The 57,671-nt window shown below is 43.7% G+C and carries 47 protein-coding genes, 2 pseudogenes and 1 other annotated feature (1 of these 50 running past the window's edge); of the genes and pseudogenes, 20 read left to right on the top strand and 29 right to left on the bottom strand.

The genetic code is table 11. From position 1 onward, the window contains the following. From FTU82_RS02460 to FTU82_RS02445, 4 genes are all read right to left on the bottom strand, one after another. Positions 1 to 386, bottom strand: partial view of a ParA family protein gene (locus FTU82_RS02460; protein ID WP_005170377.1) — the start only. It extends 397 nt beyond the left edge of the window; only the first 386 of its 783 coding nucleotides appear in the window; its start codon is at positions 384 to 386; its stop codon lies beyond the left edge, outside the window. Between the two features lie 25 nt (positions 387 to 411). Next, positions 412 to 1,044, bottom strand: coding sequence for a 16S rRNA (guanine(527)-N(7))-methyltransferase RsmG (gene rsmG, locus FTU82_RS02455; protein ID WP_005097338.1), 633 nt, complete (start codon positions 1,042 to 1,044; stop codon positions 412 to 414). Between the two features lie 85 nt (positions 1,045 to 1,129). Then, positions 1,130 to 1,819: an N-acetylmuramate alpha-1-phosphate uridylyltransferase MurU gene (murU, locus tag FTU82_RS02450; RefSeq protein ID WP_180001295.1), complete on the bottom strand. Its 690-nt coding sequence runs from the start codon at positions 1,817 to 1,819 to the stop codon at positions 1,130 to 1,132. Beyond that, on the bottom strand, positions 1,820 to 2,833 hold the full coding sequence (locus FTU82_RS02445; protein ID WP_180001294.1) for an aminoglycoside phosphotransferase family protein: 1,014 nt from the start codon (positions 2,831 to 2,833) through the stop codon (positions 1,820 to 1,822). Positions 2,834 to 2,954: 121 nt separating this feature from the next. On the opposite strand from FTU82_RS02445, the gene FTU82_RS02440 reads away from it, so the two are divergent. Both FTU82_RS02440 and FTU82_RS02435 read left to right on the top strand, forming a co-directional pair. Further along, on the top strand, positions 2,955 to 5,408 hold the full coding sequence (locus FTU82_RS02440) for an LPS-assembly protein LptD (RefSeq protein ID WP_180001293.1): 2,454 nt from the start codon (positions 2,955 to 2,957) through the stop codon (positions 5,406 to 5,408). Further along, positions 5,408 to 6,715, top strand: a complete 1,308-nt coding sequence (locus FTU82_RS02435) for a peptidylprolyl isomerase (protein ID WP_180001292.1) — start codon at positions 5,408 to 5,410, stop codon at positions 6,713 to 6,715. The genes FTU82_RS02440 and FTU82_RS02435 overlap by 1 nt, the downstream gene beginning before the upstream one ends. 119 nt (positions 6,716 to 6,834) lie before the next feature. On the opposite strand, the gene hfq is transcribed toward FTU82_RS02435, so the two are convergent. From hfq to tsaE, 4 genes are all read right to left on the bottom strand, one after another. Next, the gene (gene hfq, locus FTU82_RS02430; protein WP_005097347.1) at positions 6,835 to 7,368 is read right to left on the bottom strand and encodes an RNA chaperone Hfq; all 534 of its coding nucleotides are present in this window, start codon (positions 7,366 to 7,368) and stop codon (positions 6,835 to 6,837) included. Positions 7,369 to 7,461: 93 nt separating this feature from the next. Continuing rightward, positions 7,462 to 8,406: a tRNA (adenosine(37)-N6)-dimethylallyltransferase MiaA gene (miaA, locus tag FTU82_RS02425; protein ID WP_180001291.1), complete on the bottom strand. Its 945-nt coding sequence runs from the start codon at positions 8,404 to 8,406 to the stop codon at positions 7,462 to 7,464. Between the two features lie 6 nt (positions 8,407 to 8,412). Next, the gene (gene mutL, locus FTU82_RS02420; protein WP_180001290.1) at positions 8,413 to 10,389 is read right to left on the bottom strand and encodes a DNA mismatch repair endonuclease MutL; all 1,977 of its coding nucleotides are present in this window, start codon (positions 10,387 to 10,389) and stop codon (positions 8,413 to 8,415) included. Beyond that, complete coding sequence (tsaE, locus tag FTU82_RS02415; protein ID WP_005097351.1) at positions 10,379 to 10,858, bottom strand: tRNA (adenosine(37)-N6)-threonylcarbamoyltransferase complex ATPase subunit type 1 TsaE; 480 nt, start codon at positions 10,856 to 10,858, stop codon at positions 10,379 to 10,381. The genes mutL and tsaE overlap by 11 nt, the downstream gene beginning before the upstream one ends. Before the next feature lie 125 nt (positions 10,859 to 10,983). Between tsaE and FTU82_RS02410 the strand changes: the two genes are divergently transcribed. From FTU82_RS02410 to FTU82_RS02400, 3 genes are all read left to right on the top strand, one after another. After that, a complete protein-coding gene (locus tag FTU82_RS02410) occupies positions 10,984 to 11,892 on the top strand; it encodes a pseudouridine synthase (RefSeq protein WP_005097353.1) in 909 nt (302 codons plus the stop codon). Between the two features lie 114 nt (positions 11,893 to 12,006). Then, the gene (locus FTU82_RS02405) at positions 12,007 to 12,354 is read left to right on the top strand and encodes a type II toxin-antitoxin system RelB/DinJ family antitoxin (RefSeq protein ID WP_005097354.1); all 348 of its coding nucleotides are present in this window, start codon (positions 12,007 to 12,009) and stop codon (positions 12,352 to 12,354) included. A gap of 97 nt (positions 12,355 to 12,451) precedes the next feature. Next, positions 12,452 to 12,895 (top strand): N-acetyltransferase, encoded by a 444-nt coding sequence (locus FTU82_RS02400; RefSeq protein WP_159516028.1) that lies wholly within the window; start codon positions 12,452 to 12,454, stop codon positions 12,893 to 12,895. Positions 12,896 to 12,934: 39 nt separating this feature from the next. Here the strand turns inward: FTU82_RS02400 and FTU82_RS02395 are convergent, their stop codons facing one another. Further along, on the bottom strand, positions 12,935 to 13,645 hold the full coding sequence (locus FTU82_RS02395; RefSeq protein WP_005097357.1) for a pseudouridine synthase: 711 nt from the start codon (positions 13,643 to 13,645) through the stop codon (positions 12,935 to 12,937). A 139-nt stretch (positions 13,646 to 13,784) separates the two neighbouring features. On the opposite strand from FTU82_RS02395, the gene FTU82_RS02390 reads away from it, so the two are divergent. Continuing rightward, positions 13,785 to 14,237, top strand: a complete 453-nt coding sequence (locus tag FTU82_RS02390; RefSeq protein ID WP_005097358.1) for a DUF441 domain-containing protein — start codon at positions 13,785 to 13,787, stop codon at positions 14,235 to 14,237. Positions 14,238 to 14,509: 272 nt separating this feature from the next. Here the strand turns inward: FTU82_RS02390 and FTU82_RS02385 are convergent, their stop codons facing one another. The 6 genes from FTU82_RS02385 to hrpA all read right to left on the bottom strand — a co-directional run bounded on the left by FTU82_RS02385 (position 14,510) and on the right by hrpA (position 24,709). Then, a complete protein-coding gene (locus FTU82_RS02385) occupies positions 14,510 to 14,836 on the bottom strand; it encodes a gamma-glutamylcyclotransferase family protein (RefSeq protein WP_005097359.1) in 327 nt (108 codons plus the stop codon). A 30-nt stretch (positions 14,837 to 14,866) separates the two neighbouring features. Beyond that, complete coding sequence (locus tag FTU82_RS02380; protein ID WP_005097360.1) at positions 14,867 to 16,582, bottom strand: AAA family ATPase; 1,716 nt, start codon at positions 16,580 to 16,582, stop codon at positions 14,867 to 14,869. An 89-nt stretch (positions 16,583 to 16,671) separates the two neighbouring features. Beyond that, positions 16,672 to 18,678, bottom strand: a complete 2,007-nt coding sequence (locus tag FTU82_RS02375) for a hypothetical protein (RefSeq protein WP_180001289.1) — start codon at positions 18,676 to 18,678, stop codon at positions 16,672 to 16,674. Positions 18,679 to 18,839: 161 nt separating this feature from the next. Further along, complete coding sequence (locus tag FTU82_RS02370) at positions 18,840 to 19,616, bottom strand: 1-acyl-sn-glycerol-3-phosphate acyltransferase (protein ID WP_180001288.1); 777 nt, start codon at positions 19,614 to 19,616, stop codon at positions 18,840 to 18,842. A gap of 26 nt (positions 19,617 to 19,642) precedes the next feature. Next, positions 19,643 to 20,752 carry a beta-ketoacyl-ACP synthase III gene (locus tag FTU82_RS02365; protein WP_005170328.1) on the bottom strand — a complete coding sequence of 370 codons (1,110 nt, stop codon included), beginning with the start codon at positions 20,750 to 20,752 and terminating at the stop codon, positions 19,643 to 19,645. A 30-nt stretch (positions 20,753 to 20,782) separates the two neighbouring features. Continuing rightward, positions 20,783 to 24,709 (bottom strand): ATP-dependent RNA helicase HrpA, encoded by a 3,927-nt coding sequence (gene hrpA, locus FTU82_RS02360; RefSeq protein WP_180085497.1) that lies wholly within the window; start codon positions 24,707 to 24,709, stop codon positions 20,783 to 20,785. A 489-nt stretch (positions 24,710 to 25,198) separates the two neighbouring features. On the opposite strand from hrpA, the gene ahpC reads away from it, so the two are divergent. After that, positions 25,199 to 25,762 carry an alkyl hydroperoxide reductase subunit C gene (gene ahpC, locus FTU82_RS02355; RefSeq protein WP_005097370.1) on the top strand — a complete coding sequence of 188 codons (564 nt, stop codon included), beginning with the start codon at positions 25,199 to 25,201 and terminating at the stop codon, positions 25,760 to 25,762. A 308-nt stretch (positions 25,763 to 26,070) separates the two neighbouring features. Next, positions 26,071 to 26,277 (top strand): KTSC domain-containing protein, encoded by a 207-nt coding sequence (locus tag FTU82_RS02350; protein WP_100329913.1) that lies wholly within the window; start codon positions 26,071 to 26,073, stop codon positions 26,275 to 26,277. Here FTU82_RS02350 and FTU82_RS02345 read toward each other — a convergent pair. Continuing rightward, the gene (locus tag FTU82_RS02345) at positions 26,274 to 26,879 is read right to left on the bottom strand and encodes an O-methyltransferase (protein ID WP_180085495.1); all 606 of its coding nucleotides are present in this window, start codon (positions 26,877 to 26,879) and stop codon (positions 26,274 to 26,276) included. The two genes, FTU82_RS02350 and FTU82_RS02345, sit on opposite strands and share 4 nt — an antisense overlap. Before the next feature lie 24 nt (positions 26,880 to 26,903). Further along, positions 26,904 to 27,122, bottom strand: coding sequence for a DUF1653 domain-containing protein (locus FTU82_RS02340; RefSeq protein ID WP_180085493.1), 219 nt, complete (start codon positions 27,120 to 27,122; stop codon positions 26,904 to 26,906). 234 nt (positions 27,123 to 27,356) lie between these two features. Between FTU82_RS02340 and ahpF the strand changes: the two genes are divergently transcribed. The 3 genes from ahpF (at position 27,357) to FTU82_RS02325 (ending at position 29,789) form a co-directional block, all read left to right on the top strand. Beyond that, positions 27,357 to 28,922 (top strand): alkyl hydroperoxide reductase subunit F, encoded by a 1,566-nt coding sequence (ahpF, locus tag FTU82_RS02335; protein WP_180085491.1) that lies wholly within the window; start codon positions 27,357 to 27,359, stop codon positions 28,920 to 28,922. A gap of 271 nt (positions 28,923 to 29,193) precedes the next feature. Further along, positions 29,194 to 29,442, top strand: coding sequence for a hypothetical protein (locus tag FTU82_RS02330; RefSeq protein ID WP_005097376.1), 249 nt, complete (start codon positions 29,194 to 29,196; stop codon positions 29,440 to 29,442). Between the two features lie 146 nt (positions 29,443 to 29,588). Continuing rightward, positions 29,589 to 29,789, top strand: a complete 201-nt coding sequence (locus tag FTU82_RS02325; protein WP_100329909.1) for a hypothetical protein — start codon at positions 29,589 to 29,591, stop codon at positions 29,787 to 29,789. Here the strand turns inward: FTU82_RS02325 and FTU82_RS02320 are convergent. Both FTU82_RS02320 and FTU82_RS02315 read right to left on the bottom strand, forming a co-directional pair. Then, positions 29,773 to 30,411: a LysE family transporter gene (locus FTU82_RS02320; RefSeq protein ID WP_005097378.1), complete on the bottom strand. Its 639-nt coding sequence runs from the start codon at positions 30,409 to 30,411 to the stop codon at positions 29,773 to 29,775. The genes FTU82_RS02325 and FTU82_RS02320 overlap by 17 nt on opposite strands. Before the next feature lie 126 nt (positions 30,412 to 30,537). Continuing rightward, positions 30,538 to 31,104, bottom strand: a complete 567-nt coding sequence (locus FTU82_RS02315) for an FxsA family protein (RefSeq protein ID WP_180085489.1) — start codon at positions 31,102 to 31,104, stop codon at positions 30,538 to 30,540. A gap of 125 nt (positions 31,105 to 31,229) precedes the next feature. Here FTU82_RS02315 and ruvC point away from each other — a divergent pair, with 125 nt between their 5' ends. Next, positions 31,230 to 31,775, top strand: a complete 546-nt coding sequence (ruvC, locus tag FTU82_RS02310) for a crossover junction endodeoxyribonuclease RuvC (RefSeq protein ID WP_004278925.1) — start codon at positions 31,230 to 31,232, stop codon at positions 31,773 to 31,775. Between the two features lie 279 nt (positions 31,776 to 32,054). On the opposite strand, the gene FTU82_RS02305 is transcribed toward ruvC, so the two are convergent. Beyond that, positions 32,055 to 33,536 (bottom strand): NAD(P)H-hydrate dehydratase, encoded by a 1,482-nt coding sequence (locus FTU82_RS02305; protein ID WP_180001285.1) that lies wholly within the window; start codon positions 33,534 to 33,536, stop codon positions 32,055 to 32,057. A 23-nt stretch (positions 33,537 to 33,559) separates the two neighbouring features. Here FTU82_RS02305 and queG point away from each other — a divergent pair, with 23 nt between their 5' ends. From queG to bioB, 3 genes are all read left to right on the top strand, one after another. Continuing rightward, entirely contained in the window at positions 33,560 to 34,654 is a 1,095-nt protein-coding gene (queG, locus tag FTU82_RS02300; protein WP_180085488.1) for a tRNA epoxyqueuosine(34) reductase QueG, read from the top strand. A 109-nt stretch (positions 34,655 to 34,763) separates the two neighbouring features. Then, positions 34,764 to 34,964 (top strand): hypothetical protein, encoded by a 201-nt coding sequence (locus FTU82_RS02295; RefSeq protein ID WP_100355385.1) that lies wholly within the window; start codon positions 34,764 to 34,766, stop codon positions 34,962 to 34,964. A 144-nt stretch (positions 34,965 to 35,108) separates the two neighbouring features. Further along, positions 35,109 to 36,110 carry a biotin synthase BioB gene (gene bioB, locus FTU82_RS02290; protein WP_074383276.1) on the top strand — a complete coding sequence of 334 codons (1,002 nt, stop codon included), beginning with the start codon at positions 35,109 to 35,111 and terminating at the stop codon, positions 36,108 to 36,110. A gap of 16 nt (positions 36,111 to 36,126) precedes the next feature. Here bioB and FTU82_RS02285 read toward each other — a convergent pair whose 3' ends face one another. Further along, positions 36,127 to 36,354: a hypothetical protein gene (locus FTU82_RS02285; RefSeq protein ID WP_074383544.1), complete on the bottom strand. Its 228-nt coding sequence runs from the start codon at positions 36,352 to 36,354 to the stop codon at positions 36,127 to 36,129. Positions 36,355 to 37,259: 905 nt separating this feature from the next. Continuing rightward, positions 37,260 to 37,442, bottom strand: coding sequence for a DUF4102 domain-containing protein (locus FTU82_RS02280; protein WP_180100999.1), 183 nt, complete (start codon positions 37,440 to 37,442; stop codon positions 37,260 to 37,262). Between the two features lie 391 nt (positions 37,443 to 37,833). Here FTU82_RS02280 and FTU82_RS02275 point away from each other — a divergent pair, with 391 nt between their 5' ends. Together FTU82_RS02275 and FTU82_RS02270 are read left to right on the top strand one after the other, a co-directional pair. Next, positions 37,834 to 39,081 carry an integrase family protein gene (locus FTU82_RS02275; protein WP_131261641.1) on the top strand — a complete coding sequence of 416 codons (1,248 nt, stop codon included), beginning with the start codon at positions 37,834 to 37,836 and terminating at the stop codon, positions 39,079 to 39,081. 269 nt (positions 39,082 to 39,350) lie between these two features. Beyond that, positions 39,351 to 40,253: pseudogene (locus FTU82_RS02270) on the top strand (IS481 family transposase). A gap of 78 nt (positions 40,254 to 40,331) precedes the next feature. On the opposite strand, the gene FTU82_RS02265 reads toward FTU82_RS02270, so the two are convergent. The 5 genes from FTU82_RS02265 to FTU82_RS02245 form a co-directional block, all read right to left on the bottom strand. Further along, on the bottom strand, positions 40,332 to 41,519 hold the full coding sequence (locus FTU82_RS02265; RefSeq protein WP_180100998.1) for an HlyD family type I secretion periplasmic adaptor subunit: 1,188 nt from the start codon (positions 41,517 to 41,519) through the stop codon (positions 40,332 to 40,334). Further along, positions 41,516 to 43,645 (bottom strand): type I secretion system permease/ATPase, encoded by a 2,130-nt coding sequence (locus FTU82_RS02260; RefSeq protein ID WP_180100997.1) that lies wholly within the window; start codon positions 43,643 to 43,645, stop codon positions 41,516 to 41,518. Before FTU82_RS02260 ends, FTU82_RS02265 begins: the two co-directional genes overlap by 4 nt. After that, entirely contained in the window at positions 43,642 to 45,156 is a 1,515-nt protein-coding gene (locus FTU82_RS02255; protein ID WP_179997024.1) for a TolC family protein, read from the bottom strand. Before FTU82_RS02255 ends, FTU82_RS02260 begins: the two co-directional genes overlap by 4 nt. A gap of 125 nt (positions 45,157 to 45,281) precedes the next feature. Beyond that, a complete protein-coding gene (locus tag FTU82_RS02250) occupies positions 45,282 to 46,367 on the bottom strand; it encodes a BapA prefix-like domain-containing protein (RefSeq protein ID WP_180100996.1) in 1,086 nt (361 codons plus the stop codon). Between the two features lie 45 nt (positions 46,368 to 46,412). After that, the gene (locus tag FTU82_RS02245) at positions 46,413 to 47,258 is read right to left on the bottom strand and encodes an OmpA family protein (protein WP_163120772.1); all 846 of its coding nucleotides are present in this window, start codon (positions 47,256 to 47,258) and stop codon (positions 46,413 to 46,415) included. Between the two features lie 414 nt (positions 47,259 to 47,672). Here FTU82_RS02245 and FTU82_RS02240 point away from each other — a divergent pair. Together FTU82_RS02240 and FTU82_RS02235 are read left to right on the top strand one after the other, a co-directional pair. Continuing rightward, positions 47,673 to 48,892, top strand: a protein-coding gene (locus tag FTU82_RS02240; RefSeq protein ID WP_180100995.1) for an IS3 family transposase whose coding sequence is annotated in 2 segments (ribosomal slippage) — positions 47,673 to 47,949 and positions 47,949 to 48,892 — 1,221 coding nt in all. Because the reading frame shifts where the segments join, the coding sequence is not laid out codon by codon here. Then, positions 47,948 to 48,064, top strand: a sequence feature (AL1L pseudoknot). Its footprint overlaps the gene before it by 117 nt. 97 nt (positions 48,893 to 48,989) lie before the next feature. Continuing rightward, complete coding sequence (locus FTU82_RS02235; RefSeq protein WP_005265583.1) at positions 48,990 to 49,853, top strand: IS982 family transposase; 864 nt, start codon at positions 48,990 to 48,992, stop codon at positions 49,851 to 49,853. 21 nt (positions 49,854 to 49,874) lie between these two features. On the opposite strand, the gene FTU82_RS16380 is transcribed toward FTU82_RS02235, so the two are convergent. Next, on the bottom strand, positions 49,875 to 50,444 hold the full coding sequence (locus FTU82_RS16380) for a VCBS domain-containing protein (RefSeq protein WP_180100994.1): 570 nt from the start codon (positions 50,442 to 50,444) through the stop codon (positions 49,875 to 49,877). Between the two features lie 50 nt (positions 50,445 to 50,494). Between FTU82_RS16380 and FTU82_RS16375 the strand changes: the two are divergent. After that, positions 50,495 to 50,895, top strand: a pseudogene (locus FTU82_RS16375) (aminotransferase class V-fold PLP-dependent enzyme). 282 nt (positions 50,896 to 51,177) lie between these two features. Here the strand turns inward: FTU82_RS16375 and FTU82_RS02220 are convergent. After that, on the bottom strand, positions 51,178 to 57,627 hold the full coding sequence (locus tag FTU82_RS02220) for an Ig-like domain-containing protein (protein WP_218947720.1): 6,450 nt from the start codon (positions 57,625 to 57,627) through the stop codon (positions 51,178 to 51,180). Between the last annotated feature and the right edge of the window lie 44 nt (positions 57,628 to 57,671).

Raw genomic sequence — 57,671 nt, 5'->3', positions numbered from 1 at the left:
AGACTTGGCGCACAATCAACAATAATATAATCAAATGACTTTTCGACTTCTTGCAATGCATCACGCAGGATGAATTCACGTCCTTCTTGATCTGCAATTGCCAGCTCAACCCCAGCCAGATCACGGTTGGCACCCAGAACCTTATAACCGACCTCTGCCTTGGCGATCGCCGTTTCAATCGGCACTTCACCCAGCAATACATCGGTGACCGAATAGAGCAAGTCATTCTTTTGAATGCCCGACCCCATGGTTGCATTGCCTTGCGAATCCATATCGACCAGCAAAACGCGCTTTTTTAACACAGCTAAAGATGCCGCCAAATTTACTGCGGTTGTGGTTTTACCAACACCACCTTTTTGGTTTGCAATCGCAATAATTTGTGCCATGTTGCCCCCAATCCCTTTAAAATTCTTAAATACGTTTTAATAGCAGTAAATGACGCTGTTCGTCTAAGCGCGGAACTTTAAGTTCAATAATCTCACAACTAAATTCATTTTTTAAAGCAGTGACTTCATCTTCAGGAATTAAGCCTTTCATTGAGGCAATAATGGTCTGTTCATGCATATACGGTTTAGAGGCATCCACAAAGTCAGTCAGAGATGCAAACGCACGACTGGTAATCACATCAAATTGACCCAGCTCGTTAATGCTGTCTTCATTTTCTACACGCGTTTGCACCGCAATGACATTTTTAAGTTTCAGATCGGCAATAAACTGCTTCAGGAAACGAATTTTTTTACCGTTTGAATCGAGTAATACACATTCACGCTCAGGCTGACATAAAGCAATGATCATACCTGGCATACCGCCACCCGTACCGATATCGAGCAGACGGCCCGCTGGCAGATCTTTTAGAATGCTGAGACTGTCCAGCAGATGCTTGACCAGCATTTCTTTCGGATCACGGATCGCAGTTAAATTATATGCTTTGTTCCACAGCACCAAAGCGTCCTGATACTTGAGTAATAAATTCAAAGCTTCTTCAGATAGCTCTAAACCCAAAGCTTGGCTACCCTGCTTTAGTTCTTGAAAAAACATGTGCATAAACAATCTACGCTCGAAAAAGTTAGGTGGAAGTATACCGTTTTCTATATCTTGTCATAGTAGGCAGTGCTTAGTGAATATTCACTTAAACAGACTTAGCTTCACGGATTGCCAAATCTAGTGCCGTTAAACGTTCAGGCGTACCGACATCTACCCAAATACCTGCCAGTTTAGAGGCAACCACTTGATGATTCAGCATCGCTGCCTTCAATAAAGGTGCCAAAGGACGCTTTCCAGCCTCTAAGCCTTCAAACATTTTTGGACTGATGACGGATATACCGCTAAAAGTCAGGTTTTCACCCTCGACCTGTTGATCGAAGGTATAAGCCTTCCCTTCTGCAAGGGTGAAATCACCCTCTGGATGTTGCTGCGGATTTTCGACCAACACCAGATGTGCCAAATTATCGTTCAGATCAACATCTAATAAAGGTGCAAAATCCATTGTGGTCCAGACATCACCATTTAATAGGATAAAAGGCTGATTACCCAAAAGCGGCAAGGCATGAATGATCCCGCCTGCCGTTTCCAGACCTTCACCTTCATGTGACCACAGAATTTTTACGCCAAACTGTGAGCCATCACCCAGGGCTTCTGCAAGTTTCCCACCCAGCCAGGCCGTATTGATCACAATTTCAGTGACACCGATTGCCGCCAGTTTTTCTAGATGCCAGACGATAAGTGGTTTGCCACCGACTTCAAGCAAGGGTTTCGGGGTATGCAAAGTTAAGGGGCGCATACGATTACCAAGACCTGCGGCCAAAATCATCGCTTTCATTTAGGCAGCCACCTCATAAGAGCCATATTTGGCTTCAAAAGCCGGCATCACTCGGTCACGCATAAACTGCATGAATGGCTGAAGTTCAGTATAAGCTTTTGATTCCTCGAGCAGATACCACATCACACGTGGTAAGTCCTTGAGATAACCTGACTTGCCATCACGTTCAAACAGACGTACAAAAATACCTAAAATCTTGATATGACGCTGAATCGCCATCATGTCGGCATCTTTTTTAAACTGTTCAAAGTCACGCTCTTCTTTAGCAGATGCTGGCAACAAGTCATAAAAGTTTTTGAACCAGCGATACACACGGTCGGCATTCCACTGCACATAGGCATCACGGGTAATCGAAATCAGGTCATAAGTATCCGCACCAATCACGGCATCCTGAAAATCAATCACACCGAGTTCGGTTTCATTTTCGATTTTCATCAAATTCCGGCTATGAAAATCACGATGCACAATGACCTGAGGTTGTGCCAAAGCAGCATTGGCCAGAATTGCAAAGGTACGCTTGATCAAGGCTGATTCTGCCTCTGTGGGCTGTACCTTTAAAGCCGGCAGCATCCAGTCGGTCAGCAACTCCATTTCCGAGATCAGCTTTTCATAAGAATAGGCGGGGAATTGCCCTTCTCCCGGAATGGATTGCAGCTGAATCAGCTGTTTAAAGCTTTGCTCATAATAGGCATCTACAGTCTCATCATTCAGCAGATTAGACAGCAGGACATCACCAAAGTCTTCCAGAAGTAAAAAACCATTCTTCAAATCTTTTGCGACGATATGCGGAACACGCACGCCATGAGCATCAAAAAATTCATCAATCGTCACAAAAGGCACACAATCTTCTTTTTCTGGTGGTGCATCCATCAACATAAATGTTTTATTATTCAGCTTGATTCGTGCATAACGACGAAAGCTGGCATCACCTGCTAAAAAATGAGTTTCAAATTGATCTGAACCGAGTACAGAGGCAATCCAAGATTGTATCAATTGTTCGCGTTGTGTATTCATTTGCAATTAATTCTAATACAGGCTGAGTTTTTAAAGTGCTAAGTGTAGCTACTTATCAACTTTTTCTCTATGATGCGACAATAATTAATTGCGATAAAAGCATGATTGGTTAATGAGACAAATGAAGCATCACTTTAAAATCAACCCTCTAGCGACTGCGATCTTAACCCTTTTATGTGGCAGCTCAGCCTCAAGCTATGCTGCATCAACTGTCTCATCCGATGTAAATGCAGAACAACTCAAACAGCGCATTAATGAGACCTATCCAGGTGAAGCCTTCTTTTCACAATACTATGTCGATAAATCCTCGGCTGAAGCGCAGCAACGTCAGGGACAGTATTTAAGTTCGGCTTATTGTGAAGGTGCCTGGGTCACCCCGATCGCTCCAGATGCAGCGACTATTGCGCCAGACCAAGCCACCTCGACCATTACCGCCGATTATGGACATTACGATCCGGCAGGCGACTCCTATCTGGAAGGCAATGTGGTTATTGATCAGCAAGGTCGTCAAATCCGTGCCGAACGAGTGACCATTGATCAGACCCAGACCTATGCCAAAGCAGCAGGTCAGGTACAGTTAGCACAAGGCGGTCTGATCTCACAAAGTGATGATATTAACTATAATTTAAAAACCCAACAGGGCGATTTAAACAACAGTTTCTATATTGCAGAGCAGCAACATGCCCACGGTCGTGCAGAAAAGATTGCCAAAACATCGACTGATACGATAGAACTGGAAAATGCCACTTACTCTACCTGCCCGCCTGAGCAAAAGCCGACCTGGAAAATACAGGCAGAAAAGATCAAGCTGAATCAGGAAACCGGACGTGGTGAAACCCGCAATACCAAACTGTATGTCAAAGACGTTCCGGTATTGGCAATCCCTTATTTCAACTTCCCGATTGATGACCGCCGTACTACCGGCATTCTAACGCCAACTTTTGGTTTTACCAATGATGGCGGACTTGAACTCGGTGTTCCTGTTTATCTGAATTTGGCCCCACAGTATGATGCTACCCTCACGCCGCGCTATATTGGTGATCGTGGTGCCATGCTAGATGGCGAGTTCCGTTATCTGACAGAAAATTATGGTGAAGGTAGTATCTGGGGTGGCTATCTACCTTCGGATGAAAGTTATGATAATGAGGATCGTAAAAGCTTACATTACTTGCATAATTGGCAGATCAACGATCAGTTCTCGACCAATCTGGAATATAACTACGCCTCAGACAAAGATTACTTTGCCGACCTGGACAATAACCCGAACTCAAAAACTGACTTGAACCTGCGCCGCGCTTGGGAAGTCAATTATAAAAATGGTATTCCCGGCTTAAAGGCACAATTCAAAGTCGAAAATTTCCAGACACTCGATCCCACTGTACTGGATGAAGATCGTCCTTATGCACGTTTGCCGCAGCTTTTAGTCAATTATAAAACTGGCAATCCACTCGGATTACAGCTTGAGTTTAATAACGATACTGCTTATTTCCAGAAAGACCTGAGAAATTTTGCTGATATCCTTCAAAATGATGACAAGATTTATCAACCAAGTGGCACCCGCATCTATAACGACTTTTCGGTGCGTTATAATCACTATAACCCGTGGTCGTTTTTTATTCCGGAAGCATCTGTACGCAACATCAATACCTTCTATGATGAGAAAACCCGAGACCGTGGTGGTTCTAGTGAAAGCCAGTCCATTGTGGTGCCACAATTCACGCTGGACACCGGCTTAATTTTCGAAAAAGAAGGTACCTATTTACAGACCTTAACGCCTCGTCTGTTCTATGCCTATTCACCTTATGAAAACCAGCAGAATCAACCTAACTTTGACTCAGTCGTCGCTTCGATTAATTATGATCAGCTTTTCAGTGCGCGTCGCTTCTATGGCAACGACCGCCTGGAAGACAACAACTTTGCCTCTTTAGGTCTGAGTTATAGCCTGTTTAATGAAGAAGGTCTGGAACGCCTACGTGCGAGTGTCGGTCAAAGTTTCTTCTTTGAAGATCGCCGTGTCACACTGGAAAATGATGCAGATGAATTCGACCGTGAAAGTCATACTGGCCCTGTAATTCAACTGACCAGCCAGCTGTCAAATAATGTTCACATTAATCTGAACTCAAGCTGGATGTCGAATGGCCAAAATGCTGAGCGCGATCTGCAGGTTTATTATACCGGTGAGCAAGGCAATCTATACAACGTCGGCTATTTCTATCGTAAAGACATTCCGAACCGTCAGAAGAGCTATGATCATGTAGTGGGTTCATTTATCCAGCCGATTGCCAACAACTGGCGTCTGGTAGGACATGCGCAGTTTGACCTCGACAATAGTGTCGCACGAGAATATTTACTTGGCGTGAACTATGAGTCATGCTGTTGGGGAGTTTCTGTATATGGTCGTTCATATTACAATGACTTAGACAACGTTAATGATTCAAACGTCAAAGCCAAACGCGCTATTATGGCCGAGGTCAGCCTGAAAGGCTTAGGTGGGTTAAGCAGCAAACTCACCTCATTACTAGAAAATCGCATTCTAGGTTTTAACAATATCAATCAAACTTGGACAGAACGTTAATGAAGACAAAACAGTTAAAACAAATTTTTAAAGCGACTGCACTTGCGCTATGCCTTTCTTCAGCGATGACGACGTTTGCTGTTGCCCAACCTAAAGATGAAGTTGTAGCTGTGGTCGACAATAGTATCATTCTGCGTAGTGATCTGGCTCAAGGTGTGGCCGAGATTTCTCATCAGCTGCAAAAGCAAAATCAGACAGTTCCACCCCAACAATTTCTTGAGCAACAAGCCTTAGAGCAGCTCATTATTCGTCAGGCACAACTTGAACAAGTTAAACGCTACAATATTCGTCCCGATGAAAAATCCCTGAATGACGCAGTACTGAAAGTTGCCCGTGATTCGGGCTCAACCAGTCTGGAAGCTTTCCAGCAAAAACTGGATGCCATGGCGCCCAATACCTATGCTTCTTTACGCAACCGTATTGCGGAAGATTTAGCGCTGAATCGTTTACGTCAACAAGTCGTGACTTCACGGATTCAAATCACAGACCAGGATGTTAAAAACTTCCTAAATACCCCGCAAGGTCAGGCTTTACTCGGCAGCCAGGTACATGTGCTGCATTTACGTGTAAGCGGCGAAAATGCGGAACAGATTGCTACACAGGTAAAGCAAGAGCTGAATACCAGCAATGATATTCAGGCGATCAGCAAAAAATACAGCACTGGCGGCATTAAAGTCGAAGCTGCTGACATGGGCGTGAGAAGCCTGTCAGAAATTCCGGCAGAACTGGCTGCACGTGTCACGACCCTACAGCCAGGTCAAACCTCTGAACTCATTCCGGTTGCTGATGGGGTACATGTACTCAAGCTACTAGAACGTAAAGGTGGCGAACAAAAAGCCCTGGTTCCTCAATACTTGACCCGTCACATCCTGATTCAACCCTCTGAAGTAGTCAGTCCGGAAAATGCCAAACAGATGATTGACAGTTTATATAGCCGCCTGCAACAAGGCGAAGATTTTACTGTTTTAGCTTCAACCTTCTCCAATGATACCGGTTCAGCACGTGATGGTGGCAGTCTTGGCTGGGTAAGCCCTGGGGTAATGGTGCCTGAGTTTGAACAGCAAATGAAAAGCACCCCAGTGGGGCAGTTCAGTAAACCGTTTCAATCCCAGTTTGGCTGGCATATCCTGCAAGTCAGCGAAACACGTCAACAGGATATGACAGAGGAATATCAAGAACGTATGGCCCGTCAATTACTTGGTGAACGTCAGTTTGATGCCGAGCTGGACAGCTGGTTACGTGAAACACGTAGCAATGCCTATGTAGAAATCAAAGATCCACAACTGGATCCTAAACGTAATCGTTAAGCCCAGATCCATTTTAAAAAGCCAGCGCTAGATTGCTGGCTTTTTAATTTTTATCCATGCAAAACTTACAGGCATAAAAAAACCTCTCGATGAGAGGTTTTTTTAATTTTCAGACTCGATTAACGATTATTTTCGTCGTCTTGAGTATCTTCAAATTTAGTATCGTTGTCAAAGCCAGCGCCTTGACCACCAAAGCCACCTTGACCACCGAAGCCAGCGCCTTGACCGCCACCGAAGCCGCCTTGACCACCAAAGCCACCACCTTGACCACCAAAGCCAGCGCCTTGACCGCCACCGAAGCCACCTTGACCACCAAAGCCAGCGCCTTGACCGCCACCGAAGCCACCTTGACCACCGAAGCCAGTGCCTTGACCGCCACCGAAACCACCAGCAGCACCTTGACCGCCAAAGCCAGCACCTTGTGGACCAGCAGGCGCACCAGCAGGACGAGGATTACGTGCAGGCACTACAGTTGAAATTGCATGCTTATAAACCATTTGGCTTACTGTATTTTTTAATAAAACCACGTATTGGTCGAAAGACTCGATATGACCTTGTAATTTAATACCGTTTACCAGGAAGATAGATACTGGGATACGTTCCTTACGGAGAGAATTCAAGAATGGATCTTGTAAAGTTTGACCTTTAGACATGTTATAACTCCAAAAAAAAATTAAAAATCAGCGCAAAAACTATCTCTATTTTTCAATTAAAAATTATAAAAAAGATAGTCCCTAAATTTTGCTTTATCCGTGACAGTTTCGCAAGTCTTGTTGAGCCTGCTGTAGCGTAAAATATGTTGTAAATTTATGCTTTTCTTGCAAAGACCTCAGCCACGTATATTGACGTTTTGCAAGTTGTCGTGTCGCAAATAAAGCTTTATCCTCCATTTCCTGTTGCTTTTCCTTGGTTTTGTCAGCATTTTTTAAGAATTCTATAGCTTGACGGTAACCTACCGAACGCATAGAAGGTAGATTTTCATTAAAATCGTATTTTTCAATTAAACTAACAACTTCATTTAAAAAACCGTTTTTCCACATCATTTGCAGACGTTGTTCAATACGCCCGTGTAATTCTAACCGATCTGGCATAAGTGCATAGTTATAAAAACTGTAACGATATGGTAAGTTTTTAGGTTGTTCTGCCTGTAGTTTTGTAATCGGCTCACCAGTCAATTTAAAAACTTCCAAGGCTCGAATAATGCGCTGCTTGTCGCTAACCTTGAATTTTTCACCGGCAATCGGATCGACTGCACATAATTCTGCATAAACCGCTTCCCAGCCCTCCTGCTCACCCTTGGCTTCAATCTCTGCCCGGATAGCATAGTCTGCACTTGGTAGGTTATCTGACAAACCTTCAAGCAAGGCCTTAAAATACAGCATGGTTCCGCCAACCAGAATCGGGGTTTTACCACGCACATGAATATCATCAATCAGGCGGCAAGCATCTTCGACAAAGTTGGCTGCAGAATACACTTCAAGTGGACTAATAATATCAATCAGATGATGCGGATAGCGCGCCAGTTCCTCTTTAGAAGGTTTGGCTGTACCAATGTCCATTTCCCGATAAACCAGTGCAGAATCGACCGAAATCAGCTCAAATCCCCCTTGCTCATACAGTTCACATGCCAAAGCGGTTTTACCACTTGCAGTTGGCCCCATTAAATTGATGACCGGCAATTGATTGGACATGTAAAACTACTCTCCTCGAGCAAAAAGTTTGTCTAGTTTATTCAATGGAAAAGCGCGCCAAGTCGGACGGCCATGATTACATTGACTGGCAAATTCGGTTTGTTCCATCTGCCGTAATAAAGCATTCATTTCAGACAAACTTAGGATACGATGCGCTCGCACTGCACCATGACAGGCCATTCCCGCCAAAATTTGGTCACGCTTCTGCAATAGGCTTTGTGCTTGATCCCCCGGATCTAAATCATTCAATAATTCAGGAATCAGGGCATCAAAATCCGCCTTGTGTAGAATAGCCGGCACACCACGTACAATGACTTGCTCATCACCATACTGATCAATTTCCAGACCCAAACGTGCGAGTTGCTCTTTCAGCTCTTCTACCCGCATCGCCTGCATCCGGCTAATGTTTACGACCTTTGGAATCAGTAGTTGCTGTGACGTCCAGAATTCAGGTTTATCCCAAGCCGATTTCATTTGCTGCAAGACAATCCGCTCATGTGCTGCATGCATATCCACAATGATCAGCCCTTCGGTATTTTGTGCCAGAATATAAATCCCATGTAACTGGGCAATCGCAATCCCGAGTGGATGTTCATCGACTTTGGCCTGTATATGACTTTGCAAGGCTTGCTCTGCAACTTGTGGCTCATAGGCAGACGCTTGATCACGCAGCGGTGCCAGATAGCTTTGCAGGGCATTATTCAGCTGCTGCGAGCCTGCATAAGACGCATTATAGTCTCGCGCATAATGTACCGTTTGCGGCCGCGAAGATTCAAAGTCGGTCAGGACATCCGATGCCTCATTTTCATCTTTAGCAGCTACAGGTAGGTTAGAGGATAATTGCTGCTGCGCATGCGCAGTCTGGTGCAGGCTAAACTGTTCCTGATAACGCGGTTGCGGTACAAGTGCAACAGGTTCATCATCAACTTTCATCGCAGTTGCTAAATCAGCAGTTGCCGTCTGGAATTGTGCCAGAGTTTCTTTGGCATAATGCCGTACAAACTCATGTACTTCACGCTGATTCAGAAAGCGAATTTCATGCTTAGTGGGATGGACATTGACATCAACATTTTCAGGATCAACTTCTAAAAACAGCAAATAAGCCGCATGTTGATGGCCATGCAAAATGCCATCATAAGCCATCCTCAAGGCATGAGAAATGGTTTTGTCTTTGACAATCCGGCCATTGACATAGACATATTGCAAGTCGGCCTGTGCACGCGCATCTGAAGGATGACCAAGCCAGCCTGATAAACGCATGTTTATACTGTCAGCATCGATCCAATAAGCATTTTCAGTGAACTGACGACCCAATAACTGCTGTACCCGCTGGAAACGTAAAGCACCGCTGTCCGCCACGGGTAAATTCAGCTTGATGCTTTCATTATGTTCCAGCACAAACCGGATATCAAAATGCGTCAGTGCCATACGGCGTACAATTTCTTCAATGTGGCCAAATTCAGTGCCCGGTTTCTTTAAGAATTTACGCCGCGCAGGCACATTAAAAAATAAATCCTGAACCCGGATATGCGTCCCTTTCGAAGCCGCGACCGCTTGAATCTGCTGATGATCAAAAGCCGTACCGTTTACTTCTACCTGATAACCAATGCCATCCTCATTTTGACTGCTGATCATGGTCAGGCGTGAGACTGCTGCAATCGATGCCAGCGCTTCTCCACGAAAGCCTAAACTGCTGATCGCATACAGCTCATCGGCACTCTGGATTTTGCTGGTGGCATGACGCATGACGGCCAATGCCAGATCTTCAGCATGAATACCACGGCCGTTATCCATAATTTCAATTAAGGTACTGCCACCCTGTTCCACCCGGATGATCAGCTCGGTCGCACCCGCATCAATCGAGTTTTCCAGTAATTCCTTGACCACGGATGCCGGACGTTCAATCACCTCACCTGCAGCAATCTGGTTGGCCAGCGCAGGATCAAGGGCACGGATACGGCGTAGACTTAAATCATTCGACATGTGAAAATTGACGCTCCAAAGCCTCTCGCAAAGCAAGATTAGAGGAAATCAGGCTTGCAGTACGGGTCAGTTCATCTTCAGATTTTAAAATTTCAATAATCAGGTCAGCTTGCGGAATTTCATCGCCACCTTTGGAGGGCCATTCAAATAAAAATAGCGCATTCGGAGTTTCCAGATAATCCCGGATTCCCATCAATTCGAGTTCATAGGGGTCATTCAGACGGTACAGGTCAAAGTGAAAAATATCCTGCCCATTGATCTGATACGGTTCGACCAGCGTATAAGTCGGACTTTTCACCGAACCTTGATGACCCAGCTGTTGCAAATAATAGCGCGTTAAGGTCGTTTTTCCTGCCCCCAAATCACCGATCAGATATACGACTCCCGCAGGGAAATTTTCGGCCAGAACCTTGGCCAGTTTCTGGGTATCGTCTTCATGATTTAAAGTGACATTAAATGAATAAGGCATATTACTCACGACATGATGCAAAAGAATAAATATGATAGCATCGCCACGCTTTAAAAGCCTATTCACCTGTGTGAGAAACTGTATTTTTTCACCATTTCTGTTTCTGAGAGGTTGATCTGCCTGCCATGCATCCGACTGTTGAGTTTAATCCGCCCATGTTAAATGGGGTCAGTGCCAGTAAAGTGTTCTTGCAGGATAGTCTAGATGCACCCCCGACAGTTTTTGCTTATTTATGCACGCAATTTGCGCATATCGCAGCAGATGAATGGCAAGCCCGTTTCGCCAAAGGTCTGGTCTATGATGCGCAGGGCCATCAATTAAGCACAGAAAGTCCATTTCAGGCCAATAGTCATTGTTTTTATTATCGATTTTTGGCACATGAAGTGCATGTTCCTTTTCAACATCAGATTTTATTTGAAAATGAGCATTTCATGGTGATCGATAAACCGCACTTTTTGACCATGAGTCCGACCGGTCAGTATGTACAGGAAACCTTGCTGGTTCGTCTCAAAAAACAAACAGGCAATGAACATTTAACACCGATTCACCGGCTAGACCGTGAAACGGCCGGCGTGGTTCTCATTTCAAAATATGTAGAATCTCGTGGCCTGTATCAACAGATGTTTGCCACACGGCAAGTGCAGAAGACCTACCATGCGATTGCAGCATACAAGGCTGATTTAGAATTTCCATTGATCACACGATTAAGAATGGAAAAAGGTCAGCCCTTCTATACCATGCAGGTGGTCAACGGCGAAGCCAATAGCGAAACGGCAATCCAGCTGTTAGAACATAATAAAGAATGGGCCAAATATGAACTGAAACCACACACTGGCAAACAGCACCAATTACGCGTGCACTTGAATCATCTCGGTATTCCAATTCAGAATGATCCGTTTTATCCACGGATAGCGCACAAAGCCGAAGATGATTTTTCTGCCCCTTTAAGCTTATTGGCCCAACATATTCAATTCATCGATCCGATCACGCAGAAAAGCATGAATTTCAGCTCCAGACTTGAATTGACACTGTAAATCGCTTGTCATTACAGATTATTTTCTAAAATCGGTCGCTTTAAGATTGAATTTCAAACGTAATTGATTAGAATAAAGGCGAAAAGTTAAGTAATTTAAAGCTTTAAAAATATTATGAGAAAAACTGAAGTTTATCAAATTCGCTTGGACTCGCAAGAGAAGAAACAAGCCTTTGCGGTATTTAAGCAATTGGGGATTACGCCAGCTCAGGCCGTGCGTCTTTTTTTCAAACAAGTGGTGATTACCAAATCGATCCCCTTCTCGATTGAAAACCAGAATATTAATCTGGAACAACTGATCCGACTGCGCAAACTGAAGCAAAATGAGATCCAGAATGGGCAAAGCAGCTTGCCAAATTCAACACTCAATTCTCTGGATGATCAGGAAATCCAGCTCGATGATGATCATCTGGATTTATTTGAAGAACTGAATGCCATTTTAGGTGAAAGCGACAAAATTTAACATTGTTGCATTTCCGAACAATTTCTAAAGCCGGCCACTGACAAACTTCGCTATGCTTGATGCTGATAATGAATAAAAAATTAGCATGGAGGATGCAATGCTCGTACGACGCGCTCAATCAGCAGACCTGAATCAGCTTGCGATATTATTCGATGAATATCGACAATTTTATGGCACCTCCTCTAACCCCGAACTCTCCTACCAATTTTTAAAACAACGTTTTGAAGATGGACAGACCGTCATTTTCATTAATACCAAAGATGATACTTTTACCGGCTTTATTATCCTGTATCTGGGTTTTTCTTCGGTGGCCTGCTCGACCTATTATATTCTGGATGATGTCTATATCACCCCGATATTTCGGCGTCAGGGTGCAGCCAGACAACTGATTGATACCGCAATTTTATTTGCCAAACATGAACAGGCCTTAAGAATTAGCCTGGAAACCCAAAAGAACAATTACCAATCGCATGAATTGTATGAATCTATGGGATTTATTAAGGATAATGAGTTTCAGACCTATCATTGTTTCCTGAGATAAAATCTGATCGTTCAAATAAACTTGAGAAGAATAACTCAATTATTCTTCTGAACGGAATTTTGCCAAAGCCACCTGTTCTGCATTTAAATAGATCCATTCTCCTTCAGCCAGCTCAGGCAGAGCCAAAGCACCAATTTGAGCACGATGCAATTGCTCGACTTTATTTCCGACGGCTGCCAGCATGCGTTTCACCTGATGATATACCCCTTGATGAATGCTCATTTGCAGACGGCTTTCAGACAGACGTATCACTTCAGTGGCTGCAAAAATACCTTTTTCATTGCGTAGCTCAACGCCTTGTTCCAGTTGCTGTAGCTGAGCATCAGTGACTGGATCTGCCGTTTGCATTTGATAAACTTTGGCCACATGTTTTTTCGGATGTGTTAACGCTTGCAGAAACTGGCCATCATCAGTCAACAATAACAGTCCGGTGGTGTCCTGATCCAGACGACCCACGCATTGAATGCCACGATTCAGCAGCATCTCATCAAACAGATCAAACACACTAAAATGATGCGTGGCCTGATGCGAACACTCATAGTCCTGCGGTTTGTTTAAAGCGATATAGACTTTCTCTCGATAGCGATGGGCCTTGCCATAGACCTCGAAGTCTAAATCATTCAAATCCAGTTTATGTTTAGGATGATCAATCACTTCATTCTGGATAGAAACAGCACCATTTTTAATCAATTGCTGACAATGCTTGCGGGAACCGAAACCTTGTGACTGCAACATTTTTTCCAATAGCATCTGCTTAAACCTGTATCGCGTGAAGAGTTGTGCATTCTATCCTGAAACACACCTAAATTGATTGCTTCGCTTATTTTCTTCGTATCACCAGCTGAAACGCTCTACAATGGTGGCATTTTCCATGTTTCCTCTCCCGCCCATGTCACAACTCGATTTAAATTTGATGGTTCTTTTGGTATTACTGGCCTGTGGTATATTCAGTCACAATAGTGCTGTCACCATCGCTGCAGCGGTACTGATTGTTCTTAAAATTACCCCACTACACGACCTGTTGCCTTATGTACAACAACATGGTTTGAATATTGGAATTATTATTTTAACCATCGGGGTATTGGCACCGATTGCGAGTGGCAAAATTGCCGGAGAAAGTATTCTCAAGTCATTTCTCAGCTGGAAATCTTTACTGGCCATTGCCATTGGTGTTTTTGTGGCTTGGCTCGGTGGCCGCGGTGTGAAACTGATGTCGAATCAACCGGATATTGTCGCGGGCTTATTGATTGGTACTGTAGCAGGTGTGGCGGTGTTACGCGGCGTACCTGTTGGGCCGCTGATTGCAGCCGGGATTTTATCTTTATTGATTGGTACACAATAGATTCAAATCATCAGCACGCATCACCAGTATGCAAAGATTTCTCAAAAATACATCACATGACCTATAATATGCAGGTCATCTATTGATTACCTTGCACCAAGCTTTAAAGCAGTGTTTCAAGCTTGCTCAGGATATGTCATCAGATCAACGGAAGATTCATCTTGGTTGTAAGCTTTCCAAGCTAAAATAAAAGCGATACAAAAAAATAGAATGATCTTTAACAAGCTGTGACCTGATAAAAATTTGAAATTTACTGCATGACAAATCCGAGCCTAATCTTTTAAGGCATAAACCAAACTTTCTATCATCTCGCCATTTTCCAAATATACTTTAACCGGAATCCGTTGATATTCATCACCTTCAAACGCATCCAGCTCTTCCCAATATTGGGGAAGATGCTCAGATATAAATACATAACCCTGAACAGTCTCGCCCGAATCACTGAGCTGAATGCCCGGGCTACCAAATTCAGCCCCCCAGCCACGCTGTTGCAAATGCCCACGGATATAAGCGGCTTTCCAGCTTCCCCCAATCCGCTCCATGACATGGGCATTGGGTTGCTGCGGACGAAGCGTGCCGTATACGAATAAACTATGCATCTTAAAAGTTCTGAAAGATCATTTCGGGGATTACTCTACAAATAACAGTGCCAGACGGACTTGGTCATAGGCCATTTTAGGCGTGGTGAGTTCTACAATCGGGCGCAACTTAATCGAGCCATCATCATTAAAATGCTCAGCACTTTGACGTTTGGTTAAGCGTTTATAAATTTTACGCACCTGCTCCACCACTTCCTCACCCGGATGAGCCACCGAAATATCCAGTCCCTGCTCTTTGTGTAAACGGCCTAGATGATTAATGATTGTCGCTGGCGTCAGACCACGTTCAGTCGCGATATCCGCAACTTCATAGCCTTCTTCAAACAGTGCTCGGGTTTCATCCAGTGTGGCAGTGGCATAACTCTGCTTCGTGCCACTCTTGGAAATTTTCTTTTCATTGCGCTGGATTTCTGCTTCATTCAATGTGCCACCGCAGTGACGAATAAAGGCTTTATGCTGCGCAGTCAAATCGACATTTTCAAAATTCGCTTCGGCTTCATCAGAAAGTTCCTGAAAACGACGATCAGCTTTAATCGCTAAACTGTCAAGTTCCAAAGCCTGCTCATTAAAGCCTTTTAAACGTAAGCCATTTAAGCTTTTCAACCGTGACAGCGCCACATAACCTTGACCTTTCTCGAAAGTATGACTCAGATCAATTTCTGCTGCTTCCAAGGTCATCCCTTGAGATTTATGAATGGTAATCGCCCAGGCCAAGCGTAAAGGAATTTGCTGGAAACTGGCAATAGTCTTACCAGCTTCATTGTCTACCGACCAGGTTTCCGGCTCCACCACCAAGGTCGTGCCATCGGTCAGTTTTACTTTGGGCAGCACACCATATTCATCGTCTTCTTCAAAACTGATCACTTCACCCAGACTGCCGTTGATATAGCCCATATCAAAGTTATTTTTTACAAACATGACTTTGGCATGCTTTTTCAAGGTTAAGGCTTCTGGTGCACGTACTGAAGATTTTAAAGTTTCAATCAGCTTTTCATTGCCATCACACTGGGCATCAAACTGGCGCGGATCATTGTCAATTTCATTCAGATGTTTAAAGTTAAGACTATCCACATCCATATTATGGGTATACAGACGCGTATAGGTATCGCCGATTTCTTGATGTCGGGTTGCCTGTAAAGCCGTGCGATGTTCATGGCTAATCGCCTGCGCACGGATCGCATTCAGGATGTCATTCAGATAATCATTGCCCTGACGATGCTGCTCGGTCAGATAACAGACCCGAAACTTGGCTTCTACCCAGGCTTCCGACATAAAGCAGAATTTATCGCGGTTACGCTCGTCATTCTTACCGACTGGCGGCAACTGGAAAAAATCCCCGGCCACAATCACCTGAATACCGCCAAAGGCTTCATCACTGTCCTTAAAATATTTCAGCACCTGATTGACCAGATTCAGCTGCTTGGCATGCAGCATGGAAATTTCATCAATAATCAGAACTTGGGCATTTTCCAGATGTTCTTTTAAGTATTTACGCTCTTTCATGCGCTTTAAGTCATCTTCGGACAAAAAGTCTTTAATGCCGATGCCGGCCCAGGTGTGAATGGTCATACCATTCATATGCGTGGCTGCAATACCGGTCGATGCCGTAATCGCGACGGCGACTTTACGCGCTTTTAAATAATTAATATATTGATTCAGCGTATAGGTTTTTCCTGCACCCGCAGAACCGGTTAAAAAGACATTTTCTCCTGCTTTGAGTAACTTAAGGGCAGTTTCCTGTTTCATAAGAGCAATACCGTGAAAGAACGGCTATAGCCTAACGATTTTTGGCAGAAAAGTTAAGCGTCATGGCGGAAAACCACTTAATCTTGCACTTAAGCCTGCAAGTTGAGCCAGTTGATAAAATGCATCGCGATATTGCTATATTCAGCTTCTGCCTTTTGATTGTTCGGATATTCCAGCTGATCGAAGATCACTTGCCCATTGACGATCCGACAGCCCAGAATTAAAGGTAAACGCACATCCGGATGCGACATGCGAAAGGCCACATATTGCCCTTCAATAATCTGCTGGGCATAACTGGCCGCCAGACAGTTCCTGAAAACCTTGGATTCTTCCAGAATACGATCCAGATTTTTAAGCTCCTCAAAACGCCAGTTGAAATATAATAAAAATGAGGCCTGCGTCAAAGGTGACCAAGTTACGAGCGCAAACTCTTTTTTCAGCTTGGCCATCATTTCCTGCTTCTGAATCTGATCATGCCAGATCACGGCCTGAGCGAATAATCCACTCCAGCTGAGGTTTTTCGGAATCTCGTTATGACTGGAAAAATATTCCACCAGATAGTCACGCACATAACTGTCAAATACAGACTCACGCACATGTCCACTGTGTAAATAAAACAGCTGTCTAAATTCGACAAAAGGAATCCGATAGCGCTGCAACACATGATAGAAATCCCGATTCTGCTGGCTTTGAGGCTGAATATAAGCCAAGACTTCTTCTGGAAGATGCGCGGTAATTTTATATAGATGCTGCATATATGCCTGCATCACCCGGCTTAGTTGCAAATAGACTTTCTTGGTGATCTGATCATCCATTTTGACCACGTTACGCAGCAATTCTATCCATTCATCCAGATACAGAATCGAGGGAGTGATGGCAATCCGCTGATCATCCATCGATTGACGTGTGCCTTTTAAGACCACCGCCTGATTATGCTGATGTTGAAACCAGTCATGCTGGATTGCATATTCATGCATGCTATGAATAAACAGTCGCGCCGAAACATATTGAAAATATTGCAAGGTCGCCAGAATAATCTGCGGATGAATATGATGGCTGTCTACAAAACTTAAGGCCGTCACTGCCACCCGCACGCTGCTGTGCTGAATATTGCCACTGATCCAGTCCACTACTTCGACTGGTTGCCTGAAAATCCAGTTCACTGCACGATGACAGTCAAATAGTGGTAATCGGGCCACCTTTTTTTGCCATAAATAGGGATGATTTTCCAGAAAATTTCGTTTGGCTAATAAGTCATCGCGATGCCAGACCTCACGATTCATCAAACGGACAAAACCGAGCAGGTGGCTTTGCTCCTCGGCATGTCGATACAACAGCCGAATATCATCGCTGTGATCATTCAGTTCATGTAAATTAAAACGCTCTTCAAAAGACAAGGACATAATCCGAAACGTCGCCGGATGCAAAAACTGTGCGGCACTAAAACAGAATTCATCCAGAGTGTCCATTAAGGACTGGATGGACAGGAACTCATCCTGTTGTAGAAATGCCAAAGAAAAAGCCTGTTGCAAGCTTTCAAGAATTTTCGGGGGAATATCCTGTTCGTCCAGAACAACGTTTTGCATGACTGGTGTTGTATACAACCCGGCCTCTATTAAATGATGATCAATAATCTCAGCCTGAACCACCGACATCTGTTGCAGGAATGCCAATACCCGTGCTGGGCCATTTACCGCCTCATAGACCTGGTTCAGAATCAGTTTGCGTAATTGCTTGGCTTTGTCACGTAAATACAGCGAATGCTGCGGTTTCAAGTCCCCAGTCAGGAAATAAATATCCTGTAAAAAAAATTCCTCTAGCGCTTCTGCTTTGTATTGCTGAAAATAAAAATGACTCTCGACCAAAACGGGTACAGTTCCGGAGTCCAGTGCATATGCAGTATAAAACTGGATATAGAACAACCCATCCAGCAATTCAATCCGGTACTGACCCTGCTGAATTTTTAATAGATTTTGTGCAGTCAGATGACCAATCATCGCCATCTGATCCAGATAAAGCTGGTTCAACTCCGGAGAAATCCGCAAACATTGTTGTGCCAGCAATTTTAACGGCGCTACCCAACCACCCTGTTCCATATACGCACCTATATTATTTTATTTTTATATTGAATCATGTTGAGCCCTCGATCATCGATCAGTGACTATTTGACCATACATTATGGCAGTACTCGCACAATAAAACAGCACTGCAGGATGACTTCTAAATATAGCGCATCTCAATATGTCACAACTTGGATTTACAACGAGGATTCGGTTGCCTGCTGGTCTTGCTGACGCTGCACAGTGAGCGCTGCCAAACCCGTATAAATATGCTGTTGCAAGCTATGCCGAAACTCAACCAGCTGCTCTTGCGTCTGCACCTGAGCAATCGATAGTCGTGGCATAAACTGAAAATAAAAGGGCAAGCGTTTTGGCAACAGGTGTTTGGGCAGAGAAGGAATCACATCGCCCTGACGTAGTAATTTATTGAGTTGTGGTATTTTAAGTAGTGTTTGAAAATACTTATGCTGGATAATCTTATTGGCATTAAAGCCAATCTCATAGACCTCATCCGCACCGAGAGCGGCAAAAGGGACAAGATCATAATTGAATTCTTGCGCCAGCTTTAAAAAGCCGTAACGCTGCTTCCAGATCAGCTGATACTGCTCACCCTGACGTTTGAGCACTTCACGACCGCCACCCGGAAAGACCAGAATGGAATAGCCTTGCTGCATTGCAGCACGCACATAGGCTTGTATTCCATCAATGGCACCAAACTTTTTCACGGCTTCACGCCACAGCGGCACATAAAAATGGCTATGATCTGCAATACTGACCACAGCCACCTTATGTTCGTTGTAGAGGTAATCAATCAGCATCGGCGCATCAAAGATGCCATACATGGAATGATTACCGACATACATTGCAGGTCGACTGGCATCCATATACTCAGCCCCTAAAAATGTCGGGGTAAAATATAACTTGGAGAAGGCACTTAAACGCCTGATCCACTGCCCGTCATGCTTGGCCTGCAATCTGTCTACTCTCTATTTATTGCGGATCATGCCACACGTTTTTGAACCAGAATCGAACCCACCGAATAACCAGCACCGAATGAACAAAGTACGCCGTATTCACCATCTTCCACTTCATGGGCAGTGCGGTGTAATGCAATGATCACGCCTGCAGAAGAAGTATTGGCAAACTCGTTCAGAATCATCGGCACCAGACCAGGTTTGGCATTTTCTTTGCCAACCACCAGTTTCAGGATCAGTTCATTCATACTGGCATTGGCTTGATGGAGCCAGAAGCGTTTCACGCCAGTCGGTGCAATCTGATTCTTCTCCAGTTGCGCTGTAATCATTTTCGCAACCAGTGGGCAGACTTCTTTAAAGACCTTACGGCCATCCTGACGGAAACGCTTGTCATCAATATCGGCATTTTCAGAGGTATTCAAGAAACCAAAGTTATTGCGGATGTTATTCGAGAACTGGGTGAACAACTCGGAATCCAGAATTTCAAAACCGGTTTTGCTTTCAGTGTTTTCAATAATTGAAGCGGTTGCCACATCACCAAAAATAAAGTGACAGTCACGTGAACGAAAATCGGTATGTGCAGAGGTAATTTCCACATTAACCAATAACACACGACGCGCACCAGCCTTAATCGCATCATAGGCCTGTTTCAGACCAAATGTTGCTGCCGAGCAGGCTACATTCATGTCATAGGCATAGCCTTTAATTCCTAAAGCGGTTTGAATCTCGATGGCAACGGCAGGATAAGCACGTTGCAAATTCGAGCATGACAAAATCACGATATCAATATCTTCAGCAGTTACGCCTGCATTTTCCATCGCCTGCTTGGCTGCGATTACACCCCATTCTGCTTGCAGTGAAATTTCATCATCTGCACGTTCAGGTAAATTCGGACGTAAACGTTTCGGATCTAGAATACCGCTTTTTTCCGCAACATAACGGCGTTGGACACCAGATGCCTTTTCAATAAATTCTGCACTAGAACCACGACGCGCTTCAATTTCGCCTGCAGCGATTTTGTCCGCATTTTCGTGATTAAACAGTTCCACATAAGCATTTAAACTTTCAACTAATTCTTCATTGGTGATGACATTTTCCGGATGGAACAAGCCAGTACCCGTAATGCGGATGCCCATGTAAAACTCCTTCTCTGAATTACCTATATCTTAACTGATTCCAAGACGATCCCATACTTTTTGCAAGCGAGTTGGAGACACGGGTGCTTTTGTTTTCATCGGTTGTGAAAACAATGAGATTCTTAACTCCTCGACCATGAAGTACAATTCTTTCAGACGAGGGTCATCTTTAAACTTGAACAATTTTTCCATCCATTGATCAATTTGGTCAATGGCGGAATTGTCCCTTTGTAGATTATTGGGCAAGCGGTCTAAACGCAAGATCAAGGCTTTCAAATAACGTGGAAATTCGATCCATACATCGGATGGTTTACGATATACAAAGTCAGAAAGACTCATTAAATCAAGTTGATCTTCAATATCATTGATATTTTTCTCAAACACAGAATGGTCTAAAACCAATAATTTCCGGCGGATTTCCTGCCACTGGATATAAATATCTGTAATCTCTTTCAGGGTAACTTGCCCATGACTTAAGAAAGATTTTTTTACATCTTCAACCAGTTTTTGGAACTCTTGCGCATTGACAGGTAGCTCATTCATGGACACTTGCAGTGTGGCATAAACTAACATTTGTTCTAGTTGGGCCTTGTCACCGAGTGGCGAATAAGCCAGTGCCAAAGGTTTGGAGATCTGTTTTTTTAACTGGCGAATCAGGTCTCCCAGTTGCATATGCACCAGTCGGATCACCCCTTCACGATGTTTTTTGATCGCTTCCGCCTGATCGTTAAAGGTCTGAATCACCACGCCCGACTCATCTTTTTGCTCCAGTGCAGCAAAGGCTTTGGTCGGCACCAGCGCCTGATACTGCTTGACCACGACACCCGTGACTTTTTGTGAGGCTTCAAACACAAAACTTTCCGGGAAGGTTTTAAATTCACCTTTCAGCTGCTTGACCGGACTATGGGTTTCAGCCCGGCAACGTGCTTTCAGCTCTGACAAATCACGACCCTGTTCAATGACACGACCTTTTTCATCAGTGACTTTAATAAACGGTAACAGATACTGTTCGACCCGGTCAAAGCTGAAATCTTTCTCAGTGATTTGATCGCCACGTAACTGGAACGCCAGGAAACCAAAGATATGTTTCTGCAGATCCTGTACATCGACTTTTGCCATGAGTTTTCGTGCAGTATCTGGAATTGGCACCAGATTACGGCGCTTGTCCTTCGGCAAGCCTTTTAGCAATGCTTCAATCAGGTCCAGACGCCAGCCTGGAATTCCCCAGGACCAGATTGATTCATCTACCTGAGCCAAGGCTTGCAGTGGAATTTTAACTGTCGCGCCATCTTCATCATGACTCGGGTCAAAGCGATAGGTCGCTGCCAGACGAAGTTCACCATTACGTAAATAGTCAGGAAATTGCTGTGTGGTTGGACGGTCATTCAGCCATAATGCATCATCATCAACAAATAAATAACGTGGCTGCTGAGGCTCAACCGTAGCCCGCCAATCTTCAAAAGTACGGCGGCTGGCCACTTCAGCTGGCACTTTAGATGCATAGAACTGGTAAATGGTTTCTTCGTCTACCACCAGATCACGACGACGCAATTTATCCTCAACCCGTTCGACTTCTTCCAGTTTAAGCAAGTTATGCTTTAAAAATGGCGGACTAATACCGAGATGACCCGTAGTTAAAGCATCGCGTAAGAAAATTTCATGCGCCGCAGCCTGATCGACTTTTTCATAATTGATTGCTCGTTTTGGCTCAATGATCAGACCAAATAATGAAATCTGGTCATAAGCGTTCACCACACCGGCTTTTTTCGACCAGTGCGGTTCAAAATAATGATGCTTGAGCAGATCGCGGGCGGCTAGCAGTATCCATTCCGGTTCAATCTTGGCCAGAGTGCGTAAATACACTTGCGAGGTTTCCACCATCTCAAAAGCCATGACCCACGGCGTATTGCTCTTATGCAAAGTCGATGCCGGGAAAATCCGGGCTTTCTGCTGACGTACCGCCATAAACACATTACGTTCATCGGTCTTGTTGGCAATAAACGACAATAAGCCGGTGAGTAATGCACGATGCAGATTTTCATAACTGGCAGCTTTGTCATTAAATGACAGTTTTAGACCTTGAGCCAAGTCCACCAGTTGTTCATGGGTTTTTTTCCATTCACGTAAACGCAGCCAGCTCAAGAAATGATTCCGCGCAAATGTACGGCGTTTATTCTCACTCATACTTTCGCGATTGCCGTGCAATGTTTCCCAGAGTTTTATATAGAACAAAAAGTCAGAATCAGCTTCACGGAACAAGGCATGTTTCTGGTCGGCCTGCATTTGTTTGTCTGCAGGACGTTCACGCGGATCTTGCACCGCGAGCGCCGCAACAATAATCAAGACTTCGTTTAAAACACCAAAATGTGCGCCACCCAAAATCATACGGGCCAGACGTGGGTCAATCGGCATTTTTGCCATTTGCTGACCGATTTTGGTTAATCCACTGCTTTGAAGTCTCCCTTTCTCAAAGGGAGATTTAGAGGGATTTGCTTGATCATCTTCAGTTTTAGGAGAATTTTTCTCGGCCATTGCCCCCAACTCAATCAGCAACTTACGGCCATCATTCACCAGACGGTGATCCGGTGGTTCGATAAAATCGAAGTCCTCCAGCGAACCTAAACCCAGACTCTGCATCTGCAAAATCACCGATGCCAGATTGGTACGCTTGATTTCAGGTTCAGTAAATTCCGGACGGCTTAGAAAGTCATCTTCCGAATACAGGCGGATACAGACACCGGGCGCAATACGACCACAACGGCCTTTACGCTGATTGGCTGCAGCCTGAGAAACGGCTTCAATCGGCAGGCGCTGCACCCGTGAACGATAGTTATAACGTGAAATACGCGCAAAACCACTATCAATTACATAACGGATATTCGGCACAGTCAACGCTGTTTCCGCGACGTTGGTGGCAATAATAATACGTCGCCCACCACCACCGGAAGGATTAAAGATTTTTTGCTGCTCTGCCAAGGCTAAACGGGCAAATAAGGTTAAGACTTCAGTATGCCGTGGTCCATGCTTGATCAGGGTTTCCTGTAGCTCGCGAATTTCCTGTTCTGTACTGGCAAAAATCAGGATATCGGCATGTTCGGGATGGCCTTTTTCTTGTGCATCCTGAAAGCATTCTTCAACTGCTTTAACCACAGCACGCGGCAGGTTTTCTTCAAAGTCATCAAATTCATCATCATCGCTGCCGCCAATGCTCATTTCCGAGATCGGGCGATAACGCAGTTCAACCGGAAAGCTACGTCCTTCTACTTCAAAAATGGGTGCACCATTAAAGTAATTACTAAAACGGTTTACATCCAGTGTGGCAGACGTAATGATGACTTTCAGATCTGGACGACGCGGCAGTAACTGCTTCAGATAGCCCATAATGAAGTCGATATTCAGCGAACGTTCATGTGCTTCATCAATAATAATGGTGTCATATTTGCTTAGGTAGCGGTCATGCGTCAGTTCGGCAAGCAGAATACCGTCAGTCATCAAGCGTACAATTGAATCTTGGGAACCCTGTTCAGTAAAACGCACTTTAAAGGAAATTGATTCCCCGAGTTTTTCGCCAACTTCTTCAGCAATACGCTGTGATACGCTTCGAGCCGCCAGTCGGCGTGGCTGGGTATGTCCAATCAGACCAGTCAGGCCGCGTCCAGCCAGCATGGCAATTTGCGGTAATTGTGTGGTTTTACCAGAACCGGTTTCGCCAGCCACAATAATGACCTGATGCTTTTGAATCGCGGCTATCAGCTTGTCAGCGTATTGGGTAACGGGCAAATCTTGATTCAGCTTGATGTCTGGAAGACGTTCCAGCCGCTGCCGCACTTTCAGATTGGATTTTTCAAATAGTTCCTGATACTGCTTGGCATTGGCATCTTTCCCCTTCTTCAGTCGATTTAAACGGTGACGGTCACGCGCCATTATCCATTGATCTACATTTAAATGACTCTGCACAGAGAAAACACCCACATCAAAAAACCGGAAAAGTTTATTTTACTTGGTTCATTAGCTTTCAGATAGTCGTAGTTCTGTTAAGTGCCGGACAAATTGGCTTTACTCGTTTCATTTCCCTTAATTCGGCGTAGTAAATCGAGCAAATTACCCCGCTACTCTCACCTGTCCACATGATTAAGTTTAAGCATAAACCTAATTTTTAAATTGATATCGAGAGTATTTTGAGGAAAACAGGATTTTTTTCCTGATTTGCCCTTGAATTTTTCAGTTTCAGCATCATGTTTGTTAGCACGAGGAAAAAGAGATAATTTTGTCATGAAGCCATCATCTTGATGCTGCTCAATGAACAAAGCTATTTTGTGAAAATGGAGAATTTTTACATGATTCGGTTTTTCCGATTTTTGTAATGTAAAAATACCATTTCACCAATAAAGTAAATTTCTATAAGCTAATTGAAATTCAAAACAAACCTCAATCATGGAGACAATGATGAGCTTAATTAATACTGAAGTTAAACCATTTAAAGCAACTGCATTCCAAAATGGCCAATTTATTGAAGTAACTGAAGCTGACCTTAAAGGCAAATGGTCTGTAGTATTCTTCTACCCAGCTGACTTCACTTTCGTTTGCCCAACTGAACTGGGTGACCTTGCTGACAACTACGCTGAATTCCAAAAATTAGGCGTTGAAATCTACTCAGTTTCTACTGACACACATTTCACACACAAAGCTTGGCACGATTCTTCAGAAGAAATCAAAAAAATCCAGTATGTAATGGTTGGTGATGCAAACTGGACGCTTGCTAAAAACTTTGACGTATTAATCGAAGCTGACGGCCTTGCTGATCGTGGTACTTTCGTCATCGATCCAGAAGGTAAAATCCAAATCGTTGAAATCAACGCCGGTGGTATCGGTCGTGATGCTCAAGAACTTCTTCGTAAAGTTAAAGCAGCTCAGTATGTACATGCTCACCCAGGCGAAGTTTGCCCAGCTAAATGGAAAGAAGGCGATGCAACTCTTGCTCCTTCAATCGACCTAGTGGGTAAAATCTAATTTTAATTAGATTAAACTGACTCAAAAAAACCACGCTCTTTAGCGTGGTTTTTTATAACTTTTGATTTGATTTATTTATTTTAGAAGTAATGTTTACACGCAGATTGAGTGTGTGTATTTATCCCGAAATTGCTTGAATCGTCTATTTCTTTGCGATCTATCAAACTGCGCTGAATAAGTTTTAATTTCTCGCTGCAGCTATTTTCTTACAATCCTCTGCCCATTCTTACAATATAGCTATACATCTACAGCACGGCATGGCATAAGTTCAAATGATAAGAAAATAAATATTCAGTGGAGGAACGCATATGCAAAAACTGCTTACAGTGATTTCATGGAAATATAATCCCTCAAGCCGCCACCTGAAAATCGTTTATAGTAATGGCCATACGGAACTCTATCATCCTGTACCCGAATTTATTTATGACAACCTGCTCAGACGTGAAGATAAAGCTGCTTTCGTACATAAATATCTTGAATATAATTTACATTTCAATAAAGTCTGTATGGATTAAAACTCATGCGATTCACGATATCCGACCATCAGCAGACCCGCACCGATCGGTACAGTGCTGATGATAAAACGCTGATCTTGCTGAATCAGATGAATAAACTCTTCCACTTCTGCTGCATGTGAAATGACATTATCCACCACAAGCATCCCACATTTTGGCTTGAGTAATCGAGCCAAATGCTTCCAATAGCCTAGATAGGCATCGCGCTCTGCATCCAGTAAAATAAAATCAAACTGTTGCTGTGAAGCTTCTAGATATTGCTGCGCATCCATCACTTTAAAATCAATAAGATGCTCAAAACCCAATGTATTTGCATAGTGTTTCGCTTGAGTGACACGTGCTTTATCTATTTCCAGTGTGGTTATCACTGCTTGGGTATGCTGAGCAGCTTCAGCTAGCCATAAAGTCGAATAGCCTGTGGATGTACCAATTTCCAAAATATCTTTGGCTTGCTGGGCACAAATCAACGTGGATAAAAATCGACCTGATTCTGGTTCTATATTGCGATATCGTTGCAGTCGATCTGTCTGCTTGAGATCATGCATATGAAATTTTTCATATAATTCATGCATGAATTTTTCAAATTCATCTGGATTTAGCATAGCCCCTCCCTGAGCTTTTTTAGCTTAAAGCGCCTGAATTAATTTAAAGCGTTCCACTTCACGATCATCGTTGGTGGTAATGGTTTCAGTGAACATTGTTAAAGGGCGCACCCAAATCGAATAATCCCCATAGAGACATTGATAAATCACCAGCTTTTCTTCAGTTTCACTGTGCGTGGCGACATGCAACACCTGATAAAGCTGCCCTTTATAATGCTGATAAATTCCGCGCTGTAATTCCATGATTCAGCCCTCCTATTATAGATGCCTAATACTAACTGAATTAAGCAAATATCAAGTTAAATTACTTGAAAATTCTTATTCTAACGCCATATAAAAATCTGAAATTAATGATGCATTTTTCAATAAATTAGTAATTCCGATCGATATTATAAAAACAAACTGTTTTACCTATTTTGATTTATGCACTAATATCGCTTTATCAAATAAATATTTATTCCTTTGGAGACGTTAGCCATGTTAGACCAAAATACTTCAGCCCAATTAAAAACACTACTCGAACGTCTGGAAAGCCCGATTGAACTGGTTGCGACTTTAAATGATTCCGACAAATCTGCAAAAATCAAAGAACTGGTTGAGGAAATCGCTGCATTATCTGATTTAGTGACTGCACGTTTTGATGGCCAGAACCAACGTGCACCAAGCTTTGGTATTGCCAAAGCAGGTGAAGAACCACGTGTCTACTTCGCAGGTCTGCCAATGGGGCATGAATTCACCTCACTGATTCTGGCTTTACTACAAAGCTCTGGTTATGCACCGAAAGTATCTGCTGAAGTTTTAGAGTCGATTAAAGGCTTAGGAATCAAATCTGATTTTGATGTATTTGTATCACTCAGCTGCCATAACTGTCCGGATGTGGTTCAAGCCTTAAACCTGATTGCAATTTACAACCCGGGCACAACAGCCACCATGATTGATGGGGCATTCTTTCAGGATGAAGTGGAAGAACGCAAAATCATGGCGGTGCCGATGGTGTTCCAGGACAACCAGCATATCGGTCAAGGTCGTATGACTTTGGAAGAAATCGTGGCAAAACTGGATATCAACTCTGCAGCAAAAGAGGCCGAAAAGCTCAATGCCAAAGACGCCTTTGATGTACTGGTGATTGGTGGTGGCCCTGCAGGGAATACCTCTGCGATCTATGCTGCACGTAAAGGCATTAAAACTGGAATCGTGGCTGAACGCATGGGTGGTCAGGTCATGGACACCATGGACATCGAAAACTATACCTCGATTCAAAAAACCCAAGGACCTAAGTTTGCGGCTGAAATGGAAGCACATGTACGTGAATACGGTGTTGACATCATGAACCTGCAACGTGTATCCAACATCAAAGGTGCTTCTGAGACTGCAAATGGCTTGGTTGAAGTCACTTTAGAAAATGGTGCCAAACTGGAATCGAAAACCGTGATTCTGTCTACAGGTGCACGCTGGAGAGAAATGAACGTTCCGGGTGAGCAGGAATACAAAACCCGTGGTGTGGCCTACTGCCCACACTGTGATGGCCCTCTGTTTAAAGGCAAACGTGTTGCGGTAATCGGTGGGGGTAACTCTGGTGTAGAAGCTGCGATTGACCTTGCAGGGATTGTAGAGCATGTGACTTTGGTTGAGTTTGATAGCAAACTGCGTGCGGATCAGGTATTGCAAGACAAATTAACAAGCTTGCCAAACACCACGGTGATTAAAAATGCCTTGTCGACTGAAGTGGTGGGTGACGGTTCACAAGTGACTGCACTGAAATACAAAGACCGTGTAACAGATGAAGAGCACACTGTTGAATTGGCTGGTATCTTCGTACAGATTGGTTTGTTGCCGAATACTGATTTCTTAAAAGCAACAGCGGTTGAATTGTCAAATCGTGGTGAGATCCTGATTAACGAACGCAACGAAACCAATGTGAAAGGTGTATTTGCTGCGGGTGACTGTACTACTGTTCCTTATAAGCAGATCATCATTGCCACAGGTGAAGGCGCGAAAGCATCACTGTCTGCATTTGATTACATCATCCGCTCAGGTCAGTAATCCTTAACAAAACCCTAATAAAGCCCGCTTGAAGCGGGCTTTATTTTTCAATAACTACCGGTTTAAATTCAGTATATTTTATAAGCACTGCGTCCATTCATCTTCTTGCTAATCTTGTCATAAGCATGTCATTAATTTTGATTCTGTATAGATGGTCTGTAACTGTCGATAATCTCGTATTGCAAGCCTGTGAAAGCTCTCATATGATAGGGTGATAAATCATCTTTCATGATCGAAGAATAAAAAAGGATAACATCCTGGGAGAAGAACAATGCACTACCAATATCAATGTGCCTGCTGCGAAAAAGTAGTGGAATCTACAGAAAAATCATGTCCAGATTGCGGTTCGCATCATATTCGCAGTCCTTTTGGCTTCTGGATTTTGTGTCTAGTGGCCTGTCTTGCTACAGCGATCGTATTTAAAGTGGTACACGTCTATGTGCAATCACAACAACAAGAAGTTCCCGTACAACACTCTATACTCGATGTTTTACAAGAAGAAAATAAAGGCCTTCGTTAATTTTATTTAGCTCTGATTGAGAGACCTGTTCCGAAAAATAGGTCTTTTTTTATAGTGCTTTAATACCAGTATCGCTATGCAGAAAAACAGCTTCATAGCTGCCAGATTTGATTTACAATAGCAGATTTTGGAATGGGAGATATGCAATGGTTCAGTTAATTAAAAAAGGTGGATTACGCGAGCGTGCCAACCGTAGCCGTAGCTATCAGGGTTCTGAAAATACCGAAACCAGCTTAAGACCCAACCGCTATCAAACAGCGATTAAAACACAAGAAAATTTAGTGTCTTCTTCACTTAAACCCACCGAATCCACTTTGGATGATCATCCAGTTAATTCATCAAAATAAGCGCGTCATACCATAACCATAACGCAAAGAGTAAAAATAGCCCGCCTGAAACGATATCAATATAACTCCCTGAACGCTGATACAGAGCTTTAATTTTCGGCTGTGAAATCAGCAACATGAGTAAAGCGAAAGTGATAAAAGTCTGCAAGGGAATAATCACCGCGAGTTGTGCTTTCAGATATTCCGAGGCTGACGAACTCAGTGCCAGTGAAAATACGCTGCTAAAATAGATCAGCGTTTTAGGATTAGAGAGGTTGGTCCATAGACCCAACATAAAGTAATTTTTGGGTTGTGCCAGTTCATTGGAATCATCTTCGGGCTGATGTTTATTCCTAAAACTGCGCACACCACCTTTGAGCATTGCCCAGCCCATTTTTGCCAGGAATATTCCACCGAGCAGCATCAAGACCTGCTGGACCCATGGAAACTGCTCGATTAAAACGGTAAATCCGGCCAGTGTCAGTACCACCCACACGACAATACCGGCCGAAATACCTGCAATAATTTTCAGGGCATTTTGGCGTGTGGTAGATGCAGCACTTTTGGCGATCAGTAGAACATCAGGGCCAGGACTTAGTTGAGCAACAAAATGCAGAAGGCAGATGGTAAAAAGCAGAGACATTAAAATAGCGTTAAATTATAAAAAATGATTATAACGTTTGTTCAAACTAATGAGAATATTCCAATAAAAAACCGAATCATCAGATTCGGCTTAAATATAACCTTTTAAACTTTGCAGATGAATATCTTATTTTGGATTGATATCTTTCATTTCAATTTTTTTCGCTTCAGGCTTCACTTCACGCGCTTCACCATCAATGATGGTTGAATCACCACGACCTGCTTGCTGGTTTTGCATATCCTGCATTTGACGCATCATCTCGGCAAAGGGGTTCTGGCCTTGCGCACCCCCCATATCGCCCATCATGCCACCCATCATTTTTTCCATCATGGCCTGCTGACGTTTCATCATCGCCTTCATCATGGCAGCTTTAAATACCTGCTGCACGGCTGGAATCAGCATTAATACCGCCAGTACATCGCTAATTAAGCCAGGAAGAAGCAGGAAGAAGCCTGCTAAAATTTTAGGTAAATTTCCTGTTAATGCAGGATCTGCATTCATCTGCCCCATTTGCATTTGCTGCATCTTTGGCATCACACCGGCCGAATATTTACGGATCAGGTTCATACCAATAAAAAATGCAGCCACAAACCAGAAAAATACGTACCACATGCTCCCGACGAGGTCACCCACGCCAATCCAGACAAATACTTCTAGGATTAAGCCTGCAAGGATAATAAGAAATAATTTCATGAAAATTAATCTAATCTCAGTAAAATAAATAATAGGATGATGTAATCAACTGCTTCATCAGGATCAAGCTTTTTTGATACGCTTATGTAACAATATGGGCATTATTCTATTTTTAAAGTGCAGGCATGTCATTAATTATTGGGATTGACCCCGGTTCTCGTTTAACCGGTTACGGAATTATCGAAAAAGACGGCTCCAAACTGACTTTTGTCGATGCCGGTACGATCCGCACCGAAACCACGGAAATGCCTGAACGTTTAAAACGAATTTTTGCCGGTGTAGAGCGGATTGTAAAATTTTATGGCCCAACAGAAGCCGCAGTAGAACAGGTCTTTATGGCACAAAATCCGGATTCTGCCTTGAAACTGGGTCAGGCCCGTGGTGCTGCTGTTGCCGCGCTGGTCAATCTGGATTTAAAAGTTGCTGAATATACGGCGCGCCAGATCAAGCAGTCTGTAGTGGGTTATGGCGCTGCTGATAAAGAGCAGGTACAGATGATGGTGATGAATATTTTAAAACTCAGCATCAAACCGCAACAGGATGCCGCCGATGCACTGGCGGCTGCCATTTGTCATGCACATGCCTCAGGTAGTATGAGTAAAATGGCGGTACTCAATGCTTTGGGCGGCATGGCACGTGGCCGCAGTCGGGTCAGCAGCCGTCGTCGTTAATGTTTAGCGCCGTATTTTAAAGCCTTGAATACCTAAGTCGGGTTGCAGATGCTCTGGAATAATTGCTTGTCCGATTGCACAAGCAGGCTCTTTGTCAACTTCGTGCAATCATTTCCTGAAGCGGTGAATCTGCGCCAACAATAACAAGCCTCCACTTCACCACTACTTAAATTTTTCACCTAGCCTTTTAAATCGAGTGCCACAGCCTGCTCAGCAAACCAGTAGCGCTACCCCACACCTCGCACTTGGCCTGAAATTTTCAGCTTGATTGCAGACAGATTAGCCGCCTTGACGATTAACCACCTGATAAATTGCATGTTTCATGTCCTGCGCCTGCAAACCACGTTCGCCGTTTTTGGCCAGTTCATCCCCTGCCAGTGCATGCAGCGTCACAATTTCATGCAAATGAATGGATTGAGCAAATTGTGCCTTTAGACTGGCAATCATCCCGGCCAGCACATCGCCCATACCACCTGTTCCCATGCCCGCATTCCCGGCAGTGCAAATATACAGCTGTTGTTCCAGAATCAGGCTACCTGAGCCTTTCAGCACCCATTGCCCACCATACTTCTGCCTTAAGGCATGAATCGCTTGAATCCGATCTGTTTCAATGTCCAAGGTTTTACAATCAAGTAAAGTTGCCGCTTCACCCGGATGCGGTGTACTGTAAGTTTTAGAATTTAATTGTTGCGGCTGTTTGGCTAAAAACCACAATGCATCTGCATCTAAAACAATGTCTAAGTCTGAATTTCGAATTAAATCAAACCATGCCTGATATTGCTCTTTTGCCCATTGATCACGTCCCATGCCCATACCAAAACAGACTGCATCGACCTGCTGAATTAAGGCTGTGCGCTGCTCTATGTTGAGAGCATTAATATCACGCAGCATAATATTCGGCGCACGAGACAAAATGGCGGTATGGTGTTTCGCATCACAGACAATGGTGACCTTACCTGCTCCGGCAGCAAATGCCGCTTCTGCTGCCATAATCACTGCTCCGCCCATTTCAGCATGCCCCCCCACCACCAGCACATGACCATAACTGCCTTTATGACCAAAGGCTTCACGTTTCGGTAATTTAATCTGCTGTGAGGAAAGTTTGGCAACTGGTTGCAGTTCGGCATCAACTGGAATGGCAGAAATCAGTTCAACCTTAGCGGCATATTCCTTAGCTTGTCCGGTAAACAGTCCTGCCTTTAAGCCCAAAACCGTATACGTAAAATCCGCTTTAACCGCAATAGGCAAAGGCTGACCGGTATTGGCATGCAGTCCACTCGGTATATCAACCGCGATTTTGAGACCTTTCTGGTCATTGATCAATTGGATGATGGATTGCCAGTTCGCATCCAGCTCACGATTTAAACCAATGCCAAATAAGGCATCGATATAAGCGTCATATTCATGCTTAAACTGAAAATGCGGCCCTACTTTCAATCCAGCATCCAGCGCTTCTTGCCAAGCTTTGGCCAAGTCCACTGATTGACCTTTTTCAGCCGCATAAATATCTACATCGAAACCGGCCTGTTTTAAATATTTTGCAATCAGATAACCATCGCCAGCATTATTGCCCTGACCACAACACACCGCTATTTTCTGTATATTTTTTTCTTTAAATAGCACACTCAGACGCTGTGTGACTGACCAAGCCACCTGCTGCATCAAACCATAGGAACTATTTTGCTGCTGAAACCAACGCTGCTCCCATGCTTGAATACTTTGGCTATGATAAACAGGGCTATGGTAAACTTGTTGCTGCATTTTTTATTCCCTGTCTTTGGTTTATGACAACTCCCGATTCTTACGCACAAATTCAAGTCTATCAACAAGATCCAGCCGAGCTAAAAGCCTGGATTAAAGCGCAGGCGCTAGAATTGGGGTTTTCTGATTGTGTCATTGCCAAACCAGATGCTCAAGCAGAATTAGCGCGCTTACAGGAATATCTGGATCGTGGCTATCATGGCGACATGAAATTTCTGGAAGATAATCTGGAAAAACGTGCCAATCCTGCCTTACTTGTCCCCGGCACGCGCAGCATTATCTGCGTGCGTATGGATTATCTGGTCGAGACTCCAAAGCCACGTTACGTTCCGTATGCACCCAATTCCGCGATTATTGCGCGTTATGCCCGTGGTCGGGATTACCACAAGATCATGCGCGGTCGGCTCAAAAACTTAGCGACAAAAATCCGGGAAAAAGTTGGCGATTTTGAATCACGCCCTTTTGCCGATTCTGCACCCATTTTTGAAAAATCACTGGCTGAAAGTGCTGGCATGGGCTGGACAGGTAAACATACCCTGCTGATTCATAAAAAGTCTGGTTCTTTCTTTGTGCTCGGAGAGCTATTTACTTCTCTGGACCTCCCTTTTGATGCGCCTGCCAGTAAACATTGTGGTTCCTGTACGGCCTGTATCGACATCTGTCCAACTCAGGCCATTGTCGAGCCCTATATGCTGGATGCACGGCGATGTATAGCTTACTTAACCATTGAATATAAAGGTATTATTCCAGAAGATTTGCGCCGCGGAATTGGTAACCGGGTTTTTGGTTGTGATGATTGCCAGCTAATTTGTCCTTGGAACAGTTTTGCCCAAGTCACCCCGGTAGAAGATTTTCATCCACGACATGGTCTGGATCAGGTCAGCTTGCTAGATTTATGGCAATGGGATGAAACCACCTTCTTAAGTGCGACCGAAGGCAGTCCAATGCGCCGTACAGGTTATCAAAGCTTCATGCGCAATATCGCCATTGGTCTGGGCAATGCACCTTTTGATGAAAAGATTGTTCACGCTTTACAACATCAACGGGCGTTACATGACGAGATTGTGCAGGTGCATATTGATTGGGCGATTCAGGAACAGTTGACCAAAACAGCATAAATTTTCAATTTATTACTTCGGCTCACTCGATCTCTTATAAGGCTTACACAATATTTGATCACTTTATGTCATAAAGAAAGAGATGAAAAAATGACGAGAGGGACTGAAGATGCAAGAGCAAGATAAAAAACAGCAACAGCACGAACAGCTAGATCAGCTTAAACAGCAGAAGCAACAACAGCAGCAGCCCCAACATGGGCCAATCGATTCTCCTAAGAACAATCAGTATGAGCAGGATGAACGAGTGCTGAACAAGCAGCATCGTGACGATCTGCAAAATCAGAATATTCATGGGGGTCATCGTGAATAAAAAATTTCAGGATTAAATATAATGACAAAGTCCACCCCGTGTGGGCTTTGTTCGTTATAGAAGGTCATATTTTGCTAGTGAGGCAGACACACATTTTTATTAAGATGAGGTGAATGATAAATAAGCACAAACAAGGACAGATATATGAACACGAGTAATGCAGTACGCAATGATTGGTCACGTGAAGAAATACAGGCACTGTATCAGCAGCCTTTAATGGATTTATTGTTTCAGGCGCAACAGGTTCATCGTGAGCACTTCAATGCCAATACAGTTCAGGTCAGCACCCTCCTCTCGATCAAAACAGGCAAATGCCCTGAAGACTGCAAATACTGTTCACAATCTGCGCATTATGATTCCAAGCTAGAAGCTGAAAAACGTATCGCGGTCGATAAAGTCATTCAGGAGGCTAAACAGGCACTGGCTTCTGGAAGCTCTCGTTTCTGTATGGGCGCTGCATGGCGTAACCCGCATGAGCGCGATATGCCTTATGTTCTGGAAATGGTGCAGGAAGTTAAAGCACTCGGTCTGGAAACCTGTATGACACTGGGCATGTTGAATGCATCCCAAGCAGAACGTTTGAAAGATGCCGGTCTGGATTACTACAACCACAATCTGGATACTTCTCGTGAATATTATTCACATATTATCAGTACCCGAAGCTTTGATGACCGTCTCGATACTTTGGATTATGTGCGTCAAGCCGGTTTAAAAGTATGTAGTGGCGGTATTGTCGGACTGGGCGAAAGCCGTAATGACCGGATTGGTTTATTATATGAACTTGCCACGCTGGTCATTCACCCTGAATCTGTCCCGATCAATATGCTGGTTCCAATTGAAGGCACACCAATGGCAGATGTAGAAAAACTGGATGTTATTGAATGGATTCGTACCATTGCAGTGGCGCGCCTCTTGATGCCAAAAAGCTACATCCGCCTCTCTGCGGGCCGTGAATCGTTAACCGATTCAGATCAGGCTCTGGCATTTATGGCCGGTGCCAATTCCATTTTCTCGGGTGAAAAACTTTTGACCACCCCAAATACTGCCCAAGGTCGTGACCAAAAGCTATTTGAGAAATTAGGTCTGGTTGCAGAGCAGCCTAAACCAAGTGTACGTGCATTGGCGACCGATGCGATGGCAGGCTAAGCAATATAGGAGTGAATTAAGTCGCTGAAAAGTTATGTGCAGTAATCAGTATGCCATAGCGGGCATTCAGATAATCTCCAACTCTGATTTGATCCATTCCATTGGCATGATGCACCACCAACTCCTGAGTGATTGCATCATAGCTAAAAGACTCATAACTGTCTTGATGCAGACTAAGCCAATGCAGCGTATCTGCCAGATTGCTGTCTACGATATAGGTATCTGCATGAAAATTTTTGCTCATATGCCCGATCATCAGCTTGGAATTTCACTCTAATTTTAACGGAATTAGCCAAGTATAAGCATAAAAAAAGTGAGCCCTCGCTCACTTTTTTTTGTAAAACATCAGTCCTTATTGATCCCACACTTACGACACTCCCTGTGTTCCCCGATTTCCTGCATTTGCTCGTACTCATAGATATGCAAGCAAAATAATTTTCTTAATAGCTGAAGCATCTTGAAACTCCTGTTTAATCATTTTTTTAATACGCTTCTTAAGATATTCCTTCCTGAAACATCATGATTTCTGACTAAAAAATCATCTCTTATTTATTAGCATAATTTTCTCAGTTGTAAAATGCATTTCATCTACTTTTAATCTTATTTCCTGATATTTTTTGAAGTGCATCACAGTCCATTCATAAATATAAACTTTTTTCCTGAGGTAAAATTCTTCTAGATAAAAAATCCTCAAGAATGGCTCATAAAACTCATCTATTGAAGCCAGACCTCTTTTTTATAAGTTGATTCAAATATTGCCTAATTTTTATTTAAGTGTAATAGTTAAATTATCGTCAATGGTAAAATCATAAGCATTACGACAATACGAAATTAGTTTTTCAAATCGATTGAATATCTGTTCATTTAATTGTTTTTATTGGAAAAATCCTTTCCACTCCGAAGCAGGTATGTCTTTGAATAGACGATAACAAAATACTGGCAATATATGCTTTTCTATCGACTGATACTCTTTCTTATAAGTTTTATCAGTTCATACAGCTTGCTTTGTCTTCATCCATTTAATCAGTAAATTACCAAAAAATAGGTTCTCTTTTTGTTGAGCTTTCAATAACTTCTCATTTTTAGTTTTTAAAATGAGTTCACCATTTTAATACTTAATGGCCATTGAACATGCTTCTCTGACTGAGATTACTGGATAAGTCCCAAGCTATGTCCATTTACCAAGTGTATTCTTAAACCGCAACTGCCATGATTTTTACTTGTTACAACGACTTTTAAATACAAACCCATAATATCCGAAACCCTATACTCTAATTCTTTAGGTTTTAACACTGCAAATTGGGTATCTGTGAGCAATTTAGATTTAGCCATAAAATTATGATTTTCCTAGATTAAACTAGGCTCCTGTATCCTGAGTTATATTTTAAATTTATGATACAAACAAGGATACGAATAGGGTGTTTTTCTACGAGTCTACCTGAGTATTCTTAAGACATAAAAAAACCCTTAACTCTTTTAGAGTTAAGGGTTTAGATCTTATATAAAGCTATATAAATATAAAATTTGGTGGGCCCAGACAGACTTGAACTGTCGACCAACGGATTATGAGTCCGTTAACATAGTAATTTAAAATCAACAAATTAAAAATATAATGTCAATACTATCATATATTTATGTAATTTTAATAATTTATTATTAACTCTTTTTGTTGATTAATATATATTGATTTTGCTTACTACTTGCTTACCAGATGCTTACTAGAATGAAGTTAACAAAACCTGCTATTGATAAAATTGATTGCTCAGACAAAAATAAACCAACTTTTTTTTGGGATGAGAAAACACCAGGATTCGGCGTCAAAGTTACACCTAAAAATAATAAAAGCTACATTTTCCAAGGCCGTATTGGTCTTCAAAACCGTCGTATCAAAATTGGTGACGTTGATGTATGGAAATTAGATGAAGCTCGTAAATATGCACAAGAATTGGCGATTATGTGCCACAAAGGGATTGACCCATTAATCGAGCGTAAGAAAGCTTTAGCTGATAATAAAGAACTGCTAAAACAAGAAAAACGCAAAACTATTAAATTTAAAGATGTATGGTTTGAATATTTAAAAGCAAGACAACCTAATTGGCGACCAAGAAGTTATCAGGACCACATCGAATTATCTAGAGGTGGTTACGATCCTGAAAAAAATAGTGTTTATACCAGTCAACCCATTTTTCAACTGTTTGAGTACAAACTTTCTGAATTAACTGCAGATGTATTATGCGATTGGCTTGATCACAATGACTTCCGTCCAACAACATCAGCTAAAGCATACAGACTTACACGAGCTTTCCTGAATTGGTGTGATGAACACGAGGATTATGAAAACTTAGTGCCTCCAAAATCATACAACTCAAAAAAAGTTAAAGATAAAGTCCCTTCCCCAAAAGCCAAGAATGATTGTTTGATGAAACAGCATCTAAAACCATGGTTTGAAGAGGTAAATAAGTTAACTAGCAGAAAAATAGCGATTTTTTTGATATGTAGTTTAATCACTGGTTGCAGAAAGAATGAGCTGCTTTCATTAAAATGGACAGATGTCGATTTTCGTTGGAAAACAGCAAAAGTCAGGGATAAAATTGAAGATGAAGGTCGCCTAATTCCTCTAACTGCATATGTTGAAAGCTTATTATTAGAACTAAAGAAAAATTCTGATTCTAAATTCATATTTAGCAGTAAGGGCGCTGAATGTGGCCATATTGTTAATCCTTACGATAGCTTAGAGAAAATATGTAAAAAACTAAATATTGAACTTACTCCCCATGGATTGAGGAGATCATATAAAACGTTAGCTATTTGGGCAAAAATCAATGAAGGATCTTTAGCACAGATATCAGGTCATAAACCAAGTGCATTAGTTGAAAGGCACTACATCGTACGACCTATGGATATGCTACAAGAAACACTACAAGAATATGAGGATTGGATTTTGCAACAAGTGCGAAATGGCATTAATTGAAATACCTCGATACGGACTAATGCCAGTCAGTTAAGAAATTGACTGGTAAAGGGTGTAAATAATTCTGTGTAAATACAGTTTTAAAAACACTTGGTTACACGCTCTTCAAAAGAGGGCGTTCAAAAATCTATGTCAGTAAATTTGACTACATTTTAATTATATCGATCTAATCGACCTTAAAAGTAAATGGATAATTGAGTAATGTGTGAAAATTGAGACTTCTACTGACATTTTGGTAAATTTTACCTCATGTCATAGGAGTTTGAATTTTGAGTACAAAAGCCCAACGGGAAATTGCCCATAAATTAAAAGTGTTTGCTCATGCTGAACAAAATGGCAATGTTGTATTGACCTGTCGATATTTTGGTATTTCACGAAATACTTTTTATCGTTGGAAGAAGAATTATAAATCCAAAGGAGAGATAGGATTAGTCAACAGTAAGCCATGTCCACAGAACCTTAAGCTACGCACGCCTGCTGTGATTGAAGATAAGATTATTTATTTACGTCAACACTATCATTTTGGACAACTACGGATCAGTTGGTATTTATGGCGTTATCACCAAATTAAAATTTCAGCAGCTGGGGCGTACCATGTTTTAAAACGGCATGGTATGAATCGATTACCCCAAAATCAGCGTAAACGTTCTATTCCTATTCCTCAACGTTATAAAAAACAAGTACCAGGGCATCACGTTCAAGTTGATGTAAAGTTTCTCTTTTTTAAAGATCAAAATGGAAAACAAGTCAAACGATATCAATATACCGCTATTGATGATGCAACTAGAATTAGGGTATTAAAGATTTATGAGAAACATAATCAAGCCAATGCTATTGATTTAGTCAATTATGTGATCAACAAATTTCCTTTCCGTATTCATACCATTCAGACTGAAAACGGTCATGAGTTTCAGTCTAAATTCCATTGGCATCTGAATGATCATGCCGTTCATCATCGCTATATTAAACCCCGAACACCTAAACATAACGGTAAGGTCGAACGATCTCATAAGACGGATAAAATGGAGTTCTAGCAGCTATTAGACTACACCGATGATGTGGATTTAAAAGCCAAGCTGGCCGAATGGGAGGCATTTTACAATTATGCCCGACCTCATGCAGCCATGAATGGCAAAACACCCTATGAACGATTAAAAGAAAAGTTATGCTAAAATCTTGGTGTCAGTGGAAGTCCTAGTATTCACATATAAAAAGCACAAATACAAAATTATTTACAGGCTCACTCAAAACTATCTTTCTCTTAAAGCCTCTTGTGCTTTATTAAATGGTTTTATTAGATAATCTAAAATCGTTTTCTCCCCTGTTTTAATATCGACTGTTGCAACCATGCCAGGAGTAATACTAAATTGTTTGCCTGCTTTATTCATCAATTTTCCTGAATCCGTTCGAATATACACTCGATAATAAAATTGATCTTGCTTAACTTCATCTCTCAATGTGTCTGGTGAAATAATTGAAACTTTTCCTTTCAACCCACCATAAATAGAATAATCATAGGCAGTGATCTTCACGAGTGCATCTTGCCCAGGATAAATAAAAGCAATATCTCGCGGTGAAATACGTGCCTCAACCAAAAGTTGTTCATCCAGAGGAACAATTGTCATCAACTTGCCATTTTGAGAAATCACTCCGCCAATAGTCATAACATCAATTTCTTTAATAATCCCTCGTACAGGTGATTTAAAAAGAGTACGATTTAAAGAGTCTGATTTACCTTTTACGACTTGTAATTGCGTTTCGATATCTGTGTTGGCTTTTGCCAACTCTTCTCGAGCTTTTACCAAATATTGATTTCTCACATCATTCATTTGATTGCGCAAATCTGTTGCTTGGCGCTTGAGCCGCAATACTTCGACCTCACTAGCTGCACCTTTCGCTACTAATGGTTCAGTCATTTGCAGCTCTTCATCAACTAAAATAAGTGCTTGTTGTAAACCTGACAAAGATTCTTCTAGATTAGATCGTCGTGAATGATAGAGTGCTGTTTCTTCTTCAACTAAATCTCGCTCTTTAAGTACTTCACTCGGAAATTTTAAACTAGTTCCATTAACTTCTGCACGTAGTCGCGCTGCTGTTGCTTGTGATGCTAGTAGTAAGGATGCAGATTCACCAACATTTGATGCAAAGCGAGTTGGGTCAAGTTGAGCAAGTACCTGCCCTTCTTGTACGATTTGTCCTTCATGCACATAAAGCTTTGTTAAAATTCCACCTTCAAGAGACTGTACTACTTGCTCTTTAGAAGATGGAATAACTTTGCCAATTCCTGTTGAAACTTCTTCAAGTTTAAAAAGCCATGCCCAGATGAGTAATGACAAAAGACCAATACAAATAATCCAGATAAATAAGCTAGCTCTCGGTAATGCAGGTTCTAATTCTTTAGCCTTTACAATATCACTTTTTATATATTTTCTAATCATGATGCTGTACTCGCTATATTGGTTTGAGTATTACCTAATACTTGCTCTTTAGGACCATCCATAACAATTTTTCCATCATGTACTACAATAATTCGATCCACCAACTCAAGTACTGCTCGACGATGCGTTGCAATGACCAAAGTTTTTTGTCCTAACCACCCCTTAAGGTTCTGAATTAGTTGTTTTTCAGAAACGTCATCTATTGCGGCTGTCGGCTCATCAAGCAATAGAATATTTGGTTGACGAAGTAATAATCGTGATAAAAGTAAAGCTTGACGCTGGCCACCAGAAAAACCAACACCACCTTCTAAAATTTGATGATCTAAACCTTCTTTCTTATCTAATACAAAGTTTAATGCCCCTGTGAGATTGAGCACATTTAAAAGCTCTTGGTCAGTCGCCAAAGGTGAGCCTAATGTTAAATTTTCACGTACAGAACCAAAAAACAAATGTGCATTCTGATTGAGTAAGCCCATATCTCGACGTACATCAGTTGGATCAATTAACCCCAAGTCAACCCCATCTAAATTGATTTTCCCTTGAACAGGTTCTTGCATCCCTGATAGCAACTGTAATAGCGTTGATTTACCTGCACCATTACGACCTAAAATCGCAATTTTCTCACCCGCTTGAATTTCAAGTTTAGGAATGATGAGAGTAGGTTTTGCATCGTTTTCACTATATTTGAAGACAATATTATTAAGTTCATAATGTCCATTCAAAACAGGTCTATGAATTAAATGTGCATTTGGTGCTTGGTCAACTGGTTTCTTCATAAGCTCATCTAAACTTGTCTTAGCAACTTTAGCTTGTTGAAAACGCCCTAGAACTCCTGAAATCTGTGCAATTGGTCCAAGCATGCGCGATGATAAAATTGAACAAGCAACTAATGCACCTGTAGTCATTTCCCCTTTCATCACAGCAAAACATCCAACCAGTACGACAATCGCAAAAGTAAGCCCTTGCACTTTCTGAGTCCACGCCCCCACAATTCCAACTAATTTCCGCTGGCGCATTGAAATATCTGCAGCAGCTTCATTCATGTGATTCCATTGGTTCTGAAATCGAGATTCCGCTCGCAATAACTTAATATCTTCTATACCTTGAACAGCTTCCACCAGTGTTGCATTGCGAATAGCACCTTCACGCATTCCTTCAGATGCTAATTTTGCCAATGGCTTTTGAATCAAAATTCCAGGAATAATCATTAAAGGTACAACCAAAACCATTACCCAAAACAGATTGCCACCGATCAGCCAAAAAATTGCCAAAAACAAAAAGAAGAAAGGCAAATCTGCAATCGCTGAAATGGTTGTAGAAGTGACTAATTCACGAACACCTTCTAATTCACGTATTTGCGAAATAAACGTACCTGTGGATTTGGATCGCTCTTTATTTTTAATTCTTAAAGCATGACCAAATACCTTATCTGAGATTTTTAGATCTGCACGTTTTCCGATAATGTCTGATAAATAAATACGTGCGACTCGTAAACAAAATTCAAATATTGCTGCAATGAGTACACCACCGGCTAATACCCATAAAGTTGGAACAGACTGTGCAGGAATAACTCGATCATAAACATTCATTGAAAATAAAATTGTCGCCAAGGCAAGGATATTGGCCATTAATGATGCAAACATCACATCCAAATAGCGCTTCCAATCTCTTAGCACAATCGTCCAAAACCAGTTCTGCTCATATGGTTTAATATACTCATCAATACGGACATCAGGAATTGATTTCTCAGGTCTTAAAATATAAACATTGTTCACATTTTCTTTTAATAACTCTACAGTAAGTACTTGTGCTAATCCCTGATCACCACTGAACTGAATATTCGCATTCCCATTGGCATCGAGTTGATTCAATACGCCAACTTGCCCATCTCTCATTTGAATAAGAAGTGGTAAACGCCACGGATTCAAAATATCTTCACTAAATTCAGTTTTTCTTAGACTCATCCCGATCTGACGGCTCACCAAAATCAAAATATCATCAAGTGACTGGCTCGGATTCCAATCGAGTTGCAAGCGTAAACGCTCTTCAGATGGTTCGATACGATAATGTTTTGCAATTGCTAGAACGGCTTGAAGCCATGGCTGATAATTCATAGTTTTGCTCATGGTAAAATTTCAAACCCTTGAATAGAAGTATTATTTAGTTGATAAAATGCTCTTGAAGCACCAGTAACATAGATATACTGAATTAGGGCCGCGTAAATATCATATCTTGCATTTTCAATTTCCTGTGCGGCAGCATGAATTGCTTGTTCAGAATTCAATAAATCCACCACTGTGCGGGTGCCTAATTTATATTGTTCTTGATACAACTCTTTTGTCCGTGCCGTGGTTTCTTTTCTTAAAGCTAGAACATCCATTTGCTTTTGCTTATTTTCGACCTGCACACGAATGAGCTGTACCTGATCCAAAACATCTAAATAAACTGTGTTAACTGCTGCTTTTGCTGCTTCTTCCGCATAATTAGCAGAACGGAGTTTTGATCGGGCTGCCCCGCCTTGGAAAAAGTTGCTATTCGCTTCCAACATGACAGAGCTATAAAAACCATCATCTTCATTATTATTTGGGTTTTTCCCATTCAAAGCTTGATTTAAGCTACCTTTAATATTAATTGTTGGATATGTACTTAGTTTTGTTTGTTCTTTTTGAAATTTGGCAATTTGTACTGCTGCCTGAGCTGCTATCATCTTAGGAAGATGCGTAAATTCAGGGTCATTGTATAAACCTGCATTACGAATAATAGTATTTGGAATCCTCATCTTTAAATGGGACACATCATAGCCCAGCAGCATTTGTAACTTTTGCTGATACTGCTTTAACTGCGTTTCTTGTATGAGTAAATTTGACTGCGCCGCTTCTAAATTTGACTGTGCCTGAATCGGATCTGCCTGACTACTAATACCCGCTTTAGCCCGTAAATTAGCGATTTCTGCAATTCGAGCAATTCCTTTGATTTGTTGATTAGCAATACGAACGATTTCTTGATAACGGTTAATATTGACCATCGCATTCGCTGTTTGATATGCAATATCATCAATGCTATTTAATGTATTTGCTTGTTCTCGTAATAACTTCGCTTCTTCTATATTGATATCGCTTTTGATTTTTCCAAAATCATATAAAACCTGTGTCGCTGATAAACTGTAAAGCTGTCTTCCCCGTTCGCCAGTCGTTAAATCAGCTGTACTAATACCACCAGAGATTTGAGGAAAATATTGTGCTTTCGCCGCATCAATGTTTGCACCTTGGCCTGCAATAGTAGCAATACTCTGAGTGATTTCAGGTCGACGCTGTAGCGCTTGATGAATTGCATCAAAAAGTGTTAGCTCAGCTTCAGAGTTAATGCTTATTTTTTCCATACCTTTAAGTTGTTGTTGAATACCACTCAATTTGATAACTGGCAAAGTATCTTGCGCTGTCTGCTCACCCCATGAGTATTTACTTAGTTCTTGAATACTCACTTGATTCAAATCTGCAGGTTGCGACGAAAAAAACTGTTCGATGTTTGCTTTAGCTGAGTCTAAATAATTTTTTGGTTTTGCTGCATAAATAGGCATTATTGGTGCACAAAACGGAAGAAACAGCACAAGCCATATCTTTGATTTTATAAAATTCATGATTTAAGCATCTTGGTAAATTCATACCGTGGGAGTTTTTCAAATGCTGCGTCATAGCATTAAATGAGTACTGTAATTGCAGCCATTTTCATTACAATTTTTATCTATCTTTATCCAAAATTAACTTAAGATAAATTCAAATTTAAAATGAATGAAAGGAGCGTTATGTTTGACATAGTGTCTTCACCTTCCGCTGCAGAAGTTACTTTGACAGTAATGCCGTTTTCAAGGTCTTCAGCTGTTAATGGACGGTTAACCAGTTCAGTGCCATCTTGATCTTTGATCACAACAGTATCACCAACGCTATAACCCGCATCTTTCGGGAAGGTTACTTTTGCATCAACTTTGCCATTCTCATCAACATCTGATGGGTTAATGACATCATCACCGCCATCTTGAATTTCAACAACTGGCGCACCTGTTAGGTCTTTTTCACCGTCACCGTCAACATCGCCCGGAACTACCAAGTCAACTGTTGAATTATCGCTGCCTTCTGGTGACGTATTGCCAGCTTTATCGGTCACTGTTGCGGTAACAACTGTATCTTTACCTTCCGCAGCAGGAGTTACTTCAACAGTAATACCATTGTTGTTAATGTCATCTTTGCTTGATGCTGTAACTTCAATTTCTTCTATTGAACCATCTGGATGAGTGATCGTAATCTTATCACCCTCTACAACTGGCTCGGTCGGCTTAACAGTCACTGTAACTTTGCCGTTGACAAGATCAGTTGGATTGATAACACCATCACCACCATCATTAATCTCAACAGTTGGTGCTGTAGTATCTTTCGGTTCTTCATCCTTGTCATTGTGATCAATAATTGCTGCAGCGCCACCAACTACAGCAGCACCCACCAACCAAGGTAACAATCCAACGAGTTGACTGCTTTCAACAGCAGGCAATAATGCTTCTAATCCTGGAATGCCTTTAAAACCCGATACGCCATCAAACCAATATAGAACACACCCATCTTCTTCAAAAACCAAATCTGAAGCGACATCGTCATATGTTATAAAAAAATTCTCAATAACAACAACTTCACCATTTTTTAACTTAAGCACTAAGTTATTGCCATCACGGATAAATTCGTCGACGTCATCACGGCTCATTTTAGTATGAACAATAGAAGCTTCGGTTAATGTAATCTGTGTCGCATTTACTGTAGACTTATTTAATGAGTCTTTCTCAATTACAATAAAATTAGTCATATTTTTACCCAAAAAATTATATTCTTTTATCTTCTAAAACTTTAACTATTTAGTAATGCCTGTAATTTCGACAGTTACACGGCGGTCAGGCTGTAAACAAGCTTTGAGTTCTTCACGCTGTTTTACATCAAAACAACCATTCGTCACAGGTTGATTTTTGCCTGCACTAGACGTTGAAATATTATTTTCAGATACACCGTTTTGAACCAACAGGTTGCGTACTGTGTCTGCACGGTTTTGCCCCAATTGATTGTTATAGCTATCACTTCCCAAACGATCTGTGTGACCAACTAAATTAATGCGGCTTACAGAAACGAAGTTGTTATGAATTTGCGAAGCAACATTCAAGACCTCTTGACGCCCCTTTGGCAGTAAATCATTCAAGGAAGAACCGTTAAATTTAAATAAAGTGTCCGCAGCTAAATCCACTCGTATTATCTGTTCCTGAGCAGCAACCTTGTGCTTCACCTCACAACTTAAAGGCTGACCATTATTGGAAATAAAAGGTTTACCGTTTGTATTGACAGAGAGTACAAATTCATTGCTTGTTAGCTTTCCTACGTTTAAGTCAACATCACAACTTTGGCATGATTCTTCAGTACAGTTTTTTACTTTGAAATTATATGTTTCTGGTTTCAATGCATATTGAGCCGAATTATTTATATAAAAATTTCCAGCTTTAATACTGTCAATATAAAATTCAATCGGGCAATTTTGCTGTTCTGCTGTATCACCACCACAAAGCTTCTCATCTCGCTTTAATACAATAGGTTGATTATTTTCTTGCGTTTTTTTCTGAAAACGTAAATCTGATGGCTTCGTATATGGGCTTGATGTGCAAGCCGCTACCCCCAATGAAGCTACAACAGCTAAAAGTGACAATCTCAACATAACTATCCCTTGTGGACTTAGAACAATTTAAGGAACAATTTCAAGCACATTTCCTACACAAATATCTTTCCATGAATCTACTGAAAAATTATTATTGTGACGCAGTGCACATTTCAACATCTTTATATCAGGTGGTGTTTCAAAAAGTATGCTGATTATATTTTAACCACAATTGATATCTCATAAAGCATTAAAAATATAGTGAATTTAATTTACTTATTTTCAATTTCTCTATTGACAGAATTAACTAGCATACTTTTTGAAACACCACCCTTTATATCAAAATAAATGTATATTTTGAACATTTATTTTTTGTGTCAACTGTATCACTTTATAGTTTTATTAGAAATACTTAACTAGATAGTGAACCGTACCGGGTTTGTCGGAGAGTCAATATTCTGAGAGACTACCCCGATGACAAAATTAAAATATACCCCTGAAATCAGAGAAAGAGCGGTTCAATTATTGATTGAATCTGAAAAAGATTATCCTTCTACTTGGGCTGCAATCACAGCAATTGCGCCTAAGATTGGTTGTACTCCTGAAACACTTCGTGCCTGGCATCAAAAGCATTTAGATCAGCAAAATCCTATTAAAGTACAACAGATATCTGATCAAGAAAAAATGAAGCAAATGGAACGTGAAATTAAAGAATTAAAGCGTGCCAATGAAATTCTACGTAAAGCAGCCGCTTTTTTCGCCCAGGCGGAGCTCGACCGCCCACACAAATAATGGTGGATTTCATCCATAACAATAAAGACTTATATGGTGTTGATGCGATTTGTAGGATTTTACCGATCGCAGCTTCAACCTATTACCGAACTTTAGATCTCGCTGACAATCCAGAACATCGAGCGAAACGAGATCTACATGATGAGTATCATGCTGAACAAATTAAACGAATTTGGAAAGAAAGTTCAGGTCGATATGGTGTGCGTAAGGTCTGGCAACAATTGAAACGTGAAGGTTATGTTATCGCACGTTGTACAGTTGCTCGATTGATGCAAAAGCTAGATATACAAGGTGTTTGGCGTGGTAAGAACAAACAAACTACCCGCAGCCGAGATGATCAAAAACGGGCAAGTGATTTAGTGAAACGGAATTTTAGTGCTGATCGACCTGACCAATTATGGGTCAGTGACTTTACGTATATTCAAACCAATTCTGGCTGGGTCTACACCGCATTTATTATTGATGTGTTCTCACGAGCAATTGTTGGATGGAAAGTATCTACACGGATGAATACAGATATGGTACTCGATGCACTTGAGCAAGCATTGCACGATCGAGGCATGCCAAAGAATGTGATTCATCATTCCGATAGAGGTGTTCAATATCTTTCTATTCGCTATACCAATCGTTTAGAAGCTGCAAATTTACGAGCATCAGTCGGTACAACTGGTGATTCATACGATAATGCTCTGGCTGAAACGGTGAATGGCTTATACAAAACAGAGGTGATTGAATATTTAAAAGCAGATTGGCAAGGTTTAGCAGATGTACAACTTGCGACACTAAACTGGGTAGATTGGTTCAATAAAAAGCGTGTACACAGTGCACTGGGTTATGTATCGCCTTTTGAGTTTGAAGCAATGTACTATGATAAGATTAACCCGTTAGGTCAGGTGGCCTAACTTAAATAAAAAAGTCTCCGACAAACCCGGTACGGTTCACCCTGTATTTGTAACATATTGGTTCTCAAGACAAAATGTTATAAAACAAGGCTTTTCAATGGATCATATTACCGAATTATTTTGTATTTTGGATGATTTCTGCAAAAAATTTAATGAGTCTTTAGAGAAAGCTTTAATTTCTGATCAAAAAACCAGGCTGAAAAAGTCAGCTTTAAGCTTGTCTGAAGCAATGACCATTGTCATTTTATTTCATCAATCCGGGTTTAGATTCTTCAAATATTTTTATTGCCAAATGATCGTTCCATTCTGGAAATCTGCTTTTCCTAAACTGCTTAGCTACAACCGATTTATTGAAATCATGCCCCGTTGTTTGCAAGCTCTGAGTAGTTTCTTCCATCAAGTGAAAGGAAAAGATACGGGAATCAGTATCATTGACTCCACTAAATTGGTGGTTTGCCATAATCTTCGGATTAAAAGGCATCGTGTATTTAAAGGTTTGGCCGGTCGTGGAAAAAGTAGTACGGGTTGGTTTTATGGTTTTAAATTACACCTGATTATCAATAATTTAGGTGAAATTATTAATCTCACACTTACATCAGGAAATGTTCATGATGTTGCTGTACTTGAATCTTTAACTAAAGAGTTAAAAGGAATTTTACTCGGAGATAAAGGCTATTTGAGCAAAGCAAAAGCTGAAGCTTTAGCAGCCAGAGGACTAAAAATATTGACTCCATCACGCAGGAATATGAAAAATAAACCTATTCATACTGAACAAGAAAAACAATTGCTTTGCAAAAGAGGATTGATCGAAACAGTAAATGATCAGTTAAAAAATTTGCAGCAACTTGAACATTCACGTCATCGTTCGGTCAACAACTTCATGGTGAATATTATGGCTGCTGTAGTGGCTTATTGCTTGAACCCCAATAAGCCAACTTTCCAAAATATGCTAAAAGGCTAAGTGGATTTCATCGAACTCAGGTTAAATAGTAAATGTATTTCCATCACTGGCAATATTAGTTTCTGCACTTAATGAAGCAGTCGTTGCAGATATGCCAACCCAGCCTTCGGCATAACCATTCTCATTAATAGATACTTTAACTTCATACGCTTTTCCTAAACTATCAGTCACAGAAATAATATCAGTTAATGGAGCTTTCGTTAAATCAAGCGTACTTTGTAAATTAGTACTTAATTTATAAGTCCAGTTTCCATTTGCATCGATACTAAATGTACCATATGTAGTTGCCACATTACTCTGTTCGACGATAACGGCATTGGAATCCCAAGCAACAGTCACTTTGCTAGAGATGGAAACATCTGACAATACACCAAAAGTTGTTACTGTGTTTTGTACACTGTCAATATCATCATAATAATGCGTCACATTTGCTAGTAGAGCATCTACCACATAACTTGCAACCTCAGATGTTGCTGTATTATCCCCATGATCCCGTACAGTTGCTGTTGCCGTACCATCTAACAATTTTGCCGCTTGTTGTGCAGTTACAGTAGCAGACCATATACCATCGGCCTGTACAATACCTGTCACTGTAATTGCCTGACCATCAGACGTGTTGGCAAAAGTAACACTGACTTCTTATAACAAGCACTATCGAACATAAATGTGTCTTATCTATTTGTAATTTTTTAAAAAAAGAATTTGATTATGAAATCACTTATATTGCACCACAAGTAAATGGCATTGTAAAAGCACAAGATATTATTTCACATATGCGTGAAGATACAGTACTTGTTAGCATTATGCATGTAAATAATGAACTAGGATCTATTCAACCTATCAAAGAAATTGGCGATGCTTGCTTCAAAAAAAATATCAAATTTCATGTTGATGCCGCGCAATCTTATCTAAAAGTAAAATTGATGTGGATGAATTAAATATTGATTTTCTTTCCCTTTCTGCACATAAAATTTTTGGCCCTAAAGGTATTGGAGCTTTATACATCAGAGAGGCTTTGTTGCATAAATATGTAAGCATCTGATTTAAATAAATTTAATTTTGGATCAAAAAATAATCAAAACTTTTAAAATCATATAGTTATGAAATCTTTGTGCAACAAAGCCCTTTAACAGTAATACTTCTAAGTAATGAAGAATAAAGAAATTGAATACGACATTCCCTGTCGTATGACTTACGCCAGTCGCGTATAACCTCGTGCTAAACCACAAGGTTATACGCTCCAATGGATAAATAACTCAAAGCACAGGGATGATCCACATCCCTGTACTTTGTATGTGACTCGAAAGCCACCCTTAATATGATATTAACCGATGATGATTTGACCGTTTGCCAATAACTGCTCCAAAGTTAAACCCGCTTGATTTTCAAGCACCAGTAATTCTGTCGAATGATAGGCGGTTGCCGAACCATCACGATCTACCGACACTACGACATTATCGCCATCCTCAGTTACAGAGATATAGTCTGCGATATTTGAGTGATCCTCTAGCAATCCGGTAAAGAAGTCTGCGCTAAACTCAATTTTGTCAGCTTCGCTATCCGTAGCAGTGTCACCAAAATGGAAATCTTTCCATGTATCGGTAGCATTGCCAGCAGTCGCATCGGCAGCATTTAAGACCACATAGATCGCTGTGTCTGAACCCAAACCACCTATCAAGGTATCGTTACCTGAACCACCATTGAGGATGTCACTTCCTGCACCGCCATTTAGGCTGTCATTCTCGAAACCGCTTATCAGCAGATCATCATCGAACGAATCGGCAACGAAGCTTTCGGCAGATGCACTCCTGCCGGCGATACCCGAGGTGCCGTAATCGAACTCGCCGATGGTGTAGGTGTTGGTCGAGCCCTTCACCTCCAGTCCATCCACCAGGAAGTTGCCGGTGTCCGCCTTCATGACCAGGTAGCGGAAGTCACCGTCGATGCCATTGAGGTCGAAAGGCCGCCGGGTGGTGTTCTGACTATTGATATAACCATTACCCAATCCACTCAACAATCCGTTGGCAACCAACACCCCGGCAGCGTCATAGGCATACCACAGCGCGGTTTCTCCATAGGTGAAGTTGGTGAAGGTTAGGCGTGCGGACTGCACGTCATAACCGATATCGATCACTAGGCTTTCGGTGCCGGAGATACGGACATCGGTACCGCCGGTCACACCGATGCCATTGCCACGCTCACCTGCCCAACCATTCGTCTGATTCCTGGCGTCCACACCCGTCGATGCCGCCAACGCCGCATCCAACGCTGCGCCCACGATCAGCCCTTGGGCCGGGCTGCCATTGGTAAAGAGCGTGGTCGCATTGGTCGTGTAGCCCGCCACCTCGAAACCGGCATTGGTCCACTCAGTCACGCTTGCAGTCCCGTCTGCCGCAAGTGTCGTGGCCCCCGCGCTCACGGTACCGCTGAGCACGTTGGACTGCGCCCCGTTCGGATCGGTCAACTGGATCTGCACGGTCCGCTCGCCACCCGCCGCGCCCGGCTGGAACATCACCGAGCGGATGGCATCCTCGAAGTCGGCCAGCGAGGCCGGGCCGGTCAGAGTCAGCACCTTGTTGCCGTCGACGGTGGTTTCGCTGGCAGTGATGCCCAGCGGCAGCACCGTGATCAGCTTGTCGCCGGTCTGGGTGCCCAGCAGAGTGATGGCGGCGGACTGGACCTGGTCGTTGTCCCAATCGCTGATGCTGAAGGTTCCACCGGTGGTGACCTTCACATAACCGGAAATCAGGTCCTGGCCTGAGCCATTGGGATTGACCACGGTCACCGTGTTCCCGCCGGGCACGAAATCCGGTACGCCCAGCCCGGGGTTGGTCAACCCTTGCGGGAAGATCGTTGCGAAATTCGTGCCGTTTCGGGTACCGATGAAGATTTCCTCCAACTCGGTGGAGTTCATGTTGCGGGTGGCATAGAAGCGCACGCCGTCCTCGGTCATGATGATCTGGAAACGCGGCAGGCCGTTGCTATTGGCAGTCCAGGGATTGCCTACACCCAGCCAGGTGCCATCGGCAAAACGCAGCGTGACGACATGCTGCCCCGTGCTGGTGGTGGTTTCGTTTTCCAGCTGGAAGATGGTCGTGGAACCCGTTCTGTTACTGAAAATATCCTGGCCGTTGACCAACAGGCTGAAGGTGTTGTCCACCCGATCGAGGTTAATCACCGTGCGCACCGTGGACGGGTCCACACCAGTGCCGACGTTGAAGGTCATGGTGTTGGTGCTGGCATTGTTGTCGCCTGCCGTGCCAACCGAGGAGAACCGGCCATCGCCCAAATTGCCGCCGCTCACCGGCGGCTGCTCGCTGGCGGTATCGATCGTAATCGTCGGTGCGTCATTGCTGCCGTTGACGGTGATGTTGAGGTTGGCGGTGTTGGTGTTGCCCGCCGCATCCCGCACCGTGTAGGTGATCACCTCGACAGGATGATCGTTATTGTTGAGCGCCTGGGTGACCTGGCGGCCGTTGTCCAGGGTGTAGGTGTAAGCACCGTTCGTGCCGATGGTGATGGTGCCGTAGGTGGTGGTGATCGACCCACCCGGCGCTGCGGTGTACTCGACACCGCCCACGGTGACCTTGAACCCGGTCACCGTGCCGGCTGCACTGCCGTCGTTGCTGAGCACGTTGCCGCTGGCCGAGCCAACGCCCGGCACGGTGTTGCTGGTTTCGGTGACCGAACCGCTGTCATCGGCGGCGCTCGGCGGCCGGGTATCGATCACCACATTGTCGCTGTTGCCACTACCGGCGTTGCCGGCGTTGTCGTAGTAGCTGCCGTTGCCCACGGTCACGGTGGTGCTGCCCTCGTAGTTGGCATTCGGAGTGAGGGTGCCACTCCAGGTCAGGCCGCCGTTGCTGCTGGTCAGGTTGCCGATGCTGACATTGGCAGGGTTGCCCAACAATGCACGGACTTCCGCCGCCGTCAGCGGCTGGCCCGAAGCGTTGTGCGGCACTTCGCTGAAGGTCAGGGTCACCGTGGTGGTTTCACCGGCGATCAGATCGCCATCCGCAATTTCGACAGTGACCATCGGAGCCTGGGTATCCACACGCACACTGTCGCTGTCGCCGCCACCGACATTACCGGCACGGTCGTGGTAGCCGCCCGCATCGATGCTGATCGTGAGCGTTTCATCCGCCATGCCCGACGTCGGGGTGACGGTGCCGGTCCAGGTGTGACCGCCATCGCTGGTGGTCAGATCACCCACGCTCACGCCCGTCGGCAAGTTCAGCAATGCCTTGACCTGCTCGGCCGTCAGTGCGGTGCCGGTGGCATCGTTGTACGGTACTTCGCTAAACTTGATGCTCAGATCGGTAGTCTGGCCAGCCAGCAGCTTGACCGCGTCGATCTCGACATCCACGGTAGGCGCTGCGGTATCCACGGTCATAGTGAAGTTGCTGGAGACCTCTCCACGCAGGCCGGTGGCATCGTTGTAGGCACGCGCCGTCACCGTGACGGCGCCATCGGCTAGGGAGCCAGTGGTGGTGATCGGTGGGCCCAGACGCTCAGGCGGTACTTCCCAGGTCACCGTACCTGTGGCCTCGGCGAGCGGAGTGCCGTCTGCCGTAGTGCTGATCATAATTGGGTTGGACAGGTTGTGTAGGTACACCAGGATGTGGGTAACTGAATGCCCTTCCTCCAGTGTGATGCTGCCCTTAATTGTGCCCTTGTTGTCGTTGGTCACACCGCCGTTGATCACATCGGCGTTGTGTATGCCTCCAGAAACGGCATCTCCATAGCCCGTCACCATGACCGGTGGCAGATCAAGCAAGTCCTCTGGGTCAATGACAAGGTCATTGCTGATGCCGATATTGCCTGCACTGTCGGTGATGTGAACCTTGAGCTTCGACCTGTCGAACGTTTCCCCGTCCGCTAGACCCAGCCCGCTAGAATTCAGATCCACCTTGATCGACAGGTAATCGGTACCGGCAATCCGGTCGCCCACCGTACCCGTACCAACCACGTTGCCGTTATAAGTGACGGTCACAAAGTTACCAGTATTGGCGCCTTGTTGATCACCGAACGGACCAGCGTATTCCGATACCAGTGCCGTGACTTCGTTCTGACCTTCGACGTAATCCACGCTGGTGGCTTCCGGCGCGACGGTATCGGTGACGAAGGTGTATTTCTGCGAGGCCTCGCTGGCCTTGCCAGTCACTGGGTCGACCGCCTTCACCTGTAGGTAGATGTTGTCGTTGCGAAGGTGGCCAGCGGCCCAGATGGTTTGTAGCACGTCGTGGAACTGATCCGCACTGATGGTCCATGCGCCAGTGTTCGGGTCCACCGTTACGGTCACGTCAGCACCATTAGGGAAGCCAGGCACGCCCTGTATCTCATCTGAAGTGGTGAACTTGTTGGCGTACAGACGCAAGGTGACCTCACCATTCTCATTGACCAGCGCCGGATCCACCGTGCCAGTGATGTCCCCAAGCACGTCATTGCTGTAGTTCACGGTATTGGCGGCGGTGGTGATGATCTGGCTCTGCGACATACCACCGACGGTGTATTCCACCACGATGTCGGTGTTGTTGCTGTACGGCTCCAGGGTGTAGCTGCCATCGGCGTGGATGGTGATTTCACCGGCTGCCACGCGAATGGCCTCGCCGATCGCAACCGGCGCGCCGTTGACGGTGACGCTGCCGGAGTCGATCGTCTGGCCAGCGGCCACGCCATCAAGCTGGCCGTCATCGATGTAGCTGTTGCCGACCGAACCGATGTTTTTCAGCAGTACGGTGGTGACCTCCACCTGCGCATCGTGGGTGGAAACCTGGACCTGATAGTTCTTGCCGTCTGCGCCCGTAACGGTGAAGTAGTCCATCAACGGACCTGCCGAAGCGGTCAACTCGGCTTCGATACCCGTGTTGAGCTGGTAGCTCCAGTGGCCGTTTGCATCGATACTGAACACGCCGTGTTCGCCAGCTTCATTGCTGACAGGCGTGAAGCCCTGCGGCTGGTGCCAATCGCCCAGCACCTGCCCAGCAATGGTGGTGGCAGGCGTTGGTGCGCCGGGGACGACCGTGGTGCTCTGCACGCTGTCGATGTTGTCGCCATAACCAGTGATGACCGGCGGTGGCGGCGCAGCGACGGTGTAGGTGTGGCTGGTGTTCGCGCTGTTGCCAGCGGCATCGCTGACGGTGGCGCTGGCGCTGCCGTCCTTCAACAAAGCAGCTTGTGCTTGGGTGACCGGAGCCGTCCAGGTGCCGCCTGCAGCGACCGTGCCGGTGACGACGATCGGGCTGCCATCCACATCGTTGAAGATCACGGTGACGGTAGTGCCTTCGGCCACGCCAGTGACCGTACCGGCGACGGTGATGCCGCTGCCAGTCTTCTCGCCCCACTGCACGATGTCATCGCCGCTCGCCACCGTGGTGATGGTGATGGTCGGCGCGGTCAGGTCGAGGGTGGCCCCCTCGCTGTCATTGGCCGGGTTACCCGCCTTGTCGGTGACTTCGGCCAACACGGTGATCGGGCCATCGGCCAGACCGGTGAGGTCGGCGGTGGTGCTGTAACTACCATCGGTACCGACGGTGGCGGTGACCACGACGGTGGCACCGTTCCCATCGGTCACGGTCACGGTGACGGTCTGATCCGCCTCGACACCGGTGGTGGTGCCGCTGAGGGTGATGTTGGTCGCCTCATCGCGCGACAGGTTGCCGTCGCCGATTGCAGCCTGGTCGATGGTCGGCGCAGTGGTATCGACGGTCACGCTGTCGCTGTTGCCTGTACCGGCATTGCCCGCCTGGTCGTAGTAGCTGTTGGCCGGCACCGTTACCGTCAGGTCAGTCGCATTGACAACGCTGTCGGCGGTGAGAGTGCCGGTCCAGGTCAGGCCGCCATTGCTGGTGGTCAGATCACCCACGCTCACGCCCGCCGGCAAGTTCAGCAGAGCCTTGACCTGCTCGGATGTCAACGCGACGCCCGTGGCACTGTGCGGCACTTCGCTGAAGACGATGGTCAGGTCGCTGCTGGGATCGGCGATGTTCAACACCGCGTCGGTGATAGTCACCGTCACGCCTGGCTGCACGGTATCGACCGTGACCGCATGGTTGTCCGAGGCTACGTTGCCGGCCTCGTCGCTTACCGTTGCCGTGACCGTCAACGGGCCATCGGCCAGGTCACCCACGTTGTCCGCAGGCACCGTCACGGTCCAGTTGCCATCAGTACCCACCGTTGCGTAGTGGATCTTGCCGCCCACGACCACCTCCACCGGCTGGTTTGCTTCCACGCCCGTGGTCGTGCCGGTGATGGTCAGACTCTCGTCCGATTCCAGCGCGTTGATCACATCGTCAACGGCCAGCGGGCCGGTGATGGTTATTGTAGCTTCCGTATCCACCGAATAGGTATGGTCGGTACTGCCCGTACCCACATTGCCAGCTGCATCCGCAGTACTTACGCTGGCGGTAATGGACGTAGTAGTAGCCAAAATACCCCCAGGCACATCAATACTGAAGCGCAAGATGCCGTTGTCATCATAGACCTTGCCGGTGAAGGTCTTGCCATTCACGGCCAGCGTGACGATGTCATCCACCTTCGCATCATCCCCCACCGTACCTGTCATCGGCACGTTGTCGCGCTCGGATTCGGACTTGTTGATTACGTTGTCGCCAGTGATGGGTTCCAAGGTAATGGTGGGTCTCGGCAATGCTGTCACCAACGGATCGACGTTGGCAGCCGTGCCGTCCACCTTGCCGTCATTCGGCGTCAACGTAAATGCTGGCAGTTTCTCACCGCGGTTGACCAAGGCCAGACCCGCTTGCGTCAACACCACCGTGTTGCCATCCAGCTTGTAGTTGGTGGTGTCACTCAGTTGCT

Origin of the sequence: Acinetobacter sp. YH12151 (assembly GCF_013418355.1) — a bacterium.
In the GTDB taxonomy this organism is placed as follows: domain Bacteria; phylum Pseudomonadota; class Gammaproteobacteria; order Pseudomonadales; family Moraxellaceae; genus Acinetobacter; species Acinetobacter pseudolwoffii.
The sequence above is the reverse complement of the archived record's forward strand: the minus strand, read 5'-3'. Positions and strand labels throughout refer to the sequence as shown.

Excerpts from the sequence above, each read along its gene's own strand:
- FTU82_RS02320 (WP_005097378.1), bottom strand. The coding sequence starts at position 30,411 with ATGTCTCTGCTTTTTACCATCTGCCTTCTGCATTTTGTTGCTCAACTA.
- FTU82_RS02255 (WP_179997024.1), bottom strand. The coding sequence starts at position 45,156 with ATGAATTTTATAAAATCAAAGATATGGCTTGTGCTGTTTCTTCCGTTT.
- ahpC (WP_005097370.1), top strand. The coding sequence starts at position 25,199 with ATGAGCTTAATTAATACTGAAGTTAAACCATTTAAAGCAACTGCATTC.
- bioB (WP_074383276.1), top strand. The coding sequence starts at position 35,109 with ATGAACACGAGTAATGCAGTACGCAATGATTGGTCACGTGAAGAAATA.
- FTU82_RS02265 (WP_180100998.1), bottom strand. The coding sequence starts at position 41,519 with ATGATTAGAAAATATATAAAAAGTGATATTGTAAAGGCTAAAGAATTA.
- FTU82_RS02250 (WP_180100996.1), bottom strand. The coding sequence starts at position 46,367 with ATGACTAATTTTATTGTAATTGAGAAAGACTCATTAAATAAGTCTACA.
- ahpF (WP_180085491.1), top strand. The coding sequence starts at position 27,357 with ATGTTAGACCAAAATACTTCAGCCCAATTAAAAACACTACTCGAACGT.
- FTU82_RS02440 (WP_180001293.1), top strand. The coding sequence starts at position 2,955 with ATGAAGCATCACTTTAAAATCAACCCTCTAGCGACTGCGATCTTAACC.
- FTU82_RS02345 (WP_180085495.1), bottom strand. The coding sequence starts at position 26,879 with ATGCTAAATCCAGATGAATTTGAAAAATTCATGCATGAATTATATGAA.
- FTU82_RS02260 (WP_180100997.1), bottom strand. The coding sequence starts at position 43,645 with ATGAGCAAAACTATGAATTATCAGCCATGGCTTCAAGCCGTTCTAGCA.
- FTU82_RS02350 (WP_100329913.1), top strand. The coding sequence starts at position 26,071 with ATGCAAAAACTGCTTACAGTGATTTCATGGAAATATAATCCCTCAAGC.
- FTU82_RS02235 (WP_005265583.1), top strand. The coding sequence starts at position 48,990 with ATGGATCATATTACCGAATTATTTTGTATTTTGGATGATTTCTGCAAA.
- FTU82_RS02330 (WP_005097376.1), top strand. The coding sequence starts at position 29,194 with ATGCACTACCAATATCAATGTGCCTGCTGCGAAAAAGTAGTGGAATCT.
- queG (WP_180085488.1), top strand. The coding sequence starts at position 33,560 with ATGACAACTCCCGATTCTTACGCACAAATTCAAGTCTATCAACAAGAT.
- FTU82_RS02285 (WP_074383544.1), bottom strand. The coding sequence starts at position 36,354 with ATGAGCAAAAATTTTCATGCAGATACCTATATCGTAGACAGCAATCTG.
- FTU82_RS02295 (WP_100355385.1), top strand. The coding sequence starts at position 34,764 with ATGCAAGAGCAAGATAAAAAACAGCAACAGCACGAACAGCTAGATCAG.
- FTU82_RS02340 (WP_180085493.1), bottom strand. The coding sequence starts at position 27,122 with ATGGAATTACAGCGCGGAATTTATCAGCATTATAAAGGGCAGCTTTAT.
- FTU82_RS02400 (WP_159516028.1), top strand. The coding sequence starts at position 12,452 with ATGCTCGTACGACGCGCTCAATCAGCAGACCTGAATCAGCTTGCGATA.
- FTU82_RS02245 (WP_163120772.1), bottom strand. The coding sequence starts at position 47,258 with ATGTTGAGATTGTCACTTTTAGCTGTTGTAGCTTCATTGGGGGTAGCG.
- FTU82_RS02315 (WP_180085489.1), bottom strand. The coding sequence starts at position 31,104 with ATGAAATTATTTCTTATTATCCTTGCAGGCTTAATCCTAGAAGTATTT.
- murU (WP_180001295.1), bottom strand. The coding sequence starts at position 1,819 with ATGAAAGCGATGATTTTGGCCGCAGGTCTTGGTAATCGTATGCGCCCC.
- FTU82_RS02280 (WP_180100999.1), bottom strand. The coding sequence starts at position 37,442 with ATGGCTAAATCTAAATTGCTCACAGATACCCAATTTGCAGTGTTAAAA.
- FTU82_RS02395 (WP_005097357.1), bottom strand. The coding sequence starts at position 13,645 with ATGCTATTGGAAAAAATGTTGCAGTCACAAGGTTTCGGTTCCCGCAAG.
- FTU82_RS02380 (WP_005097360.1), bottom strand. The coding sequence starts at position 16,582 with ATGAAACAGGAAACTGCCCTTAAGTTACTCAAAGCAGGAGAAAATGTC.
- FTU82_RS02305 (WP_180001285.1), bottom strand. The coding sequence starts at position 33,536 with ATGCAGCAACAAGTTTACCATAGCCCTGTTTATCATAGCCAAAGTATT.
- FTU82_RS02325 (WP_100329909.1), top strand. The coding sequence starts at position 29,589 with ATGGTTCAGTTAATTAAAAAAGGTGGATTACGCGAGCGTGCCAACCGT.
- FTU82_RS02445 (WP_180001294.1), bottom strand. The coding sequence starts at position 2,833 with ATGAATACACAACGCGAACAATTGATACAATCTTGGATTGCCTCTGTA.
- FTU82_RS02365 (WP_005170328.1), bottom strand. The coding sequence starts at position 20,752 with ATGGGCATCCGCATTACGGGTACTGGCTTGTTCCATCCGGAAAATGTC.
- FTU82_RS02385 (WP_005097359.1), bottom strand. The coding sequence starts at position 14,836 with ATGCATAGTTTATTCGTATACGGCACGCTTCGTCCGCAGCAACCCAAT.
- rsmG (WP_005097338.1), bottom strand. The coding sequence starts at position 1,044 with ATGCACATGTTTTTTCAAGAACTAAAGCAGGGTAGCCAAGCTTTGGGT.
- FTU82_RS02390 (WP_005097358.1), top strand. The coding sequence starts at position 13,785 with ATGTCACAACTCGATTTAAATTTGATGGTTCTTTTGGTATTACTGGCC.
- FTU82_RS02275 (WP_131261641.1), top strand. The coding sequence starts at position 37,834 with ATGAAGTTAACAAAACCTGCTATTGATAAAATTGATTGCTCAGACAAA.
- FTU82_RS02375 (WP_180001289.1), bottom strand. The coding sequence starts at position 18,678 with ATGGAACAGGGTGGTTGGGTAGCGCCGTTAAAATTGCTGGCACAACAA.
- FTU82_RS02435 (WP_180001292.1), top strand. The coding sequence starts at position 5,408 with ATGAAGACAAAACAGTTAAAACAAATTTTTAAAGCGACTGCACTTGCG.
- miaA (WP_180001291.1), bottom strand. The coding sequence starts at position 8,406 with ATGTCCAATCAATTGCCGGTCATCAATTTAATGGGGCCAACTGCAAGT.
- FTU82_RS02405 (WP_005097354.1), top strand. The coding sequence starts at position 12,007 with ATGAGAAAAACTGAAGTTTATCAAATTCGCTTGGACTCGCAAGAGAAG.
- FTU82_RS02410 (WP_005097353.1), top strand. The coding sequence starts at position 10,984 with ATGCATCCGACTGTTGAGTTTAATCCGCCCATGTTAAATGGGGTCAGT.
- tsaE (WP_005097351.1), bottom strand. The coding sequence starts at position 10,858 with ATGCCTTATTCATTTAATGTCACTTTAAATCATGAAGACGATACCCAG.
- hfq (WP_005097347.1), bottom strand. The coding sequence starts at position 7,368 with ATGTCTAAAGGTCAAACTTTACAAGATCCATTCTTGAATTCTCTCCGT.
- mutL (WP_180001290.1), bottom strand. The coding sequence starts at position 10,389 with ATGTCGAATGATTTAAGTCTACGCCGTATCCGTGCCCTTGATCCTGCG.
- ruvC (WP_004278925.1), top strand. The coding sequence starts at position 31,230 with ATGTCATTAATTATTGGGATTGACCCCGGTTCTCGTTTAACCGGTTAC.